Annotated in this window: 51 protein-coding genes and 1 pseudogene; 20 read left to right on the top strand and 32 right to left on the bottom strand. The window is 49.7% G+C overall.

Features of this window, described 5'->3' with window-relative positions:
* Positions 1 to 132: 132 nt before the first annotated feature.
* The 15 genes from NBH15_RS14115 to NBH15_RS14185 form a co-directional block, all read right to left on the bottom strand.
* Complete coding sequence (locus NBH15_RS14115; protein WP_250822912.1) at positions 133 to 705, bottom strand: conjugal transfer protein TraO; 573 nt, start codon at positions 703 to 705, stop codon at positions 133 to 135.
* A 2-nt stretch (positions 706 to 707) separates the two neighbouring features.
* Positions 708 to 1694, bottom strand: coding sequence for a conjugative transposon protein TraN (traN, locus tag NBH15_RS14120; protein ID WP_007366503.1), 987 nt, complete (start codon positions 1692 to 1694; stop codon positions 708 to 710).
* A 55-nt stretch (positions 1695 to 1749) separates the two neighbouring features.
* The gene (traM, locus tag NBH15_RS14125; protein WP_007366504.1) at positions 1750 to 3099 is read right to left on the bottom strand and encodes a conjugative transposon protein TraM; all 1350 of its coding nucleotides are present in this window, start codon (positions 3097 to 3099) and stop codon (positions 1750 to 1752) included.
* Complete coding sequence (locus NBH15_RS14130) at positions 3080 to 3388, bottom strand: TraL conjugative transposon family protein (protein ID WP_007366505.1); 309 nt, start codon at positions 3386 to 3388, stop codon at positions 3080 to 3082. The genes traM and NBH15_RS14130 overlap by 20 nt, the downstream gene beginning before the upstream one ends.
* 6 nt (positions 3389 to 3394) lie before the next feature.
* Complete coding sequence (traK, locus tag NBH15_RS14135) at positions 3395 to 4018, bottom strand: conjugative transposon protein TraK (protein WP_007366506.1); 624 nt, start codon at positions 4016 to 4018, stop codon at positions 3395 to 3397.
* 31 nt (positions 4019 to 4049) lie between these two features.
* Complete coding sequence (gene traJ / locus NBH15_RS14140; protein ID WP_007366507.1) at positions 4050 to 5054, bottom strand: conjugative transposon protein TraJ; 1005 nt, start codon at positions 5052 to 5054, stop codon at positions 4050 to 4052.
* A 3-nt stretch (positions 5055 to 5057) separates the two neighbouring features.
* Positions 5058 to 5687 carry a DUF4141 domain-containing protein gene (locus NBH15_RS14145; protein WP_007366508.1) on the bottom strand — a complete coding sequence of 210 codons (630 nt, stop codon included), beginning with the start codon at positions 5685 to 5687 and terminating at the stop codon, positions 5058 to 5060.
* Between the two features lie 23 nt (positions 5688 to 5710).
* The gene (locus NBH15_RS14150; protein WP_007366509.1) at positions 5711 to 6091 is read right to left on the bottom strand and encodes a DUF3876 domain-containing protein; all 381 of its coding nucleotides are present in this window, start codon (positions 6089 to 6091) and stop codon (positions 5711 to 5713) included.
* A gap of 49 nt (positions 6092 to 6140) precedes the next feature.
* Positions 6141 to 8645, bottom strand: a complete 2505-nt coding sequence (locus NBH15_RS14155; RefSeq protein ID WP_005850488.1) for a TraG family conjugative transposon ATPase — start codon at positions 8643 to 8645, stop codon at positions 6141 to 6143.
* Positions 8642 to 8974, bottom strand: coding sequence for a DUF4133 domain-containing protein (locus NBH15_RS14160; RefSeq protein ID WP_007366512.1), 333 nt, complete (start codon positions 8972 to 8974; stop codon positions 8642 to 8644). The genes NBH15_RS14155 and NBH15_RS14160 overlap by 4 nt, the downstream gene beginning before the upstream one ends.
* Positions 8975 to 8984: 10 nt before the next feature.
* Positions 8985 to 9296, bottom strand: coding sequence for a DUF4134 domain-containing protein (locus NBH15_RS14165; RefSeq protein ID WP_009016663.1), 312 nt, complete (start codon positions 9294 to 9296; stop codon positions 8985 to 8987).
* Positions 9297 to 9498: 202 nt separating this feature from the next.
* Positions 9499 to 10233 carry a hypothetical protein gene (locus NBH15_RS14170; RefSeq protein ID WP_007366514.1) on the bottom strand — a complete coding sequence of 245 codons (735 nt, stop codon included), beginning with the start codon at positions 10231 to 10233 and terminating at the stop codon, positions 9499 to 9501.
* Between the two features lie 20 nt (positions 10234 to 10253).
* On the bottom strand, positions 10254 to 10601 hold the full coding sequence (locus NBH15_RS14175) for a DUF3408 domain-containing protein (RefSeq protein ID WP_028899187.1): 348 nt from the start codon (positions 10599 to 10601) through the stop codon (positions 10254 to 10256).
* A gap of 2 nt (positions 10602 to 10603) precedes the next feature.
* A complete protein-coding gene (locus NBH15_RS14180; RefSeq protein ID WP_007366516.1) occupies positions 10604 to 11044 on the bottom strand; it encodes a DUF3408 domain-containing protein in 441 nt (146 codons plus the stop codon).
* 2 nt (positions 11045 to 11046) lie between these two features.
* A complete protein-coding gene (locus tag NBH15_RS14185) occupies positions 11047 to 12096 on the bottom strand; it encodes a ParA family protein (protein ID WP_007366517.1) in 1050 nt (349 codons plus the stop codon).
* Between the two features lie 422 nt (positions 12097 to 12518).
* Between NBH15_RS14185 and mobA the strand changes: the two genes are divergently transcribed.
* The 3 genes from mobA to mobC are packed head-to-tail and all read left to right on the top strand — an operon-like array spanning position 12519 to position 16214.
* The gene (gene mobA, locus NBH15_RS14190; RefSeq protein WP_005944180.1) at positions 12519 to 12944 is read left to right on the top strand and encodes a conjugal transfer protein MobA; all 426 of its coding nucleotides are present in this window, start codon (positions 12519 to 12521) and stop codon (positions 12942 to 12944) included.
* Positions 12923 to 14173, top strand: coding sequence for a conjugal transfer protein MobB (mobB, locus tag NBH15_RS14195; RefSeq protein ID WP_007366518.1), 1251 nt, complete (start codon positions 12923 to 12925; stop codon positions 14171 to 14173). The genes mobA and mobB overlap by 22 nt, the downstream gene beginning before the upstream one ends.
* Positions 14174 to 14204: 31 nt before the next feature.
* Positions 14205 to 16214, top strand: coding sequence for a conjugal transfer protein MobC (gene mobC, locus NBH15_RS14200; RefSeq protein ID WP_007366519.1), 2010 nt, complete (start codon positions 14205 to 14207; stop codon positions 16212 to 16214).
* A 41-nt stretch (positions 16215 to 16255) separates the two neighbouring features.
* Here the strand turns inward: mobC and NBH15_RS14205 are convergent, their stop codons facing one another.
* The 9 genes from NBH15_RS14205 to NBH15_RS14245 form a co-directional block, all read right to left on the bottom strand.
* Positions 16256 to 16648, bottom strand: coding sequence for a hypothetical protein (locus tag NBH15_RS14205; protein ID WP_007366520.1), 393 nt, complete (start codon positions 16646 to 16648; stop codon positions 16256 to 16258).
* Complete coding sequence (locus NBH15_RS14210; protein ID WP_007366521.1) at positions 16641 to 18104, bottom strand: ATP-binding protein; 1464 nt, start codon at positions 18102 to 18104, stop codon at positions 16641 to 16643. Before NBH15_RS14210 ends, NBH15_RS14205 begins: the two co-directional genes overlap by 8 nt.
* Positions 18105 to 18254: 150 nt before the next feature.
* Positions 18255 to 18872, bottom strand: a complete 618-nt coding sequence (locus NBH15_RS14215; RefSeq protein ID WP_007366522.1) for an RteC domain-containing protein — start codon at positions 18870 to 18872, stop codon at positions 18255 to 18257.
* A 211-nt stretch (positions 18873 to 19083) separates the two neighbouring features.
* Positions 19084 to 19497: a dihydrofolate reductase family protein gene (locus NBH15_RS14220; protein ID WP_007366523.1), complete on the bottom strand. Its 414-nt coding sequence runs from the start codon at positions 19495 to 19497 to the stop codon at positions 19084 to 19086.
* Between the two features lie 281 nt (positions 19498 to 19778).
* On the bottom strand, positions 19779 to 21101 hold the full coding sequence (locus tag NBH15_RS14225) for a sigma-54-dependent transcriptional regulator (protein WP_007366524.1): 1323 nt from the start codon (positions 21099 to 21101) through the stop codon (positions 19779 to 19781).
* A complete protein-coding gene (locus NBH15_RS14230; protein ID WP_007366525.1) occupies positions 21094 to 23412 on the bottom strand; it encodes a hybrid sensor histidine kinase/response regulator in 2319 nt (772 codons plus the stop codon). Before NBH15_RS14230 ends, NBH15_RS14225 begins: the two co-directional genes overlap by 8 nt.
* A complete protein-coding gene (gene tet, locus NBH15_RS14235) occupies positions 23412 to 25337 on the bottom strand; it encodes a tetracycline resistance ribosomal protection protein (protein WP_007366526.1) in 1926 nt (641 codons plus the stop codon). The genes NBH15_RS14230 and tet overlap by 1 nt, the downstream gene beginning before the upstream one ends.
* A gap of 256 nt (positions 25338 to 25593) precedes the next feature.
* Complete coding sequence (locus NBH15_RS14240; protein ID WP_007366527.1) at positions 25594 to 26451, bottom strand: GNAT family N-acetyltransferase; 858 nt, start codon at positions 26449 to 26451, stop codon at positions 25594 to 25596.
* Between the two features lie 11 nt (positions 26452 to 26462).
* The gene (locus NBH15_RS14245) at positions 26463 to 26840 is read right to left on the bottom strand and encodes a nuclear transport factor 2 family protein (protein ID WP_007366528.1); all 378 of its coding nucleotides are present in this window, start codon (positions 26838 to 26840) and stop codon (positions 26463 to 26465) included.
* Positions 26841 to 26957: 117 nt separating this feature from the next.
* Between NBH15_RS14245 and NBH15_RS14250 the strand changes: the two are divergent.
* Positions 26958 to 27236 (top strand): annotated as a pseudogene (locus NBH15_RS14250) (DUF418 domain-containing protein); the annotation flags it as partial.
* Between the two features lie 187 nt (positions 27237 to 27423).
* Here the strand turns inward: NBH15_RS14250 and NBH15_RS14255 are convergent.
* The 6 genes from NBH15_RS14255 to NBH15_RS14280 all read right to left on the bottom strand — a co-directional run bounded on the left by NBH15_RS14255 (position 27424) and on the right by NBH15_RS14280 (position 38462).
* Positions 27424 to 33288 carry a helicase-like domain-containing protein gene (locus NBH15_RS14255; RefSeq protein WP_007366530.1) on the bottom strand — a complete coding sequence of 1955 codons (5865 nt, stop codon included), beginning with the start codon at positions 33286 to 33288 and terminating at the stop codon, positions 27424 to 27426.
* Positions 33278 to 33730, bottom strand: coding sequence for a DUF1896 domain-containing protein (locus NBH15_RS14260; protein WP_007366531.1), 453 nt, complete (start codon positions 33728 to 33730; stop codon positions 33278 to 33280). Before NBH15_RS14260 ends, NBH15_RS14255 begins: the two co-directional genes overlap by 11 nt.
* A 238-nt stretch (positions 33731 to 33968) precedes the next feature.
* Positions 33969 to 36059, bottom strand: a complete 2091-nt coding sequence (locus NBH15_RS14265; protein WP_007366532.1) for a type IA DNA topoisomerase — start codon at positions 36057 to 36059, stop codon at positions 33969 to 33971.
* A gap of 59 nt (positions 36060 to 36118) precedes the next feature.
* A complete protein-coding gene (locus tag NBH15_RS14270; protein ID WP_007366533.1) occupies positions 36119 to 37696 on the bottom strand; it encodes a DUF3945 domain-containing protein in 1578 nt (525 codons plus the stop codon).
* A 19-nt stretch (positions 37697 to 37715) separates the two neighbouring features.
* The gene (locus tag NBH15_RS14275; protein ID WP_007366534.1) at positions 37716 to 38066 is read right to left on the bottom strand and encodes a helix-turn-helix domain-containing protein; all 351 of its coding nucleotides are present in this window, start codon (positions 38064 to 38066) and stop codon (positions 37716 to 37718) included.
* A 3-nt stretch (positions 38067 to 38069) separates the two neighbouring features.
* The gene (locus NBH15_RS14280) at positions 38070 to 38462 is read right to left on the bottom strand and encodes a helix-turn-helix domain-containing protein (RefSeq protein WP_014224631.1); all 393 of its coding nucleotides are present in this window, start codon (positions 38460 to 38462) and stop codon (positions 38070 to 38072) included.
* A 250-nt stretch (positions 38463 to 38712) separates the two neighbouring features.
* Between NBH15_RS14280 and NBH15_RS14285 the strand changes: the two genes are divergently transcribed.
* Together NBH15_RS14285 and NBH15_RS14290 are read left to right on the top strand one after the other, a co-directional pair.
* Positions 38713 to 39006: a helix-turn-helix domain-containing protein gene (locus tag NBH15_RS14285; protein WP_007366536.1), complete on the top strand. Its 294-nt coding sequence runs from the start codon at positions 38713 to 38715 to the stop codon at positions 39004 to 39006.
* Positions 39007 to 39045: 39 nt separating this feature from the next.
* On the top strand, positions 39046 to 39351 hold the full coding sequence (locus NBH15_RS14290) for a helix-turn-helix domain-containing protein (RefSeq protein WP_014224629.1): 306 nt from the start codon (positions 39046 to 39048) through the stop codon (positions 39349 to 39351).
* 91 nt (positions 39352 to 39442) lie between these two features.
* Here the strand turns inward: NBH15_RS14290 and NBH15_RS14295 are convergent, their stop codons facing one another.
* Together NBH15_RS14295 and NBH15_RS14300 are read right to left on the bottom strand one after the other, a co-directional pair.
* Positions 39443 to 39805 carry a virulence RhuM family protein gene (locus NBH15_RS14295; protein ID WP_007366538.1) on the bottom strand — a complete coding sequence of 121 codons (363 nt, stop codon included), beginning with the start codon at positions 39803 to 39805 and terminating at the stop codon, positions 39443 to 39445.
* Between the two features lie 13 nt (positions 39806 to 39818).
* Positions 39819 to 41054: a site-specific integrase gene (locus tag NBH15_RS14300; RefSeq protein ID WP_007366539.1), complete on the bottom strand. Its 1236-nt coding sequence runs from the start codon at positions 41052 to 41054 to the stop codon at positions 39819 to 39821.
* An 819-nt stretch (positions 41055 to 41873) separates the two neighbouring features.
* Here NBH15_RS14300 and NBH15_RS14305 point away from each other — a divergent pair.
* From NBH15_RS14305 to NBH15_RS14370, 14 genes are all read left to right on the top strand, one after another.
* On the top strand, positions 41874 to 42305 hold the full coding sequence (locus tag NBH15_RS14305) for a DUF6078 family protein (protein WP_250822913.1): 432 nt from the start codon (positions 41874 to 41876) through the stop codon (positions 42303 to 42305).
* Positions 42306 to 42468: 163 nt separating this feature from the next.
* Positions 42469 to 44538, top strand: a complete 2070-nt coding sequence (locus NBH15_RS14310) for a BT4734/BF3469 family protein (RefSeq protein WP_250822914.1) — start codon at positions 42469 to 42471, stop codon at positions 44536 to 44538.
* A 121-nt stretch (positions 44539 to 44659) separates the two neighbouring features.
* On the top strand, positions 44660 to 45340 hold the full coding sequence (locus tag NBH15_RS14315) for a CRISPR-associated endonuclease Cas6 (RefSeq protein WP_250822915.1): 681 nt from the start codon (positions 44660 to 44662) through the stop codon (positions 45338 to 45340).
* A 53-nt stretch (positions 45341 to 45393) separates the two neighbouring features.
* Complete coding sequence (gene cas10 / locus NBH15_RS14320) at positions 45394 to 47922, top strand: type III-A CRISPR-associated protein Cas10/Csm1 (protein WP_250822916.1); 2529 nt, start codon at positions 45394 to 45396, stop codon at positions 47920 to 47922.
* A gap of 19 nt (positions 47923 to 47941) precedes the next feature.
* Positions 47942 to 48421: a type III-A CRISPR-associated protein Csm2 gene (gene csm2 / locus NBH15_RS14325; protein WP_250822917.1), complete on the top strand. Its 480-nt coding sequence runs from the start codon at positions 47942 to 47944 to the stop codon at positions 48419 to 48421.
* Positions 48422 to 48449: 28 nt separating this feature from the next.
* Positions 48450 to 49103 carry a type III-A CRISPR-associated RAMP protein Csm3 gene (gene csm3, locus NBH15_RS14330; RefSeq protein WP_250822918.1) on the top strand — a complete coding sequence of 218 codons (654 nt, stop codon included), beginning with the start codon at positions 48450 to 48452 and terminating at the stop codon, positions 49101 to 49103.
* A 2-nt stretch (positions 49104 to 49105) separates the two neighbouring features.
* Positions 49106 to 50101, top strand: a complete 996-nt coding sequence (gene csm4, locus NBH15_RS14335) for a type III-A CRISPR-associated RAMP protein Csm4 (protein WP_250822919.1) — start codon at positions 49106 to 49108, stop codon at positions 50099 to 50101.
* Entirely contained in the window at positions 50098 to 51204 is a 1107-nt protein-coding gene (gene csm5, locus NBH15_RS14340) for a type III-A CRISPR-associated RAMP protein Csm5 (RefSeq protein WP_250822920.1), read from the top strand. Before csm4 ends, csm5 begins: the two co-directional genes overlap by 4 nt.
* A gap of 1 nt (position 51205) precedes the next feature.
* Entirely contained in the window at positions 51206 to 52312 is a 1107-nt protein-coding gene (locus tag NBH15_RS14345; protein WP_250822921.1) for a Card1-like endonuclease domain-containing protein, read from the top strand.
* Positions 52312 to 52677, top strand: a complete 366-nt coding sequence (locus NBH15_RS14350; protein ID WP_250822922.1) for a CRISPR-associated protein — start codon at positions 52312 to 52314, stop codon at positions 52675 to 52677. The genes NBH15_RS14345 and NBH15_RS14350 overlap by 1 nt, the downstream gene beginning before the upstream one ends.
* Positions 52667 to 54115 carry an ATP-dependent DNA helicase gene (locus NBH15_RS14355; RefSeq protein WP_250822923.1) on the top strand — a complete coding sequence of 483 codons (1449 nt, stop codon included), beginning with the start codon at positions 52667 to 52669 and terminating at the stop codon, positions 54113 to 54115. The genes NBH15_RS14350 and NBH15_RS14355 overlap by 11 nt, the downstream gene beginning before the upstream one ends.
* Positions 54116 to 54126: 11 nt before the next feature.
* A complete protein-coding gene (locus tag NBH15_RS14360) occupies positions 54127 to 55242 on the top strand; it encodes an acyltransferase family protein (protein WP_250822924.1) in 1116 nt (371 codons plus the stop codon).
* Between the two features lie 11 nt (positions 55243 to 55253).
* A complete protein-coding gene (locus tag NBH15_RS14365) occupies positions 55254 to 56387 on the top strand; it encodes an acyltransferase family protein (protein ID WP_128134428.1) in 1134 nt (377 codons plus the stop codon).
* A 27-nt stretch (positions 56388 to 56414) separates the two neighbouring features.
* Positions 56415 to 57617, top strand: coding sequence for an L-serine ammonia-lyase (locus NBH15_RS14370; RefSeq protein ID WP_007655951.1), 1203 nt, complete (start codon positions 56415 to 56417; stop codon positions 57615 to 57617).
* Positions 57618 to 57671: the final 54 nt, after the last annotated feature.

A 57671-nucleotide genomic window follows, 5' to 3' on the forward strand; every position in this document is an offset into this window, starting at 1 on the left:
CCTGACATCATAGCTTTTCTCAATGGATTATATAAATAAATATGTTGTTCCCAAAACACACAACTAACTGTTCACAAGTTAAATACAATTATTATACAACATAAATTGAAAGCTAACATATGGGTTCAAATGTTATATATAACATTTCAGTCCCACCCCGAATTGGGTATGGAACTTCTTCGTGTCGCCACCCCACAGGCAACGCTCCCGGAGGTTGGCGAGCAGGGCGATACGGTCAGCCACGTAAAACTCTACATCGAGCGTCAGCGCACCGCCGTAGATGAAGGCGTCCCGGTCGTGCAGTGTCGAACCGTCATGCAGCACTTTTTCGCCCCAATTCACCGATTCATACCCGGCGAGAGCCGAAGCCCCCGCATAGACGAACACGATTTTACGGGCATCGGAAAGTATCTTGAAATAGTAGCCGCCTTCCGCCGTGAACTGCGCCACAGGTATGGCGGTGTCCTTGTACGGGTTGTTTTTCAGGAGATACTCACCTCCGAACACCCATTTGTTCCCCTTCTTCGTGTAGGTGGAGAGAGCCGCCCCGAAACTGTACCCGCCGTCGTTGCCGCCGGGTTTGAAGCCGTCCGCCAGATTCGCCCTGACCTCGATGCCCTGCATCTTCGGCAGGCATCGCTGGGCGTGCGCCTGCCCCGTGAACAGGGCAAGCGACGCGATGATTATTGCGATGTACTTTCTCATGGTCAGCGCACTTGAAGTTCGTTGATGGTATTGGCGCGCACCAAGTCCTCGTTCTCGATCACGAAGGACTGGTGACGGCCGCCGTTCTTCTCGTTCAGCTCCACCACGAGGCACTTGCCGTCGGGTATGGTGAACTTCGCCATCGTGAAGACCGTGCGTTCGCTTTTTTTGCCCGGCACGAGCGTGGCGTAGTTCTGCGCGCGGAGCGGCAGGATGATACGCTCCTGCACGGCGGTACGCTTCGCCACCTTCTTGTCCACGATTTTCCATGTGATGTAGTCCACATCGAAAGGCACGTTGCTCTGGTTCTTGATTTCCGTGTGGAAATACAGAAGCCCGTTGTGCGTGTAGATGCCTTTCAGAAGGTACTGGATGCCGAAACGCTTGCAGCCGATATGCTTCACCTCACGTTTGTTCTGCTTGTGGATGGACTTCATGATAAGGCGCACCAGCATCGGACTTTCGCTGCCTAATTCTTTCAGGTAGATTTCCTGCGCGTTGTTCGGACGGTTCACCGCCTCGCCGTCATGGATGAAGTCGCACATCTCCACGTTGAGCAGCAGCGGTTCGGCGGCGTATTTCACGTTGAAGGTGTAGAAACTCCCGTCCTCCGTGATGACGGACATGTTGGTTTCGTTCGGGAAATTCCTCACGGTAGCCTTCACACGGATGACGTTCTCCGCTCCGTCGGCTTTGCCCGCAATCAGGTCGGGCGAGCCTAAATCGACATAGCGCACCTCCGCCGGGAAGATGACATGCACGGTCTTGTCGTAGGTCACTTCCAAGCCGTGCGGGGGAACCATGCGGTCAAAGCCCAGCTTTCTCGTCAGACCGTGATACAGGTCGCCGTCCGCCTCCTTCTGCGGATAGACCTCTTTTGTCAAGGTCAGTTCTTCACTTCCGTTGGTCGTTTCAACGGTTACGTTTTCCTGCGCGTTGGCAGTTGCGATGCCCATAGCGAGGGCAAACATCATGATTACTTTTCTCATTTTACTTTGAATTTAGTGGGTTGTTGTTATTGATTGGATTTCTTATGATTATACATCAGTTCTTCTCCTGATAGAGCATGACCCTGTACCCGGCTTTCAGATGCACTTTGACGGTGCGCATCTTCTTGGCAATGTACTGGCTCGTGCCTTGTATCAGCCCCTTGCCCAAGTCGGAGGCGAGCTGCGCCCCGGCATTGGTGGAGATGTTGATGCTACTGCCGAGCGAACCGCCCATGTTGGCGGCAACCTCCCTGACGGCGTTCATCTCCATCGAGTTGGGGATGAATATGCCGGGCTGCCCGTCCGTGTCATAGACCTCCAACTCCACCGGGATAACCGTACCGTCGTGTTCCAGCGAGGTGATTTCGATGCCGAGCCGTTCACCCTGAATCTTGGCTGCGCCGACCACCACCGCATTACGGGGGATGATCCGGTCTGCTACCGCCATCGGCTCCAACAGCCGCAACCTGACCGCCTGCCCGTCCGTCACGCTCTGCGCCCCATAGACGCATGCCGGTATGGTGTTCCTGTCCGGTACGGTTGTAACGCCCACCGCCGTGTTGAAACTGCGGTTGCGTTCCTGCGAGAAGGAAGCGACAAATTCGGCATTGCTCATGGGCTGTCCGAGCGAGGACACCACCTGATGCGTCACTTGCCTGACGGGTTTTGCCGTGTTCTTTCCGGTTTTCTGCACGGGGGACGGCTCTGCGGTCTGTCCCGCTGCCGCCTGCGTGCCGTTCTGACCGCCCATGTACTTCGCCGCCAGTTCGTAGGATTTTTCCATGAGTGCCACCTGCTCGTCCATCGTGGAGCTTCTCTCTTTTCCGCTTTCCAGTTCGGATTCGAGGGTGGCGATGCGTTCCAGCAGCTCGTCCATCTCCGCATTGTCGTTCTTCGGCTGCTCGTAGAAGTTGCCGAGCGTGGCATTGAGGTCACGGTAGGCGGCTGCCGAGGACTGGATGGTCTTCGGTGCTGGCTTCACCGCCTCTTCCGTTCCGCCGGGATTGGCAAGGTCGAAGTCGCTGTCCCCATCCGCTTCCACCGTTTCGCGGTCGAACAGGTCGCCCAACTGCTGCATGGCGCGGCTGCGGTTCTCCTGCCGTTCCTCCATTGCCCCCTGCTCGTAGGCTTTCGCCTTGTCACCGATAATCCGGCGGTTCTCCTTGTCCGCATCGGGCATCTCGATGTTGTAGCCGCTTGTTCCCGGCTCCTGCTCCTTGCCGGAGGACGGGGCGAATATCAGCCACATAGCCCCGATGAATACCAGCACCATAGCGGGAAGCACTATCATTTTCTGGCGTTTCAGCCGTTGGGCTTCGGTCAGCGGCTTGCGCTCCTTTTTCGGCTTGTCGTTGCCGGGAGCCGCCTTGTTTTCGTTCTTGGGTTCATTCTTCGTCTGTTCCATATAAATAAGGTATTACATTGTGATTGTTATCCGGCTTCACGGACAGTTCCACCTGTCCGGCATGGTCTATCTCCATCCGGCTGCCGTCATTCCTGCCGATGTCATAGACGGCTTTACCGAAGGTGTAGAGGGCAAGTGCGGCGAATGCGATGAGCATCGCCAGCACGATGCGCCTGCGTGTCTTCGGCGGCAAGCCGTCCAGATACCCTTTGAGCCGTTCCACCAGCATTTTCTTTTTGTCGTGGAGTTTCCAGTACGCACTCCACAGTGATTTCTTGATTTTCTTCATGTCCGTTTACCTTTTGATGGTTTGTAAATCTTTGTTCTCGATGATGGTGAATCCCTCGATGGTGAACCCGTTGGGGTTGTCGTCCGAACGGGACGAGTTCAAGAGGCGGCACGTGGTCACGAGGCTGCGCTCTGTGACGTTGCTCTGCCGGATGATTTTCTGCGTGGCGTAGGTCACGGTGCGGTAGGGATAGCCGTTGAAGTCGCACACCACGCTGTCCACCTTCAGCACTTGGTTGATGTTACCGGCGATGATGCGGTTGTAGTACCCCTTCTCGGCGAAGTCCGAATAGTAGTTGTACACGCTCTTGTCTGCCAGCAGCAACGCACGCTTCACGTTGTGTTCTATCGCGCTCTTTTCGGGCGAGAGCGTGAAGAACAGCTCGTGGAAGCGGCGCACATGCTCCCTCGCTTCCGCCGGACGGTTCTGCGAGAGGTCCTGCGAGAGTGCCAGCATCAGCGACTTGCCGTTGTCCAGCACATAGATCTTTTCCCGCTGCCGCTCCGCGAAGCGGTAGGAACTCCACACGCTCCATACCGTTATCACTGCGCACAGCGAGAGGAAGACGATACCGAACAGGCGTATCTGCCTGAACGATGATTCGATGTTTTTGAGTGACTTGAATTCCATTTTACTTTTTCCGTTTATAATTCCACATTGATTATTTCAGCAGTTTCCCGGCACGTCCGACCATGTTGCCTGCGGTAGCACCCGCCACGCTTCCCGCCATGCCTCCGGCGCGTCCCGCCATCTGGTTCACGTTGCGCCCGTAGCCGCCCATGCCCCCGGCTTGGATGATCCAGCCCGCCACCGTCGGAATGGTGAAGTAGCCGATGATGCCGATTATCATGAACACGATATACACCCCGTCGCTGGAATCCAGCGAGAAGTTGGGGTCGGTCTGCATGCGCTCGATGTCGCTCTGGAGCATCAACACCTGAATCTTGGCGAGTATGGTGCTGAATATGTCCGACACGGGCAGCCACAGATAGACCTGAATGTAGCGGCATATCCACTGCGTGAGCGTGCTTTGGAAGCCGTCCCACACCGATATGGCGAAGGCTATCGGACCGAGTATCGCCAGCACCACGAGGAAGAAGGTGCGGATGGTGTCTATCACGAGGGCGGCGGCTTGGAACATCAGTTCCAGTATCTCGCGGAAGAAGTCGCGGATGCCCTTCTTCATCTTGTACATCCCCCGGTCGATATACATCCCCGCCATCGTCACCATGTCGGAGGGCGACCAGCCCAATTCCTCCAGTTGCTTGTCAAACTCCTCGTTGGACACGAGGTAGGCGGTTTCGGGGTTGCGCACCATCGCCTCGTATTCCAGCCTGTCCTTCTGCTCCCGGTACTTGTTCATGTCCAAAGTCTGCGTTTCGAGCAGTTTCGCCGTACCCTGCACGACGGGCGAGAGGACGCTGTTTATCGTGCCAAGCACCACCGTAGGGAAGAACATGATGCACAGACCGACGGCAAAGGGACGGAGCATCGGGAAGACGTCTATCGGTTCGGCTCTCGCCAACGACTGCCATACCCGGTAGGCGACATAGAAGAGCGCGCCCAGCCCGGCGATGCCTTTCGCCACGCCCGCCATGTCGGCGCACAGCGGCATCATCTGCTCGTAGAGCGAGCGGAGAATCTGGTGAAGGTTGTCGAACTCCATAGGCTACCAGTATCTTTCGTTCATGCTCCCGTACAGCCCCATGATGCGGTCAAGGTCGTTTTTCTTCTTCGCACGCAGGTAGCTCACGCTGATATTCTTGTTGGTGTAGTAGCTCACGAGGTTGCGGTAACGCTTCATCTTGGAGTGGCAGCGTTCCACCACGTCCATGCGCTCCTTGTCCGTCATGGAGAGCGTGGTGATGTTCACCACGTTCTTCAACTCCGTAAGCACGTCATTGGATTCCTCCAGCAGCTTCGTGTACCCGAAGGCGATGGCTCCGAGTTCCTCCACCGTGAAGTTGTCGTCGCGCAGCATCTTCTGGAAGCTGGTCACGTAGATGTCCGTGATGTCGCCTACCATCAGTATGGTCTGCTGCACCTTGCGGGCGTCCTTGACCAGATTGTTCACGGATTTGAGGGCGTCGTAATACTTCTTGCCCTGCTCGTAGATTTTCACCGTTTCCTGAAAGTTATTCACCATGTTCGTGGCGGTCTTCGAGGTGTGGATGATGTTCTTCGAGGCATTGATGATGCCCTGCGCCAGATTGCCCGGATCGCTCACGACCCATTGGGCGGAAGCCCTGCCCGCGAGAAGCAGGCACAGGCAGATGACGAATGTTATTCTTGTTCTCATGTTTCTTTGGATTTTAGCGGTTCTTATTTTCCTGCCGGAGTTTCCGGCTGCGGCTTCACACGCACGTAGTCCCCGTTCGGTGAGAAGGTCAGCACGTCGGTGGCTTCGTTATACGCCACGTCGATGCGGAAGCCGGTGTTCATGAACAGGTTGCCGTTCTCCTCCTGCAAGAGGTAGGTTTCCGGTTTCAGCCTGCGGCGGATGCCGCTCCGTTTGAATACCGTCACCTTGTAGGCTTCGCCCTCCTTGTAGATAAGCACGTCGGGCTTGCCCTCCACGCTTTCCCAATTCCCGCACAGCAGGTCGCGGCGGTTCTCCGCCACGTCGCAGGATTGCAGCACCATGACCGCCAATCCGATCAGACACTTGCTGACTTGCAGCATCTTCATTCTTGATATGCTCATACGCTTTTCTTTTTTCGTTGATAAATCTGTTTTACCGATTATTGATTACTTACTGCTTGTTTCTCCGTCTTTCGGCAAGCTGTCGGATGGCGGCTTCGATGTCGCCGCCCAATTGCTCCGCCAGACGGTACACCTCCACCTTTTCCGTTTCCTCGGTGGTGTACGCCAGATACTCTTCCGCGCTCACCTCGGTGGCATAGACCGCCGACTGCGTGCCGCCCAAGCCTATCCACACCTCCTTGTAGAGCCGTGAGGGGTTGTTCGCCATGTTGATGGAGAGTATCTGCGACTTCTCCTTCTCCGTCAGTCCGAGCAACGCCTGAATCTGGTCGAACTTGTTCATGTACTTGCGCTGGTCAAGCAGGATTTTACAGTCCGAGTTGTTGATGATGCTCTCCTTGACGACGGGCGAGGAAATGATGTCGTCCACCTCCTGCGTCACCACGATTGCCTCACCGAAGTATTTGCGCACCGTCTTGTACATATAGCGCAGGTAATCAGCCATGTTCGCCGACGAGAGAGCCTTCCAAGCCTCTTCCACGATAAGCTGCTTTCTCACACCTTTCAGACGCCGCATCTTGTTGATGAAGGCTTCCATGATGATGATGGTCACTACCGGGAACAGTTCGCGGTTGTCCTTGATGGAATCGATCTCGAAGACGATGAACCGTTTGCCCAGCAGGTCGATGTTCTCCGCCGAGTTGAGCAGGAAGTCGTAGCGTCCGCCCCGGTAATACTGCCGCATGGTGGTGAGCATGTTGTCGATGTTGAAGTCCTCCTTCTCCACCTTGATGTCGCGTTCCGCCAGTTCCCTGCGGTAGTCGTCGCGCATGTACTCGTAGAAGGTGTTGAACGAGGGGACGATGCTCCGGTCAGCCCTGATGCGCTCGATGTAGGCACTCACGGCACTGCCCAATTCCCCGCTTTCGGTTTTCGTCACCTTGTCGTCCTCCGACTTCCAGAGCGTCAGCAGCAGCGTCTTTATGCTGTCCTTTTTCTCCACGTCGAACACGTAGTCGTCGGTATAGAACGGGTTGAAGCTGATGGGCTTCTCCTCCGTGTAGGTAAAATACACGCCGTCCGTGCCGCCCGTCTTGCGCCGTATCATCTCGCATAGCCCTTGATAGGAGTTTCCCGTGTCCACCAATACCACATGCGCGCCCTGCTCGTAGTATTGCCGCACGAGGTGGTTCATGAAGAACGACTTGCCACTGCCCGAAGGACCTAATACGAACTTGTTACGGTTCGTGGTGATGCCCCGCTTCATCGGCAGGTCACTGATGTCGAGGTGCAGCGGTTTTCCCGTGAGCCTGTCCACCATCTTGATGCCGAAGGGCGAGAGCGAGCTGCGGTAGTTGGTTTCCTCCGTGAAGAGGCACACCGCCTGTTCGATGAAGGTGTGGAAACTCTCTTCCGCCGGAAAGTCCGCCGCGTTGCCGGGCATAGCCGCCCAATAAAGTGTCGGGCAGTCGATGGTGTTGTGGCGCGGCACGCACTCCATGCTTGCCAGCTGGCTGCCCACGTCGTTCTTTATGTGCTTCAGCTCTTCCGCGTCGTCGCTCCACGCCATGACGTTGAAGTGCGCCCGCACCGAGGTCAGCCCGTAGGAGTGCGCCTCGTTCAGGTAGCGGTCTATCCACTCGCGGTTGATGCTGTTGCTCCGGCTGTATCGGGATAACGACTGCATATTCCTTGCGGACTTCTCGAATTTTTGAAGGTTCTCCTCGCTGTTGTCGATAATCACGTACTGGTTGTAAATGTGGTTGCAGGAGAGCAGCAGCCCCACCGGGGAGGCGAAGGAGAGGCGGCAGTCCGAGCGGTCGGTGGAGAGTTTCTCATACCGTGTGTCGGTAGCCACCGTGCCGGGAAGGTCTTCCGCGTCGGACAGGGTGTGCAGGCACAGGCGATTGTCGCCGATGCGCATCTCCCGTGCCGAGAGGTCTATGTCCTGTAACGTGGCGTCGCCTTCGGGCATGAGCGAGAAGTAACGCTCTATCAGTCCGGCTTTGCCGTCTGTCCCCACGATCTCGTCGGTGGAGAGGCGGCGCAGCCTGACAAAGCCGCTGTCGTTGATGATGCGCTCGAACTGTTCCGCAGCCTCCATGAACTTCGCGGCTGTTTCCTTGTCCAGTTCCTTCGGGATGATATGCCCCCGGCACAGCGTGCTGAAATTGCTCTGCATCCGGTTACGCTCCTTCGTCGTCTTGGTCAGGTAGAGGTAGCACGTGTGCTTCAGGTACGGTCGCTCGTTGAAGTGCCGCTCGAAAGAGCGGCTCAAAAAACTCATGTCGTCCTTGTGAAGTTCCGGCGTGTACTTCTCCTTGATGAACCAGTCCTGCTTGTGGACGACGGAGAAGTCCGGCAGCACCTTGATCGCCTTGCACCAGCAGCCGTGTATAGCCTCGTACTCCGCACCCGTCACGGTATAAAGCTCCGGCAGTTCCACCTCGAAAGCCACCGTGATGTCGGCGTCTTTGGAGATGATGCAACCTTGCTCCACCGCCAATAGCGGGAACTTGTTTTCCAGTGTTGTCATTTTGGATGTATTCCTCATGTCGTTTCTTCCTTTCGTTTCCGTTTGAATAATCGGGTGATCCGCCGCCGGTTGATAAGGTATCGGGGATGGCTCCTTGTTGCCCCTAATTTCATCAGTCCGTGTTCGCCGTACCGGGCGTTCAGCGCGAAGGTCTGCCATACGAGGATGGAAGACGATGCCACGCCGAAGCCGATACATACCCACTGGTCGATGCCGACCATGTAGAGGATGACGAACAGGACGAAGAGAGCCAGCAGACCTCCGCAGAAGATGAAGAGGTACTGAGCCTTCAAACCCTTGAACTCTACCGGACGGCCGATACCCTTGTTTATCGGGTATTCAGCCATACATTGTTTATTAAAGGAAGAATGAGCGCAGGATGGTGGCGGCGACAATCAGGAAGATGCACGCCCCGAACCACGAGGCGGCAGTCTTGGATGTGTCGGGATCGCCGGACGAGAATTTCCCATACACTTTCACGCCCCCGATAAGCCCGACTACCGCGCCGATGGCGTAGATGAGTTTCGTGCCGGGGTCGAAGTACGAACTCACCATAGAGGTGGCTTCGTTGATGCCCGCGATGCCGTTTCCCTGCGCGAAGGCGGAGGCGGTTGCGGCAACCAGAAGTGCCGCAGAGAGGATAAGTTTCTGTCTGTTGTTCTTGTTCATAAACTGTTCTTGTTTTGTGCCGTCCAAAGGGTGGATGGTCCTTTGTCGGGCGGTTGATACTCGATTACTTTACTTTGGTTTAGTGGGTTGCCCGTTTGTTTCTACGGACTTGGGTGTGTCCGTTGCGAATTGGCTGTACCTTGTACCGCCGTGCGCGTGGGTGATGCCGTCTTACGTTTTCATTCTCATTCTTTTTTAGTCGTTATACATAGTTGCGGATGTCGAAGTTCTCAATACTGTCCGGGACGACAAAATCCTTTTTCGGTTTATTCTTCTTCAGCCGGATTTCGATAAGTCCCTTGATGCGGATGCTCATTTCAGACGAGCCGGTCATCAGCTTCTCGTACAGCTCCGTCCCTTCCATGTCGGTGAAGACCTTTGCCGCCCGCTCCCGTTCCGTCGTTGTCGCTTCCGGGTTCTTGGCGGTTCTGACCGCATCGTCTATCTCGTCGAAACTGCTTCCCGATGCCCTCGGCGCGTCGGGCGTTTCTTCCTCCGGCTCGTCCTCCCCGAACTCCAGTTCCGAAGGCGTGAGGCTCGTGAAGGTTTCGTCGAGTTTATCCTCCGGGACTTGTGCGGGACGGGACACGGTTTCCGTGTTTCCGTCGTCAAAAGTAGTCTCTTCCTCCGTCAGCTCAATGCCTTTTTCCGAAGTGGCGGCTTCTTGCGTCGGTATGGCAGCGGTTGTCCGGGGCGATGCCATCCTGAAACGGCTCTTGCCGATGATGTCCGGGGTGTCTGCGGGCGGTGTGTCCCTTACCGTTTCGGGCTTTGCCGCCGTGCCGCCCAACGACCGCCACACTCCGGCTATGCTTCTTAGGAAGCGGACAAGTCTGGTTTCCATGATCCTGTCATAAAGGAGCAGGAACAGGAACCACAGGTTGCAGCCGACCGATACGGTCAGCAGAATATCAGTCATGCTTATTGTTTCACTCATGCACGTTCTCTTTTTGAGGGTTAAAATACTGCGTCGTAATTCTGGGCGTAAAGGCTCTTTATCGCCTCCTCGCACTGGTTGAAGTGGTGCGTAAGCACATGGTCGATGTAGGCGGACAGCGACAATTTGTCATGCCCGATCACACGGGTGATGCGCATGATGCGGTCGTGGTACTCCGGACGCACATACGCCATCTTTCCCTCGCGTGCCTTCACTTCGGCTTCACGGATGAACAGCCGTTCATAGTCCTTTTCACCGCATTTGCCGCCTAACGGCACGGGGGATAGGATTTCCACACTCGCCTGCACTTGGGCAAGCATACCGCCGCCGTCATGCTGCGGACTTCTGTTTTTCTGGTTCTTTTCCATATTCAAATCAAGTCTTCACGTTGTTTCTTGTACAGTTCGTTTATTTTCTCCTTGTGCTGTTCCAGATGTTGGCGCAGCACGGTGTCCACGTAGCCGCCTACCGAGATTTCACGCCCGGCGATGTCGTTCACGATTTTGAGAATCTTGCTGTGGACATCGCGGCTGATATAGACGCACTGGCGCGTCTTTATCTCGTTGCGGCGGAGGAACAGCCCGGAATAGTCGTCCTCCTGCCGTTTGCGGCGGACAGTGTCCCTCTGCGGTTTTTCCTTTGCCGTGTATTGCGCGGGCGGCGGTTCCGTTTCAGGGACGCTTTTTTCTTCGGGAGCAGGCGCGGGCGGCTCCTGCGCGTGGTACAGGGTCCCGTCCTGCCTGCGTCTGCCGATGGAGGCTATCAACAGTTCCTCGTCAATGCCTTCGGTGTTCACTTTCCTGCTGCCCATGATTATTGAGGTCTGATGATACGGCTTATCTCTTCCGAGAACTCACGGATGCCGCTCCCTTTCAGCAGGGACGCATCCATCGGGAAGATGGTCGAGCGGAACACGCTCTTGCGCTCTTCCGAGAGGTCGCGCCGGAACTTCTTGCTGTCGGGCAGGCGGGTGGACAGCACCGGCAGCCCCATCTCGGCGATCACATCCTCATACAGGTCGTAAAGCCCGTTCTTCTCCCTGCCGTCCACCATCGTCCAGAACAGGTACAGCCCTTTTGTTTTCGCCTGTCCCGTCGTCATGAGGTTGTCACGGAACATCACAGCGAATTGCAGGGTGCTTTCCACGACAAAACGGTCGGCACTCATGGGCGCGAAGATGTAGTCCATCTGCGAGAGGGTCTTGACCACGCCGTTGCTTTTCAGGGTTCCCGGCATGTCGAAAAACACGATGTCGGGTTTCACCTCTTCTTCGGCAAGCATCCTTTCGGCATCATCGAGGGCGTTAAGGGCGTCGCTTGCGATGACCGGGTAGGCGTTCTTCCTTATCTTGCGGAAGTGGTCACACGCGAGTGCCTTGAAATAGAGGCTCCCGCCGATAAGTCCCGTTTCACGTTCACGCAACCCGTGTATGCTGTGCTGCGGGGTGTCGCAGTCTATGACTGCGACATTGTGTCCTTTCACGTTGTGGAGGTAGTTGGCGGCAAGTGCCGTGACGGTGGATTTGCCGATACCCCCTTTCTGTGTTGCGAATGCAACGAATGTTTCATTACTCATGGTTCTGTTGGTTTTAATGGTTGATGAATTGTTTTCCTGCTCCGATACGGAATCGGTGACATGTATATCCGCGTCCGCGAATCTCTGACTGTCCGGTTCGTCACGTATCCGCTTCAACGGTGGGGCAGGGATTCGGATAACTGATGAATGACGACATTGCGTCATGAAGTCATTGAATCCGTGAATCACCGCGTCATTGTAAAACCGGGTATCCGAAGGTTCGGGTATCCGGTCAGGCAAATAGCCGCCGAAGCGGTTTGCCGGGTATTTGAAAGCCTCATTTTTCATATCTTCAAATCGTTCGTTTCTTGAATCATGCTGCAAATAAACAAGGATATTTTTGAACCTGTATCACTTCCCCGACAAGTGGCGGCATGTTGCGCCGGTTGGCACTGATTGTCCGGGTCAAGCCTCTGTCCGATACCGCTTTAAGGGCGTAACTTTGCACCCGAACGGCAGGGTTCGCCGCAGGTGGCGCAGCCCGGAGTTTGAAAGGCATTCCCCCAATCCGGCCCCGACGGATTTTTATGTTCGCCTGAACATAGCAAGATGTCTTTTCAGCCGCTCAAAACGTTTTGAGCAGCCACGAAAAGCACTTGCCCTTGCAGGGGGCGGGCTTCCTCTCCGAAGTCGGGAAGCTTTTCAAACCTGCGGTGTCTGTGACCCCAAGCGGCGGCTTATGCCGTCCATCCGCTAAATCCAAAGTTTATATGAAAGAGAAAAGAAACAAGACCGGGAGAAATCCCAAACTTGATCCGGCGGTATTCCGCTACACCGTCCGTTTCAACGAGGAGGAACACAACCGTTTCCTCGCCATGTTCGAGAAGTCGGGCGTTTACGCCAAGTCGGTTTTCATCAAGGCGCACTTCTTCGGGCAGCCGTTCAGGGTGCTGAAAGTGGACAGGACGCTGGTGGATTACTACACCAGACTGTCCGATTTCCATGCGCAGTTCCGCGCGGTAGGCACGAACTACAACCAAGTCGTGAAGGAACTCAGGCTGCATTTTTCCGAGAAAAAGGCAATGGCGTTGCTCTACAAGCTGGAGCAACAGACCGTCGAACTCGTGAAACTGAGCCGTCAGATTGTGGAACTTTCAAGGGAAATGGAGGCGAAATGGTCGCAAAAATCAGTGTAGGAAAGTCGCTGTACGGCGCACTTGCCTACAACGGGGAAAAGATCAACGAGGCGAAAGGGCGTCTGCTCACCACCAACCGCATCTACAATGACGGCACGGGGACGGTGGACATACGCAAGGCGATGGAGGGTTTTCTCGCCTGTATGCCGGAGCATACGAGGGTGGAGAAACCGGTACTCCATATCTCGCTCAACCCGCATCCCGACGATGTGCTGACCGATACGGAATTGCAGGACATCGCACGCGAGTATCTGGAAAAACTCGGCTACGGGGACCAGCCGTATCTTATTGTAAAGCACGAGGACATAGACCGCCACCACCTGCACATCGTGACAATCAATGTGGACGAGAAAGGCAGGCGGCTCAATCAGGATTTCCTTTTCCGCCGCAGCGACCGCATCCGGCGGGAACTGGAACAAAAGTACGGGCTGCACCCGGCGGAACGTAAGAATCAACGGATAGAGAACCCTCTGCGAAAGGTGGACGCTTCGGCGGGCGACGTGAAAAGGCAGGTCGGGAATACCGTCAAGGCTCTGAGTGGACAGTACCGTTTCCAGACGATGGGCGAATATCGCGCCCTCCTTTCCTTATATAATATGACGGTGGAGGAAGCGCGGGGAAACGTGTGCGGGCGTGAGTATCACGGGCTGGTCTATTCCGTCACCGATGATGCCGGGAACAAGACGGGCAACCCGTTCAAGTCCTCGCTTTTCGGGAAGTCCGCAGGCTATGAAGCCGTGCAGAAGAAGTTTGCCCGTTCCAAGCAGGAGATTAAGGACCGGAAACTCGCCGACATGACAAAACGCACCGTCCTTTCCGTGCTTGAAGGCACGTATGACAAGGAGAAGTTCGTTTCGCGGCTCAGGGAGAAGGGTATCGACACCGTGCTGCGCTACACGGAGGAAGGGCGCATCTACGGAGCCACGTTTATCGACCATCGCACGGGCTGCGTGCTGAACGGCTCGCGCATGGGCAAGGAACTTTCCGCCAACGCTTTGCAGGAACACTTCACGCTGCCTTATGCCGGACAGCCACCGATTCCGCTTTCCGTTCCGGTGGAAACAGTAGAGGATATGCGCGAACAGACAGCATCCGACCACGAGAACACGGCGGGAGGTATCGGTCTGCTCACTCCCGAAGGTCCGGCTGTGGATGCCGAGGAGGAAGCCTTTATCCGGGCGATGCAGCGCAAGAAGAAAAAGAAAAGGCGCAAGGGTTTGGGAATGTAATCGAGGTATCAACATCAAAATTTTTCAATCTATGTCACAACAAGAAGACGATTTGAGGGCATTGGCGAAAATCATGGATTTTCTGCGTGCCGTGAGTATTATTTTAGTGGTCATGAACGTGTACTGGTTCTGCTATGAAGCCATACGGCTCTGGAGCGTGGACATCGGCGTGGTGGACAGAATCCTGATGAATTTCAACCGCACGGCGGGGCTGTTCCGTTCCATCCTCTACACGAAACTGTTTGCCGTCCTCCTCCTTGCCCTGTCCTGTCTGGGAACGAAGGGCGTCAAGGGAGAGAAAATTACTTGGGGACGGATCTGGACGGCTCTTGCCGCAGGGTTCGTACTGTTCTTCCTCAACTGGTGGATACTGGCGTTGCCGCTACCGGTTGAAGCGGTGACGGGGCTTTACGTGCTGACCGTAGGCACGGGCTATGTATGCCTGCTGATGGGCGGTCTGTGGATGAGCCGCCTGTTGAAACACAACCTCATGGATGACGTGTTCAACAACGAGAACGAGAGCTTCATGCAGGAAACACGGCTCATCGAAAGCGAGTATTCGGTCAATCTGCCCACCCGCTTTTATTACAGGAAACGTTGGAACAACGGCTGGATTAACGTAGTGAATCCCTTCAGGGCTTCCATCGTATTGGGTACGCCGGGCAGCGGAAAGTCATACGCGGTGGTAAACAATTTTATCAAGCAGCAGATTGAGAAGGGCTTCTCGATGTATGTTTACGACTTCAAATTCAGCGACTTGTCCACGATAGCCTATAATCATCTGCTCAACCACCCGGAGGGATACAAGGTGAAGCCGAAGTTCTACGTGATAAACTTCGATGACCCGCGACGCTCGCACCGTTGCAATCCCATTCACCCGGACTTCATGGAGGATATTACGGACGCTTACGAAAGCGCGTACACCATCATGCTCAACTTAAACAAGAGTTGGGTGCAGAAGCAGGGCGACTTCTTTGTGGAATCGCCCATCATCCTCTTCGCGGCTATCATCTGGTATCTTAAAATTTTCCAAAATGGCAAGTATTGCACGTTCCCCCATGCCATCGAGTTCCTGAACCGCCGTTACGAGGATATCTTCCCGATACTGACATCTTACCCGGAATTGGAGAACTATCTCTCACCGTTCATGGACGCGTGGCTCGGAGGGGCTGCCGAGCAGTTGATGGGGCAGATTGCATCGGCGAAAATCCCGCTGTCACGCATGATTTCCCCGCAGCTCTATTGGGTGATGTCGGACAGTGAGTTCACGCTGGACATCAACAATCCCAAAGAGCCGAAAATACTCTGCGTGGGCAACAATCCGGACCGTCAGAACATTTACGGGGCGGCTCTCGGTCTGTATAATTCCCGTATCGTGAAGCTCATCAACAAGAAAGGGATGTTGAAGTCGTCAGTTATCATCGACGAGCTTCCGACGATATATTTCAAGGGGCTGGACAACCTTATCGCCACCGCACGAAGCAACAAGGTTGCCGTATGTCTGGGATTTCAGGATTTCAGCCAGTTGGTGCGTGACTACGGGGACAAGGAGGCGAAAGTGGTGATGAACACCGTCGGCAATATTTTCTCCGGTCAGGTGGTGGGCGAAACCGCCAAGACGCTCTCGGAACGGTTCGGAAAGGTGTTGCAGAAACGGCAGTCCATTTCCATCAACAGGCAGGATGTTTCCACCTCCATCAACACGCAGATGGACGCGCTTATCCCGCCGAGCAAGATTTCCGGCTTGACGCAGGGAATGTTTGTCGGTTCGGTGTCCGACAACTTCAACGAACGTATAGAACAGAAGATTTTCCACTGTGAGATTGTCGTGGATGCCGAGAAGGTCAAGCGCGAGGAGAAAGCCTACAAGCCGATACCCGTAATTACTGACTTCACGGACGAGGATGGCAAAGACTGCATGAAGGAAACAGTGCAGGCGAATTACAGGCGTATCAAGGAGGAGGTGAAACAGATTGTCGCCGACGAGCTGGAACGCATCGCGGGTGACGAAAATCTGAAACATCTGTTGCAGCAGAAATAGTATATCCGTTTATATATGGAAAATCCGTAGCCGACGACCGGTTACGGATTTTTATTTTCAGATTGGAGATGCTTGTTGATGGTGGTAATGACAAGCATGAGCAGATAGTTTTTCAGTTCTGTATCATCTTTTAGTAGTATGCTGTATTCTTCGGCGAAGATTCTCAACAGTCGGATTCTGAGTTTCGACATTTCCTCACCGAAAGGTATCTGCCGGTTTTCTTTCCAATACTCTATTGTTATAGAAGACGCCAACCATTTGAACTCCGCTTTCATTTCCTTGCGGAGTTTCTTGAAACGGGTTTGCTCGGTGACAGGCGGGTCATTGTATGGCATCATATCAACCGGGTCATAAATGGATATGCAACCGATGCCGTAATCCATGATTACAGGCAAGTCTGCATCTGAATCTTTCTTATGTTTCTTCTTAGCCATCCTTCCTGTTGCCTTTTGACAAAATGATTTTTCCAGCTTCAGTAAGCCTGTATTTTTGGTTGCGGTGCTTGGGATTTTCCGGATGGGTTTGTTCGACAAGTCCCTCTCTCAATGCAGGATTTAGGTAACTGGTAAGGAAATTATCACGTCCCCTCAAAGATAAACGCTCCATGATTTCTTTCAACGGCAAAATATCATTTCCCAAAGCTGATACAAGCGACATTACTTGTCCTGCTACTTGTCCTGCTACTTGTCCTGTTTCTTGTCCTGTTTCTTGTCCTGCCACCTTATATCTGAAGACAAGTTTCACTTCATTGGTTGTTATTTGATATTCAGGCTCCGGCAAATTAACCTTTTGACATTCTTCTATTATGAGATTTATGCCGCGTCCCCAGCTCTCCAATACTTTTCGCACATAAAGCGTGTCTGCAATTAAAGGATTATGGGGCTTTGAACCATGTTCGGATTTGATTTTATTCATATCCCATTCGGACGGAAACGAACCGGGATTCTCTATTTCAACACGGTCATCATAGATGGCTATGGCTACCGAACCTCCAATATCACGGTAACTCCTGTGACATAGGGAGTTGATTACAGCTTCTCGTATAGCCTTATGCGGTATTTCCAAATGTTCCTCACGCTCCAATGCGTCCGTTGTTCCGGATAATGAAAGATGTCTGAACACAAAAGCCATTGCCTCGTCAAGCAGATGGAACAAGTTCCCGTGTACCCGTTTGTTGTCTATAAATACGGTTTTGTCTGTACCTCTGAATCGGGCAAGTCGCAGCAAGTTCTGCGGATAATGTACCAGTTTCTTTTTGGCGAACAATACGGCGGCTGCATTTTTAAGTACACCGCCTTCAAGAAGATTCAGTTTTTCAAGTATGATAGGAACTTCGTCACCTGTCGATTCGGGTAAACGTCCGTACTCTATTCCTAAACGTACCGTCTTGTGGATTTCCTCTTCATCCAAATCCGTAATCTTCAAATCGGTATTCGGGTAGGTTTCCCAGCTATGCCAGACTTTTTCATGCTGCAAAAGAAGTTCATTATACTTTGATTGTGGCATCGTTGTGGTCGCACTTTCCACCCGCATATATGGTCTTCCTTTATAGCAGAACGGACGGTTGAGCCTTGAATCTTCAACACGAAAAACAATTACTTTCTTCTCACTGTCCGGCAGCGGTGCATAAGATATTTGTACCATTGCCACAGGCTCCAACCGGTTGATCGCGTCCGCTATATCCCTCTTGGTCTTGTCGCTCACGTCTTGTCCGATGATTTTTTCCTTGTCGGTAACACCGAACAATACCGTGCCGCCTTCTCCGTTAAGGAAAGCGCAAAGCGTTTCCATGCCACGCTCCAACTGTCCGGTGGTTTCCTTGAACTCCACCCGTCCGCATTCTTTTTCGGCTATCAGCCGTTTTACTATGTCGAGGTTGTCTATGCTCATATACAATTCTGTAAGGTGGGTACAAAGATAGTGCTTTTCGCTGGTTTTCGGGCGAATAGATAACGAAATGTATCTGCACGGCAGGTACAAAACCTACAAAAAATCAGAGAGTGGCATAACGTCACCCCCTGATTCATCATTGGTACAGGATTATTTTCTCAAACGTTCCATTTCCTCGTCGCGGAGCATCTTCTCGTTCAGTTTCTCCTGCATCCTGTCAAGGAAGTAGGTGCGGCTTTCGTTCTTCCGTCGTTTGATGTCGATATAGAAGCGGTAGCAGTCCTTTGATTCGACACCGAAAATCTTGTAGAGGAGCGGGGCGAGCTGTTTGAGCGGCATGTTGCCGTTATTGATGCAGCCCATCTCGTTGATGCCGTAGATAAGTTCCACGAGGTCGATGGCGTTGCCCGTCCATTGCAGGGGTGAGGCGGGATTTTCGGTTGTGTTGTCGGAGGATGTACGGATGGGGATTAGTGGTGACACTTGGGGAGCGGCAAGGAACTTCTGCATCTTCCTAACGAAAGAGAGTGCCTTGCTGATGTAGGCTGCAACCTCCCTCTTTTCTTCGGGAAGATTGCGCACGGGATGGTGCTGCAACTCGATTTCAATGTAAGCCAGCGCGATGATGGTGCGGGTGGTGTCCACATTGCCGTTGCATAGTTCGATCACTTGCGTGGCGAAAGCCGTGTATGCCGTTTCCATATTGCAGTCCCCGGCTTCGTTTATACGGCGGAAGAACTCTGTTTCCGTCAATAAGAAATAATTCATGTCCTGTCAATTTTGAAATTTTACACTCTGTTTTTTCGGTATGCGCACATGAATATGATTGGCAAAAAGCGTGTCCATAAAATAAAAAATCCGGCACGCTCTCTGCAAGGTGCTGGATTTCAGAGTGATAATTTCGCGATTTATTTATCTGAAAGGAATTGTATTCAGCTTAAAGTGTTCATTTACTGAACATTCGTCCATTTTATGGACATCAAACGCACGCTTTATAGATATGGCGGACCACTCCGTTGCGGTACACCTTCTGTGAGGTCAGCGTCCATTGTTCCTGCGGCAAGGCGGATTGGAAGAAACGCTTTCCCGTTCCGGCAATGAAAGGAATCGTGTAAAGTATGATTTCATCCACCACACGCATACGCAGCAGCCCGTTGATGTAGTCCGCTTTTTCAGGAGTGACTTCCGCCAGATAGCAGATGTCTGTTGTGGATTTCCGCCATTCGTCAAGCATGGAGATGGAATAATCCGGTGTGATATGATAAAGGGCGTTTTCCCTTATCTCATTGATGCCGCAATCTTCAAGGCGCAGTTCCTTATACGCTTTGCAATATAACTCGGAGCTTTGACAACCGTCTATCGTGAGGACGGCAAGAATCTGTACTTTACCCATTATCGTTTCCTTTCGTTGGGCAAGGGCAAAAAAGTAGCGTGCAAATCACACTACTTTCAAGCGACGGCTCTGGTAAAGCCTTTTACGGAGAGTACGTGAATGCACGCTATGCGTAGGCATAGCATAAGCATCACGCAATCGTCTCCGTAGTGTCAATTTACCAGATTTTCGCTCGAAACGCCTTGCGGTCTTATGTTATATATAGGCGGCAAAAGGCTCTGCCAGTCGCCGTTACCTTCTAATATGTCATGCAAAGATAGCCATTTTCAGCGAATTGCGGGCTATGGTTGCTCAAATTTATACTTCAATCCATATTCTTCCAGTTTATTATAGAGTGTTGTCCTGCCTATTCCAAGCAATTCGGCAGCAACCTTCCGGTTCCCGCCAGCCTGCTTCAAAGCACGTATAATCCGCTCTTTATCTTCCTCTTCGTTGCGTAGGGAGAAGCCGACAACAGAGGTTGTTTCGGTTATTCCAAGTTCCAGATGCTCTTTCGTGACAAGTCCCGTCTGAGCCTGCAACACCGCACCCATGATTTTCTGCCGAAGTTCGCGCACGTTACCCGGCCATGAATGGATCAGTAACACTTTCCGCGCTTCGGAACTGAAGCCACTAACATTGCATTCCAATTCCTTATTGGCAATCTCACGGAAGAACTCCGCCAGCGGCATGATGTCCTCCTGACAGTCACGTAAGGGCAGAACGGTTATCTCGAAGTCATGTAGGCGGTATAACAAATCCTGTCGGAAACGCTTTTCATTGACCGCCTTTTCCAGATCCTCGTTGGTGGCGGCGATGATGCGGACGTTGAAACTGCGGTCGGACTTGTCGCCAACGGGACGGAACCGCCGTTCCTGTATGGCACGGAGTAACATCTGTTGGGTTTCCGGTGCGAGATTACCCACTTCATCCAAAAACAATGTGCCGCCTTCCGCCTCGTGGAAATAGCCTTTCTTTGTGTTTTCAGCACCAGTGAACGCTCCTTTAACGTGTCCGAAGAACGCCGATGGCGCAAGTTCTTTGGTGAGTGAGCCGCAGTCCACCGCCACGAAAGGCTTGCCTGAACGCTTGCTTTTATCGTGCAGTAGATGGGCAATATGCTCTTTGCCAGTACCGTTCTCCCCGAATATCAGTACGCTCATGTCGGTAGGAGCTACCAGCCTTATCCGGTGCATGATTTTCTGAAAGGCTGAACCGTCACGGGCAAATACGGGCATGCGGCTTCGCCCGATATTCCGCTCTTTCAGTATGGTGCGGAGCAAAGGCACGAGTTTGTCCTCCACGAGTTGCTTGGGTATGTAGTCCAGCGAACCGAGTTTCATGCTTTCAACCGCCGTATGTACTTCGGCATAGTCGGTCATGATGATGAACGGCTGCGTCATGCCTTCTTTGCGCATCCAGCGCAATAGGTCGATGCCGTCACCGTCAGGCAAACGCAAATCAGAAACTACTATATCATTGTCAGCGGCTTGTTGCAGAAGTTTCTTCGCTGTCGAGAGGTGGAAAGCCTGCACGGTACGGAATTTCTCCCGTGCCAGCAGGTTGCAGACAAACTCGCAATATACGATGTTGTCCTCCACCACGATGATTTTTGTTTTATCCATTTTCGTATTTTCTCCTTTCTTCTTTTGCCAGCCGGATTATCTCCGAACCCTTATCCAATACGGCAGTCACGGCGTTGTTCAATGCTTCATAATCGGGAACGGCACTCCCATGAAGCTGTTTATAAAGTTCCCTTAATGGTTGGTCGGCACGCAGTATCTCCCACGAACTACGTAGGTGGTGTGTCAGGGCGTCCAGTTCTTGAAAGTCTTTCCGTTGTTCCCCATCCCTGACCGACTGCATTTCCTTTTCGGTTTCCGCTATCAGTTTATCCAACATGACGGATTCATTGCCGTAAGACAGTAGGGAGGAGAAATCAGGCTTTTCATTTTGTTTACCTTTCATGGCGCACTTGTCGGAAACTTCCATCAGCTCCGATATGGAAAACGGCTTGAGAAGGCAATCAGAAAATCCACGTTCTAAAAGTTCCTCTCTGTTGCAACTGCCCGAAGCGGTTGTTACAATAATCGGAATGATCCTTGAATTGCCCACATTGGAGGTGCGTAGCAGTTCCAACAGCTCGAAGCCGTTTATATCCGGCATATTCAAATCGGTCAGAAGCAGACTGTATTCTTTCCGGCGTATCATTTCCATCAGTTCCGCCGCATTGGTACAGGTATCGCAATGTATCCCTTCTTGTGCATACATTTCTTTCAGCATTAGGAGAAGTACCTTGTCATTGTCGATGGCAACAATATCATGGAGTGTTCGGTTATGATGAATCTGTGTTTTATTTATCCGTTCCGGCAATTCCTCGGCTGACTGCATGGGTATCTCCACCGTGAAACGGCTGCCCTTGCCTTTCTCGCTCTTCAGCTGGATTGTGCCGCCGAGCATTGTCACAATGCGCTGAACAATGGAAAGACCTAATCCGAAGCCGTCCTTTGCGGCAGCGTTTGACAAACGTTCAAACGCACCGAACACACGTTGCTGTTCCTCTTCGGTCATACCCGAACCCGTATCTTTGACGATAAGTTTCAGCATACCGTTATCATACCCCATTGTCAGAGAAACGGCACCGTTCTCAGTGAACTTGATGGCGTTTGACAGCAGGTTATTTCCAATTTGTAGAATGCGTTCCTTATCGGTCAGTACAACAGCATCCGTGTGATTCGTCACAGTAAGAGCAAGTCCCTTGTTTATGGCAATTGGCATAAACTCTGATTCGAGCGTATGCGCTATTGATGAAATCCTACACGTGGAGAAATTAGGTTGTTCCTTGCCGTCGTCCAGCCGGAAGAAACTCAGAAGAGTATTAAGCATTTCACGCATACGGTCGGAGGATTGCTGAATATTTCGGATATACATCCCGGTTTTATCCGCATTGAAGTTTTTTTGTATCAGTCCGGCATAGCCCGTTATTGCAGTCAGCGGTGTGCGTAATTCATGGGTAATGGTATGTACGGCTTTCTTGCGGGAGGTTATCAGTGCCTCGTTTCGCTTTGCCATTTGTTGCAGTCGCTCGATTAAATCTGCGGTTTCCTGTTTATATCGCTTGATGCGGTTGGCATTTCGGTGTATGATGATATATGATATGACCAGTAGCAGTATAACGAACCCTGTCAAGCCCCCAATCTGAATGAACGACCGTTCCCGCATGGCTGTTATCTCGGCTTCCCGCTTTTGTAGGTCAGTTTGTACTTTCCCGTCTATTTGAACAACCAGTCCTTGCAGTTGCCTGTTAAGTTCCGCATTTCGTGCGGCAAGGCTATCGGCATGAACCGATAAGCGGCGGCTTTGCGCCTGTTGTTCGGTTCTCATATTCCGGTTAAAGGAACGGTGCATCGTGGTAGTCACAGTTGGTTTCGCTTCTTCCTTTTTGCCGAAGATGCCCAAGAAACCTTTGCGCTTGGACTTCTTGGGCTGTTCCTGCACACTCTTCTGCACGATTACAGGTACTTGACTGGTTATCTTATCGTTGATGGCTTGTTGTTGTTCAAGTATTTGAACGATTTGGCACATCTGCCGTTCCTTATCTTCGAGAAGATGGCGTACGCTGTCTATACGCTCTGCCGGATAGGTAGCTTTGAAACGGCAGAGCATACTATCCATTGCCATACGCTGTGCATGGTAATGTTCGATATCTTTATCGTTCCATTCCAGTATTGTTTCACCAAATAGAGAAAATTTTATCATTTGAATATTGATATTGTTTATCTCTTTTCGGAACTCGTCTATTTTTTTATTGTCAAGTTCTAATGCTTCTATCTCCTGCCATTCATAGAAGCTATTATATGCTATACATCCGATAAGAACGGAGATAAGTATATACCCCAACCGTATTGTCTTATAGAAATTCCTGGATCGTTCCATTATTTTGATGATACTGATTTTTCAAACATGAATAAAAGTTTATCCTTTTCTTCCATACGGGTATTATCAGAATAACCGCCTTTTGTTATTTGATACCCACACGGCTTAACCATAAAAGTGCCTAAGCCTTTAGTGTATGAACTTACTTCTGAAGCATAGTCTTTACTTGTATTTAATGGAACTTTCCCTTCAATAAGACACCACTCTTTATTACAACTGATACCTTTAATCTCAGACATCATTTTTTGCAGATCTGTAATAGCTTTGGAACTTGCTACTTGTGGTATCTGTAACTCAAAATAGAGCATCGGTTCGAGAATATCCACTCCTGATTGTTGCAAAGCCAACCTGAAGACATAAGGAGACAATTGTCTAAAATCGGCAGGGGTACTTATCGGACTATAATAAAGGGCATAAGTAAAGGTTACTTTCAAATCCGTCACTTCCCATCCATGCAATCCCGATTGGCAAGACATACGGATTCCTTCAAAAACGGCATTTTGAAAAGAATGGTTCAGATAACCAAAGGAGATTTCACTTTCGATTTGCACCCCTGACCCTATCGGTAAAGGTTCCAGAGTCAGTCCTATTGAGGCCCAGTAAGGGTTGGGAGGGACTTCGATATGGATAATCTTATTCACCTTCTTTTTAGGTCGTTCTTTGTAGATAGTCTTGATTTCATCAAAATGGGTCTTTACGGAGAATCGTTCTTCCAGCAATGTTTGTATGATTTCTTTTTGGGTTAAACCATATAACGAGATTTCCAATTCATCACTATATGAATTTATGGAAAAGGACAGAGACGGGTCTTCAATAAACAATACATTTAGAGCGGATATCAACTTGCTTCTCTCTTCGGGCTTGTCTGGTCGGACAGAAGATTTGAGGGCGGGATGCTGATGAGATAATCCTTGAATCAGACAAGGTTTAACACCTAAATAATCTCCGATTCTTAATTCTTCTATATCTTCTATAATTGCGATATCATTAGCAACCACTTCATCAACATTTATCTCTTTGCCCTGATAAATGGTTTTTAGATTTTTAATCTTGATGAATTTTTCCGAATCATTGACTTTTATAACGGTTCGAAGTCTCAGACTTCCGTCAATAATTTTTAGAAAACTTCTTTTATGCCCTTTGGGGTCATGTTCTATTTTATAAAGATAAGCTGAAAGTCTATTTGGGACTGATGCCGGAGGAAATATAAAAGAAATGATGGCGTCTAACAACTCATTGATGCCAATATTGCACATTGCTGATCCATGCAAGACCGGATAGGCTTTGGCTTTTGCCACAAGAGCGATTATCGCATTCCAATAATCTGCCGGTAAGATTTCTTTATCCGCCAAATATAGTTCTAATATATCGTCGTCATGGTTGCATACAAATTCTTTGTGTTCTGCCCTTATATCTGTTGAGGTGCAAATCGGGTAAACTACTCCATCGACAACCGTTTGCATAAACAAGACGTCTTGCGACAGATTTGTTTTTATGTCCAGATATAAACGCTCAAGATTTACGCCGGCACGATCAATCTTATTGATAAATATAATTGTCGGGATTTGCAGTTTTTGCAAAGTCTTGAACAGCAACTTTGTTTGTGCTTGTATGCCTTCCTTTGCCGATAATATGAGGACTGCTCCATCAAGCATTTTGAATGTCCGCTCCACCTCTGCAATAAAATCCATGTGTCCCGGAGTGTCAATGATATTGCATTTCACACCATTCCAAACAATAGATGTCGTAGAAGCCCGAATAGTAATTCCTCTACGTTTTTCTATATCCATAGAGTCTGTTATGGTGTCACCTTTATCAACACTGCCGCGCTTTTCCGTTGCTCCGCAGGCAAATAGCAGATTTTCGGTTACGGAAGTTTTTCCTGCATCAATGTGAGCAAGAATTCCTAAATTTATAATGTTCATTTGATTAAGCAATAATATACTACAATAGATGCATTGCCGAAACGCACCTTTTAATACCTCCTCGTAGCATGTGGAAAACTACAGGATTCTTAACTCGTATTAATATGTATATTATTACTGCCGCATAATTGAACGCAAATTTACGAAAAAAAAGTTCCCTGACAAAAGCACAAAGAACTTTTTTAATCTATACGTATTTTTATTTGGTATTATTAATTTGTTATTTGATGATGAGGGCTATTCATATAAATGTAGGTTAAATTTTTCTGACCATTTCAAACTGTTGTCCTTTTGGGGTAAGTCCTAATGATGACAAGAAACCAGTGACTGATTCACAATCGCAATCAACATTAGTAAATTTGAGTACATCGCTTTGAAAATGACTGACAGCACTTTTAAGCAAGGACTTGCCTATTCCTTTACGCCGGTAATCTTTTGCAACTGCGAGGGATGAAATATCGCCTGATGCCGGTTCAAAGATAACAAATCCGACAAGTTCTTCTCTTTCATAAGCTCCCAATATGTCCAAATTGTCGATTCCGCGTTCCAGTGAAGCCCTGTCATTTTGCCATGAAGGATGAAAATCGAACCAGGCCGTTTGGTTAAGGCAGTTTTTTAAATCCGATGGGAGTATGCGACATGCAGTATGGTTTACTTGCAATACAGGAACAATATCGCTCAGTTTGGCAGAGTAGTAGTTGAAATTTCTCTGTGTTTCAAAGCCTAATTTGCGATATATTTTTATTGCTTTGTGATTGTGTTGCAAAACTTCCAGTACATATTGCCGAACTCCTTGTTGATATATCAATTCGAGGCTGAAAGTGAATATTTTTTGGGTTAGGTGTAATCCCCGGAATGAAGGTACGGTTCCCGTCCCTGTGTCATAAGCCGTCAAGATGTTGTTGTACATGCCTGTTCCGTTAAACACAAAAGAAATCAGCCGTCCTTCGAAAAATGCTCCGAAAGATAGTTGTGGATTGTATCCTCGTCGGTCGAGCATGCGTCGCAATTCATCCGCATTCAAAGAGAAATCATAATCTTTGAATGCGGATGAGAATGCCGCATACAAATCTTTGAAAGAAACGGACTCTAAAGAATGAATGATGATTCCCATATCGGACGGTGTTATGTGTTTGGATTTTTATCACTATTCTCTACGGTTAAACCGTGCTGTTTGAGAAAGCTGAGCTTATCCCAATAACCTCTTTGGAAAACGATTTTATCGTTTTGCACATGGAAGAATCCGCATCCTCGCAACCCGAGCGGATCTTTCCATTCCATGATAGCCCATTCTCCATCCTCGAATATATGCTCAACAATACAAACCATTTTTGAGGTTGCAAATTCATTTACAAACATTTTATGGATAGCTGTTTTTCCTATAACCGGGGTGTTTGCGACTTGATGGTTTATGGCATCCTGAGCGTATAAGTTTGCCAAAGCGACTGCATCGGCGGCGTTGAAGCAGTCAATCCATTCTTGTAGTATCTCTTTTGGCGTCATATTTTTCGTATCTTTTATTCTTTAATATTTAATTGTTGCTTTTTCCTCTATAAGTTAGAATTAGATATTTTTCTAATTCCTTTTGAAATGATCATCAAAAACAAAATTAGTATTTTTTTCTGTTTTACTGATGATTCTGTAGAAATATTCTCGTTCATATTATTGTGTCATAAGGAACGTGTCAAAAAAGCGGTTTCCACATTACAGCTTTATGGTAAAATGAGTTTAACCAACTACATAACGCAATCTGTTGTCGGTACTGTTATCTATTTCCCATTCGTATTCTATTTAGCCCCTTATTGTGGGTATGCAGCAAGTTATCTTATCGAATTCACTCTCTTTGGGAGTCAAATATGGTTGTGCAAATGGTGGCTGACAAAACATAAACAAGGTTAGTTGGAATATTTTTTGGTATAATGTTTATAAACATAAATCAAGAAAGAATAAATAAATTTAATAGAGGCTGCCCAAAAAGAAAGAAATCCTTACAATCACTCTTCTACAGATACTTGCAGAGGGGATAAGATTTACTTTTAGACCTTTTGGATAGCCCCTATTAATATTTTATATAAAATTCATAATTTTAAATTTTTATCCCTTTCGATCGGTTTTCATCCTTAAACTGAAAACCCGGACGCCCGATAATGATATGATTGGCAATGAAATTGCCAGACGGACTTCGTTTATCCATCGGGCTGCGTATCGGTGGTGCATCATCGGTTTGTTGTGGCGATATGCTCCGTACACCTTCCGAAACAGGCTTGACCTCCTGTCCGTCGTTCTCCTTTTCGGCGACATCGGGTGTAGGCGGCGCAAGCTCTAACTGTATTTTGCGGTCAAGCGCGGCAAGTTCGGACTTCAACTGTTTCAGTTCGTCCTCCTTTTTCCATACCTTACTTGCTATCTCCTGCAACTGTGGGACTTCCTTTTCCAGCACCTCGTTCTTTCCCTTATACTGGTCGATGATGGACGGAATCCTCTCCAATGCGTTCAGGAAATTACGTGCGGCGGCTACCGGATCAGCCATCGCCAGATGCCCGTTATTGTAAGTGTACTTGTAGTTTCCCTCCACCACGAAACGGTTGTCGGTAAACTCCAGCCCCTCTTTGAGTATTCTCTCGCTGACCACCTTTATCGGAAAACCGTAAAGTTCCCCGACAGGCTTGTACAAACCGCCCGTCGTGGCGTTCTTGGCGATTTCCTGCAAACGCTTTCCGATAACCTTTTCATCGGTAGAATCCACACCGTCCACCTTGACAGCATTCTGGCGATTGCCCTCCTTATCGGTCTTGACAACGGAAAGAAAGCGGTTCCAATCTTCCGTCATGGCTTCGATTACCGCCGTATTGTTGCGCAGTTCCCCCGTCTTGGCTTCCAGCTTGAACTCCGAATCGCGCTTGCCCTTGTTGAACGACTTGCGTTCCCCTTCGAGCGAGGCGATACGCTTTTCCAGTTTCGCCTTGTCCAAAAGGTCGGTATTGCCGGAGAGCAACGCCATGTACTCCGAGAAGTTCATGCCCGATTTCTCGTCCATAGCCCCCTCGTCGATGGTACGCGCGCCCATCGCCCCGCTTTTGAGCTGCGAGATGAATGTCTGCTTGCAGTGCAGCAGGTTGAACTTGTAGCTGTCCAGCGACTTTTCCACAGCGTAGATGATGACATCCACGTTGTTCCCGGCAAAATGCTTGGCAATCTCGTTGCCTGCCCTGACTCCCCGTCCGTCACGCTGTTGTAGGTCGGACGGACGCCACGGCGTATCCAAATGATGGATTGCGACACACCGTTTCTGCGCGTTCACACCCGTTCCGAGCATGGAGGTGGAGCCGAACAGCACGCGCACCGTTCCGGCGTTCATGGCGTCTATCACCCCCTTGCGTGCCTTGTCGGTCTTGCACTCCTGAATGAAGCGCACCTCGCCTGCCGGGATGCCGTAGTCCTCCGTCAGTTTCCGCTTTATCTCGCTGTACACGTTCCACCCGTCGCCCGGCTGGTACGTTCCCAGATCCGAGAACACGAACTGCGTGCCTTTCTGCGCGTCATACCTGTGGTAATACTCCGCAATCGTCTTGGCGCAGTGCGAAGCCTTGTTGTCGGGGTGGTCTTCGTAATGCGGGTCTATCATGCGCATATCGAGAGCCATCTTGCGGGCGTAGTCGGTGGCGATAAGCATCTTCGCCTTCTCCTCCGTTTCCGACAGGGGTGGTCTGCCCAGCAGCGTGGCGTCACCCGTCTTGGCGAACTGCATCAGCTTTTGGATGAAGTCCTCCTGCTCCGGCGTCGGCGGTATGTGGTGCAGTATCTCGTTCTTGTGCGGACGGTCCACGCCCACGTCCTCCGCCGTGCGGTAGTCGGTTATCTCGTTGTAGAAGGCGGCAAGCTCCGGCACTTTGATGAAGTAGCGGAAACGCTCCTTCTGCACCACGTTGTTCGTCACGTTGAACTCGAAGTCGGTCGTCTTCTTGGCAAAGATAGCCGCCCAAGCGTCAAAGCAACGAATATCCTGCCGTTCCAGTTCCTTAGGGCGAAGGTACTTGAAGAGCAGGTACAGCTCCGTCAGCGAGTTGCTGATGGTCGTACCGGACAGGAACGTAGCCCCCAAGTCCTTGCCCGTGCGTTCCTGTATGGTACGTATGGCAAAGAGCATGTTCAGGGCTTTCTGGCTTCCTTCCGAGTTTCCCAATCCCGCCACACGGTCGTGCCGCGTGTTGAAAGTCAGGTTCTTGAATTGATGGCTCTCGTCAATGAAGATATGGTCGATGCCCATCTGCTTGAAGTCCACCACATCATCCGTGCGCGATTGGATGGCATGTTCCACCTTCTCCAACTTCGCTTCAAGGTTGTGCTTGCGCTTTTCCAGCCCTTTCAGCATCGCCCTCGACACGTTCTTGCCCTGTTGCCGCAGGACTTCGAGATTTTCCTCCACCGTGTCAAGCTCCGCTTGCAGGATGCGCTGCTGCAACTCCGGCGACTGCGGAATCTTGCCGAACTGGTCGTGCGACATGATGACGCAATCGTAGTCGTTGTTCTTGATGTTGTTGAAGAAACGCACGCGGTTGGCGGTCGAGAAGTCCTTCTCCGAGGCATAGAGAATCCGCGCGTTGGGATATGCCGCCTGATAGGTGGCGGCAATCTCCGCGACATTGGCTTTCAGCCCGATAATCATCGGTTTGTGCGCCAAGTTCAGGCGCTTCATCTCATGCGCTGCAATACACATTATCAGCGTTTTACCGGTTCCCACCTCGTGGTCACAAATGCCACCGCCATTCTGTTTGAGCATCCAGACGCAATCCATCTGTGACGGATAGACGCTCTTGATACCCCGGCTTGCCAGCCCTTTGAGGTTGAGGTCGGGAAATGTCTGGTGAGAGCCGTCATACTTTGGGCGCACGAAACAGTTGAACTTGCGGTTGTACATCGTCGTCAGCCGTTCCTTGAACTGCGGCGACTGCTCTTCCAGCCATTCCGAGAACCCGTTGCGGATTTCATCAATCTTGGCGTTGGCGAGCTGTATGCCCTCGCTGTCACGCACCTTGATGTCATTGCCATGCTCGTCCTTACCGATGGATTTCATCATGTCCGGGCAGGTGTTGTGCAGGGCGTGTTTCAACAGGTGCATGCCGTCATAGTTCCGGTAATAGCCCTTCACTAAAAACTCGTCCGTGATTTTCATGGTGCGGCAGCCGCACGCCACCGAAAACTCATCCATGCTTGCGGAGTAGGCGATTTTCACGTCCGTGTCGAAAAGATGGCTCATATAGGCGGCATACACGCCCGTCGGAATCCAGCGTTCCCCGAAATTGAAGTCGAGGTCCTCAAAGGCGATGCGCGGCGGCTCGGCTTCTTTCAGAGCCTCCAACGCCTGCTTCACTTCCGGCATACGTCCGTTTTCGGGGTTGTCGCCCATCCATGCCTCGATGCGCTCCGCCTTTTCTATCACATTCCCGGCGATGAACCTGTCCTTTATCTCGTAACCGGTTACGAGCGGGTTGTAGAAGATGCGTCCTTTGAGGGCGTCAAGCAATCCCTCCTCCGTGCTGTCGGTTATCTCCCGCATATAGTCGAGATTGACCGTGCCGAACTTGTTGAGCGACGCGGAGAGTGCCTCTTCGGGAGAGCTTACGTTGGCATGGCTCTCCACAGAGAAGGAAACGGGACGCTCGAAAATGTCCGCCTTGACGAACCTGCCGTCCTCCGCCCGTTCCAGCGAAAGGATGTCGCGTCCGGCGACATCCATCATCAACAGTTTCACGTTATGCTTGGCATTGAGGTTGCCGTAGCGCATGACAAACTCATCGTAGCAGGTGTTCAACGCTCCGCGTTGCGCAGACCCTTCATCGTGATACTCCGCCTCGTAGCGGTAAAGCCGCTCGTATGCGTCACGGAGTGACACATACAACATCGCTTTCTCCTTCTGGTAGCCGGTCAGGTCAAGCGGTTGGAATGTCGCGCCGTAAGGCGTGAGGCCCTTCAAATAACCGAGATTGCGTGAAGCATCCAGTACCATAGAGCCGTCACGGTAGTGCGGCTCCAGCATACCGTTGAACGGACGGGGAGAAAGGTCGAGAGGTTCCTCCTTCGGCTTTTCCGTTTCAAATTCAGGGAAAAGGGAAGTTGTTGTCTCACTTGCGTTATTGTCCGTAACGGGAACGGTTGCGACTTCCGTCTGTGCTTCGGGGCGTTTTGTCGCTTCCTTTTCCGGCATGTCAATGGCGGGAGCGGCTTTCACCGCCGTCCCGTCCACCCGTTGCTTCTCCTGATGCTGTGCCGCCAGCCTGCGAAGTTCCTTGCGTCGCTCCGGCGTGAGGTCCATCATCATTTCATAGAAACCGTTGATGGGCGGATTGGTGTCCCAATCCAAAGAGGCGTAAATATCATCCAGATCGCCTTTGGCTGCGAAACTCACCGGCTTTGTTTCATGGCTGTCCCTCTTCTCCGTCAGTGGTGCAACAGACGGCTGTGGCGGTGCAGTCGTAACCTTCGGCGTAACCTGCGCCTGCGGTTTGGGAGGCATACGCCTTGCCGGGCTTTCCTTTTTCGCCGTCTTTTTCTTCTTGGCGGGGGCTTCCTGCTTGCGTACTTCCTCGGTCATGCCCCAGAGGTCGAGCAGGGAGAGCTGCACGCCCTCCGAATAATCGGGGCGGCGCGGCTCTATCTCCGACTTTTCTTCCTCCGGCTGCGGTGTTGCCGCTTCGGGCTTCGCTGCCATTTCATGACGTGGCTGTATCTCAGGAGTGACAACCGGTGTGGAAATGGTTTCTGTTACCGTGCTTTTCCCCTGTGCCGGATGCAGGCTGTGCATTTCATACAGCTTTTTGTCCAACTTATACAGCTCAATATCCATATGTTCCCGCAAATCCTCCGCCATTTGCCCGATGCCGTCCCGGTGCATGACTTTATAGGCTGGTTTCCCGTAAGGGTCTGTGCCGCTTATCAGATCCGAGTGGGGAATCATGCCGATGCTGCCGACATACCCGTTCTGGAAACTGCCTATCGGTGTCTTTTCCGTCTGCACGAACAACTCTTCATAATCGTACAGCTCCCGTTTCTTGCCGCTGTTCTTTTGCAGGATAATCAGGTCGCTGCCCACTTCCGTACCCGCGTTGTCCGTGAAGAGGTTGTTCGGCAGGCGTGCGACTCCCACCAGATTGGCATTACGCATCATATACTCGCGTATGGGCGCGTTGGACGGTGCGTCCAGTACCCCTTGAGAGGTGATGAACGCCACGATGCCGCCCTCACGCACCGCGTCAAGGCTTTTCAGGAAGAAGTAGTTGTGTATTGCCTTCGGTGCGGAACGCCTTGCCGGGTCTTGGCTTCCTGTAAATTCCGGGTCGAACACAGCCACGTCGCCGAACGGGATGTTCGAGATGGCAAGGTCGAAATAGTCCGTGAAGGGCTTCTCTATCTTCTCGAATCCCTGCACCCTTACCTTTTGGTCGGGATGCAGGTGTCCCAATATCTTGCCCGTCATCAGGTCTTTCTCGAAAGCCATGATGTCCGCGTCCGGCTTGTTTTCCAGCACGGCATCCACGAATGCGCCCACGCCCGCCGACGGCTCCAGCACACGGTCGGGACGTATGCCGTGTTCATGCAGAGCCTCCGCAATCGTGCCGGTTATCTCCGGCGGGGTGTAGAAAGCGGTCAGCACGGACTGCTTCATGGCATCCACGTACCGCTTGTACTCCGTATCGTCCTTGCTGTTTTCACGCACCAGCCTGTGCAGTTCTACCGTAGGGGTAAACAGTTCGAGGTCCGATTTCGCCCAATGCACGGCATCCGTCAGTTCCTTTGCAGGATTCAGTATGCACTTCAACCCGCCGAAACCGCAATACTTCCGAAGTATGGCTTGTTCCTCGGCGGTTGCCGTCCTCCGTTCCCTGTCAAGGATGAATGCCGTCCGTATCGCCTCGATGTTGTCCCGCAGCCGTTGTTTGCGGTTAAACGCCATATTCCCCGATATAAAGGACGGCGGCTCCCGTCAGCTCCGTGTAGAGCAGGTCGTATTCGGGCGACAGGGCGAAATTGTCGTCCGAAAGGTCATAGGCGGAGAATACGTTGCCGACCGGCGGCAGCAACTTTCGGATGAAGGCTTCGCGTTTCTTTCCCGGCACTTCGTCGGCAAACTCGTTTTCCACGACTTCGCGGAGGATGGCGTACTTGGAATAGCGAAGCCCCCGCAGGAGCGTGTCCATCGCCAACTCCTGCGCCCCTTCGGGCGGATAGCCTTCGAGCCGCGCACGCTCATACGTTTCGGCGGCACGGTCGGCACGCTCCCGGATGAAGGCATCGTCGGAAGCCTGTTCAAACCTGTTCGTGCGGAGGTAGTCCAGCAGGTACAGACCGTAATAGGAAAAGTCGGTCTGACCCTCGTTTTTCTTCTTGTTGTTCATTACTTTGGAATTTAGTGGATTGATAATGACGGGGATAGTCGTCTGAAAAGGAGAAAGAAAAGGCACTCGGTATCCCTCCGAGTGCCACCACTAAATCCAAAGTATGAGTGTAATCCGGTATCGAAGAACAATTCATTACTCTGAACAAGTGGCAAAGGTAGTGCAAATCGAAGACAATACGAAATAAACCCGTTTATTTCTATTGTTGAGGTGCAGCCTACTTTCTCAAAAGTTAATACTATTTCTTCCGTCCTGAAAATTTCCTGCTCGTGTTCCTTTCGGGGAACACGAAAGTCGTGTTATAGTCCCCGTCAAAGGCGACTATGGCGTCGAAGCTCTTGCCCTGCTTGCTCTTGAAGCCTTTGAGCAGCTTCGTATGCCCGTCGGTGAGCAGGTCTTTGATCTCGTCATCGGAAAGGGTGCGGTTCGCTTTCAGGCGGAACACGGGCAGCCCGCACTCCGCGTTGTCGCAGCGTACCACCTTGCCGTAGAACTGCATGCTGCCCGTCCCGCACTTGGGACACTTGCAGCCGGAATCCCTGCGGGCGAACAGTTTGTCGCACGAGAGCAGTTCGGAGGTGATTTCGCGTGTGTACGCCTCTATCTCCCTGCGGAAGGTTTCGGCGGGCATTTCCCCGCGCTCGATGCGTGCCAGATTCTTCTCCCATTCGCCCGTCATGGTTACGTCGGCGATGCGCATCGTCTTCACGACCGAATAGAGGGCAAGCCCTTTTTCAGTCGGCACAAGCGATTTCTTGCAGCGTTCCATGTAGCCGCGCTTGAAGAGCGTTTCGATAATCGCCGCACGGGTGGCGGGCGTGCCGATGCCGCAGTCCTTCAACGCCTGACGGAGTGCATCGTCCTCTATGTCCTTGCCCGCCGTTTCCATTGCCGACAACAGTGTCGCTTCTGTATGCAGCGGCTTGGGTTTGGTCTTTCCCTCCGTGATGGAGCAGCCTTTCAGCGTCAGCGTGTCGCCTTCCCGCCAATCGGGGATGGAGGTTTCTTCCTTGTCCTCCACGCTATAGACGGCACGCCATCCGGCTTGCCTGATGACGCTGCCTTTCACCGTGAACTCCACTCCGGCACACTCCGCCGTGACGGTGGCGGTGTCCTTGACGCATTTTTCGGAGAAAGCCTCGATCATGCGTCCGGCAACCATCTGATAGACGGTGCTGTCCTCTTTGGAGAGGAATAGTGGCTTCTCGCCCGTGACGAGCAGGGCGTGGTGGTCCGTCACCTTGCCGCCGTCCACGCTTCTGCGTGTCGGGACGCATTTCGGCTGCACCTTGCCTTTCCATTCGGGCAAAGCCCCGATGAAGGCGAGCAGCTTGGGGATTTCGGCGAACACGTCTTCGGGTATGTAGCGGCTTCCGGTTCGCGGATAGGTGATGAGCTTCTTCTCGTAAAGCTTCTGCGCGATTTCAAGCGTCTGTTCCGCCGTGAAGCCGTGCTTGGCGTTGGCTTCCTTCTGGAGCGTCGTCAGGTCGTACAGCAGCGGTGTTTCCTCCGTCTTCTCCTTGCGTTCGGCTTTCGTGACGGTGGCTGTGCCTGCCGACTTCACCTTATTATATAGTTCCGTCGCAGGCTCTTTCTCTTTCCACTTTTCGGAAGAGGAAAACTTCACCGTTCCTTCATCGCAGCCGTCCGTTGCGATATGGAGCTGCCAGAAGGCTTCGGGCGTGAAGCGGCGGTTCTCCCAATAGCGTGCGCACACCATCGCCAACGTGGGTGTCTGCACCCGCCCGATGGAGTACGTGCCGTGTCCGGCGGCGATGGAGAGTGCCTGCGTGCCGTTGATGCCCACGAGCCAGTCTGATTCGCTCCGCGCTTTGGCGGCAAGATAGAGGTTGTCGTATTTGCCGCCCGCTTCGAGGTTGCGCAGTCCCTCGCGGATAGCCTTGTCGGTAAGCGAGCTTATCCAGAGGCGGACGAACGGGGTGGTGCATCCGGTATAATGGTAGAGGTAGCGGAAGATAAGCTCACCCTCGCGCCCTGCATCGGTCGCCACGATGATCTGTTCGCTTTCCTTGAATAGCCGGGCAACGGTCTTGATCTGCGCCACCACGCCGCTGTCGGGCTTGTAGCCCTTCTCCGTCTTTACCTGACGGGGGACGAGCGTGAAGGTGTCGGGAATGACGGGCAGATTGTCACGGACGAAACCGCGTATGCCGTAGCCGTCGGGCATGGCAAGCTGCACAAGGTGTCCGAACGCCCAAGTCACGGCGTAGCCGCCTCCCTCGAAATATCCTTCCTCTCTCTTTGTCGCGCCCACGATACGGGCGATCTCACGTGCCACAGACGGCTTTTCTGCAATGATTGTCTTCATATTCTTCTGTCGTTTTGAATTTTACAAATGTTACTTCGGATTTAGTGGCGGACACGGGATTACATCTTCATGCCCTTGTTGTTTCTTTTCTGCTGCTGTTGCTGTGCGGTGTCCTTCGGGGCGGTCTGTCCCTTCCGCAACGGCTCTTTCAGGTTCTTGGTAGCCTCGTTGGTCTTGCCCTCGCTGTTCACCGCCACCTGCGTGCGGCTCTCGTTGGAAGGGGCGACCTTCTGCGCGTTGTCGGGGTTGGTGTCGTAGCGGTACGGGCGTCCCTTCTCCGGGTTGAACTTGATGTACATCGTGGCGTGGAAGCCCTGCTTGTCGGTCACGTTCTCTAATTTCACGGCTTTGCCAGCCACGTAGTCGGCTTTCTGCTGTTCGGTGAAGTCCACGCCGCTCCATTTGCTGATGGGGCGGATGCTGCCGTCGGCGTTCGTCCACGTGTTGCGGCGTTGCTCCTTGTTCGTGCCTCCGGCATTCTCCGTACCCTGCGCCTGTCCCTGTGCGGGGGTGTTCTTCGTTTCCTGCGTCCGGGCGGTACGGGGCGACCTGCCGGTTCCCGGCACGAACTCCACGCCGCGCTGCTCCACGTTCACTTGCAGGGTGGTGACGAACTTCCTGCCGTCCTTGCGCTCGATGAGCTTGTCGCGCACGGGCAGCCCGGCACGCAGCATGTCCTGCTCCTGCTTGGTGATTTCCGTCTTGCCGATGCGTTCCGGTATGCGCACCTTGTTCGTCGGGACATCCGTGATTTCGTTCGTCTTGCGGTCAATACTGACGAACGAGGGGATGATCTCGCCCGTTTCCCTGTCCACGAGGTCCACGACCCTGCCGAGGTTGCCTGTTTCGCGCAGGTTCTTCCGGTCGTCGTCGGAGAACTTGTGTTCCTTGTACTCGTCGAGCTTCTGCTCCTTGCGGATGAAGTGCGGCACAAGGCTGACATTGCCCTCGCCGTCCTTCTTGAAGGAGAGGCGGGCGTCCAGCTCGAAAGCCTCTCCGCCGAAATTGGGCGACACCCTCACCAAGTCGGACTTGCCGTAGTTGAGCATTCTGTTAAGGTCGCCCGACTTTTCAAGGTCGTCGCGCTTCACGCCCCATTTCTCCTCCAACTCCTGCCAGTTGATCTTGCTCTCGTCGATGGGCTGGTAGCCCCGGTTGCCCTGCGTCTGCTGCGGGCTTTCCTGATTCTGTTCGTTTTTCTGTTCCATCTCTTCCTGTTTTTTAGGTTCGTCATCTTGTTTCTGTTCCGGTTGTTCCTGCTTTTCGGCGGACTGCTCCTCCTGTACTTTCTTTTCGTAGCCGGAGGTGTCCACCTTGTGGGGCGCAAGCAGTTCCTTGTTGCCGTCGGGGTCTTTCAGCAAGTCCTTGATAACCTCCAGCAGCTTGTCGGCTTGGTCCGCCGCGACACGGTAGAAACCGAAGCGGCTGGGTTCCTTGCACTGCCGGAAGAAGTTCTTGAAGAAGTTGTCCAGCACGTCGCCGTGCCGGTCGAATTGCAGGAAACTCTGCGCGTTCTCCGCTTTCGCGGGGATGCGCTTGGGGGAGCCGTCGGCGTTCAGCCCGGCTACCACGCTGATTTCGCCCGTCTTCTCGTCACGGACAACCAGCACGTCCTTTTCGTCTTTTTTCTTTGCCATCTGAAAAATGTTTTAATGGTTATTTTTGAAAGAAATTATGGATACGGGCCTTGTAGAAGGCTATATCTTCCTTGCGGAAGTCCTTTACATGTTCGGAGAGGAACGTCAGCACGTCCGCCTCGCTGTAATAGGTCTTTTTGCCGAGCGTCTTGTAAGGCAGCGCGCCGATGCTGCGGTAGCGTTGCAGGGTGCGCTTGCTGATTTGGAGCAGCATGCACAGGTCTTGGTTGTCGAAAAGCCTGATCCCGTTCATCGGGTTCGGGGCTTTGCCGGACGGCTGCATGGAGAGCAGCATCTCGTCCTGACGGTCGAGCCGTTCCATCACCTTCTGCATCCAGTTCTCGAAATTGTTGCGGGTAAGCAGTTCCATGTCCTACGTCCTCCTTCCTTTGGGTCTGCCGCCCGTGCGCAGCGTGTGGTTGCGTTTCAGCTGTTCCGGTGTCGCGGCTTCGCCCGTGACGGTGCTGTCTTCGAGCAGGCGGTCTATTTCAGACTGCCGGTAGCGGCACTTGCCGCGCAGCACGACATAGGCGATGCGCTGTTCGCTGCGCATGCGCTGGAGGGTGCGGCAACTCACGTTCAGCAGGTGCGCCGCCTCGCGGGTGGTGAGCAGCCTGTCGGGGGATTCTTCCTTCCTACCGCCGGAAACGGCACGCACGTGTGCCGCTATCTCGGCTATCTGTTCCGTCAATGCGGTGAAGGCGGAACTTTCCATCGTTATCACTTTCATATTCAGTCCTTTCTTTTGGTTTATTTGCATGAACATAGGCTGCGCCTCGGCATACCGTTCAAGCGAGCTTGACGTGCTGCGCTCGGCTTGCGCTATGTTTCTGCGACAAAATTCGGCAATAAACCAAAGGGGCTTTAACAGCTCACTACGTGGCTCACGTAAGATTTTTACGGATAATGGCTCCGTAACCCGGACAGACGACGCAACAAGCTGCCTTTTAGTGGGAAACGGCACGTGTTCAAGGCGGCTTCGTTACCTTTGCGGCAAACTCTGAAATGTTTTGCTTATGGAAATAGTATCTATCGAGAAAAAGACCTTCGAGATGATGGTGGCGTCCTTCAACGCCCTCGCGGAGAAGGTAGCCGCCCTGAGGCGCAGGAGCGACGGCGGGCGGATGGAAAGGTGGCTCACGGGCGAGGAGGTCTGCGGGCAGTTGAGGATCAGCCCGCGCACGTTGCAGACCTTGCGTGACAGGCGGCTTATCGGCTACTCGCAGATTAACCGCAGGTTCTATTACAAGCCGGAGGAGGTCAAAAAGCTCATTCCGCTTGTCGGCACGCTCTATCCCTGCGGGAAATGATTTGATTTTTATTATTCACAACCCACTGAATCCGAAATGATGATGAACGAGAACAATGAAGTGTTTACAATGGAGGACGAGCCGCTTGCCTCCGTCGTGCAGAACATGCGCAAAGGCTCGAAATGGCTCTCCGCCTTTCTGGAAAGTTACCGCCCGCCGTTGGACGGGGAACGTTACCTGACGGACAGGGAGGTGGCGGAACTGCTCCGTGTCAGCCGCCGCACCTTGCAGGAGTACCGCAACAACAGGGTGCTGCCCTTTATCCTTTTGGGAGGGAAGGTGCTTTACCCCGAATCGGGGTTGCGTGAGCTGCTGGAGGCGAACTACCGCAAGCCGATGGAATAAGGCGGCTGCATGAAAAAAAAGGAAACGGGCAACTCCTTCACGGGGCTGTCCGTTTCCTTTTTATTCTTATTATTATATGTCTTCTGCGTTTTCAGCAATACCCGGCTTTTCCGTTCTGTATGAACATCACGTATGCCTGCCGCTTTTCCTTCGAGAGTGCTTTCTCTACCAGCCACGTGCGGAACACGTGTGCATGGTAGGTGTTCAGCCGGAAGGCAACGGGGATGATGATTTCAAGCGAGTAAACATCCGCGTGCAGCCCGTTTTCAAGCCGCATGTAGCGGCACACCTCGTAGTCGTTCAGCACGTCCGGCTTGCGGACGGCTCTGATGGCGGCGTTCACAGCCGGGACGCCCGTGTGGAACAGTCCGGCGATTTCTGTGGCGGTCATCCATATCTCGTTACCGGTTACGCTGACCGTGTTGTCCTCTATGATGATGGTTCCTCGTGTCATGGCTTCTCTGTTTTTAGATGGTGCAACATGAAAATTCCTCGATGCCGTTCAACCTTGCGGCAAGGTTCTCCATGTCTTGGTTGAGCTTCTCTTTGGTGATTTTCGCGTATATCTGCGTCGTCTTTATGCTCTTGTGTCCCAGCATGGAACTCACCGTTTCGATGGGTACGCCGTTGGAGAGGAACACCGTCGTGGCTGCCGTGTGGCGGCTCTGATGCCACGTGATATGCTTGGTGATACCGCAACGCTTGGCGACGGAACGGATTCCGGCAAGGCACGTGTTGTAGTGGGGAACGGGGAAAATCCTGCCGTTCCCGCACAGACCCCGGTATTTGTCGATGATGCGCTTTGCGATGTCGAGCAGGCGGATATTGGACACCACGCCCGTCTTCTGGCGGTTGATGTTTATCCACTCGTGTTCGTCGAAGTAGGTATGGATGTTCTCTTCCGTCAGGTTGCGCATGTCGGCGAACGACAAGCCCGTGAAGGCGCAGAACAGGTAGAGGTCGCGGTAAAGCTCCTGCTTGGCGTTTTTCAGCCTGCCCTCCATCAGCAGCCGGATTTCCTCTTTCGTCAGGAAACTGCGTGTCGTTTCCTCCTTCTTGATTTCATACTCCCGGAACGGGTCGCGTGTGAGCCACTCGTTGTTGATGGCGATGAACACCATCGTCCGCAAGGGGCAGACATACAGCCACACGGTATTGGTGCAGCAGTGCTTGTCCGTGCGTAGGAACATCTCGAAGTCGGAGATGAAAGCGGGCGTAAGCTCTTTCAGCGCGATGTCCTTCACGCGGTAGCGGATGGTGAGGAATTCTTGCAGGTGCTTGTAAACGGTCTTGTACTTCAGGAGCGTGCCTTTGGCTTTCATGCCAGCCTCCACCTGTTTCTCGTAGTCCTCGTTGTGCTGGCGGAACACCTGCATCAGCGTGTGGTAGCGGTGTTCCAGTCCGAGAAAGGCGTTCTTGACCTTCTCCGCCGTGACGAAATTGTCACGCTCCATGATTTCCTGATAATGTCTGTTGATGCGCACACGCATCTTGTCGAGCATGCGGTTCGTTTCGAGTGCCGCCGTGCTTCTGCCCGTGACACGTCCCCCTTTGGTGTCCCACAGCTTGGGATCGACGGTCAGTTTGCAACTGAACTGCGTCTGGCTGCCGTCCACCGTGATGCGTCCCATGACGGGTACTGTCCCGTCCTTTTTCACTACCTGACGTTTGAGGTAGTAGATTACTGAAAATGTACTCTTCATCGTCCTTAATTTTTTTAGGTTCAAAATTAGTCGGTGAAGAGTCCGTCGCCGGTACGCAAAACGGGGAGGAACGGCGCAATCTTTTTCCGTAACCGGATTTGTTGCGTGGGTTGTCAATAACTCACTAATCCTTAACGCCTTGTTTCGTTATCCGTGTCCGTTTGTCGCCTTTTCGGGCATGGTTACGGACAAGTAACGTAGCGGCGTCCTGATTTGGCTTTAGGGGTGATTGCGATGGCTTCACGAATAATCGGAAGCACAACTGAAACCCTTGTAACTCAATTCTATCACTATATCTTTCCGCATTTCACTTTTTTGTAGTAACTTTGTAGAAAAAAAAGTAATTTCTATTAGAACAAGGATTAAGACAAACTTTAGATTGGCTACTCGATATCCGGTCGGTCGTCTTTTTAGGGAAAGTAATATCCATTAGAATAAGGATTAAGACAAGACAGTGAGACCTTCACCACTGGCTAATGCTTCTATGTTTTGTTAGAAAATAGATCCATTAGAATAAGGATTAAGACAAGGGGCAGAAAGCCAAATCAGAGAGTTCCATTTCATTTTGGCTCTGGTTGAATCAGATAGTATATCCATTAAAACAAGGATGTCTCAAATGTTTTTTTACTACATTTCCTACAATATATACCTCTCCCTGTTATAGCCATTTGAAATATATCGCTTTCACAAGTGGTTGTAGTAAATCGAAAGAATAACGAAAAAGCTATTTCCTGCAACTTATACGCGCTTTTTTACGCCAAAAGTTTGCGAATCCGCTCTTTTTGCCTATATTTGACAAAACTGTAAACACTTAAATTTATGCAGGAAAACTTTGATTACACCTTAGTGCCCGGCCGGTTCGCCCACTGTTTCCATTGCGATTGCCGGAAGGCAGGCGAATGCTTGCGCTATCAAATAACCGCATTCTTGCCCACAGACCTTCGCAACGTCACGACCGTCAACCCCCTTTATACACCGGCGGATGAAGGATGTAGCTATTTCAAGAGCTGTACCCCGTTGGTTTATGCAGAAGGAATGAACAGGATGCTTGCCGATTTGCCTTACGAGAAAGCTAATGCTATCAAGCAAAGGATGCTTGCCCATTTTGGGAAGACGCATTTCTATCGCCTGAAACGCAAGGAACGGTATTTTACCCCGGAAGACCAGTTGGTCGTCAAACGTATTTTCCAGAATGCCGGGATCAAGGAGCAACCCCAGTATGATGCTTATATTGAACGTTTCGACTGGTAGAGCGACCGGAAGTTTCTCCCGAAGAAACTTTTGTTTCCTCCAGGAGAAACTTTATTTCTCTTTAGGGGAAACTTTTGTTTCTTGCTGATGAAGCTAAAGTTTCGCTTTGTGGAAACAACTGAAACTGTACGGTAAGAATGGAATAACATAATAAAGGACAACCATGAAAATAACGAAGCAAAAACTATATCGGAAGCGTTTGGCGGAACGGGCATTGACGATGGAGCAATTGGTCGGTTTGGTGAAAGATGGGAAGACGAAAGAGATGATCGGTCGCTTTAGGGACAAAATGCAATTGGCTTATCCGAACAGGCGTTATGCGATAACGCAGCAGATCCCGCAACTGTTGTTTGCCGGTACGTTCCGTCGTGGAGAAATGAAGGAATATAACGGGTGGATTTTATTGGAAATCAATCGTGTGTCAGGGATGAGAGAGGCGGCGGAGTTGCGCAAGAAGGTGTCGGAGTATCCGCAGACGCTGTTTGCGATGGTGGGAGCCAGTGGGCGTAGCGTGAAGTTCGTGGTGCCTTATACCCGTCCGGATGGTTCGTTGCCCCGGTTGCGTAAAGAGGCGGAGCTGTTTCATGCACATGCTTACCGCCATGCGCTGAAAACGTACGAACCTCGGCTTTCTTATCCGATCGACCTGAAGGAGCCATTGATCGGACAGTCTTGCCGCCTTAGCTATGACGAGGATGTTTTCTATAATCCGGATGCGTTGGCGATTCATTTGGCGCAGCCTACAGAACTGCCTGACGAAAGTTTCCATCAAGAAAAATACAATAAGTTGATGCCGGCCGAGAATGCCGTGAAGTCGCTGTTCGACCGTTACCGTTACCTTTCCATCCAATATGAGTTGGCGTTGGAGCAGGCGGTCGAGAAATGTGGCGATTTGGGTGACAGGTTGGATTTCAAACCTGTACTGGTTTGTTTGGGCGGATTGTGTTTGGGTGCAGGGATAGAGGTGGAGGAATGTGTGAAATGGACACAGCTTTATCTGGGTAATTTCCTGTCGGAAGTGGAGATACGGGAGACCTTGTTGAACGCCTATCGGGTGGCGAATGGATTCGGGGACAAGCCGGTTGTTAAACCGGAGCAACTTCAGGCATTGAAGACGGAGGAGTTTATGGAAAGGCGGTACGATTTCCGGTTTAATACGATGACCGGCGCGCCAGAATACCGGGAGCGTAACACGTTTTGTTTCGAGTACCGGCCGGTGACCGACCGGGTGATGAACAGTGTCGCCCTGAATGCCCAAAAGGAGGGATTGCAATTGTGGGACAGGGATGTGCGCCGTTATATCCATTCGGACCGCATCCGCGATTATGCGCCGATAGAAGATTACCTTTCCCGTTTGCCTGCGTGGGACGGGAAAGACCGCATCCGTCCGCTTGCTGCACGGGTCCCTTGCGATAACCCGCATTGGGAACAATTGTTTTATAGATGGTTCCTCTCCATGGTTGCCCATTGGCAGGGGCGCGACCGGCAGCATGGCAACAGTGTGTCGCCTTTGCTGGTTGGCGGGCAGGGATGTGGCAAGTCTACTTTTTGTTTCAATCTCTTGCCTCCCGAACTACACGTTTATTACACGGATAGTATTGATTTCAGTAAAAAGCGGGATGCGGAACTCTACCTGACCCGTTTCGGATTGATCAACATGGACGAGTTTGACCAAGTAAGCGAAAAGCACCAGGGCTTCTTGAAGCACTTGTTGCAGAAGCCGGTAGTCAATCTCCGTAAGCCGTATGCCACGCAAGTGGAGGCGGTCAGGCGTTACGCGTCATTTATTGCGACCAGCAACCATGTCGATCTGCTGAGCGACCCGTCGGGTAGCCGCCGTTTTATCTGCATAGAGGTGAAAGGGATGATAGACAACGTGCAACCGGTTGAATACGAACAGCTTTATGCGCAGGCGGTAGCGGCGTTGGAGCGGGGTGAGCGTTATTGGCTTACGCACGAGGAGGAGCAGGTGCAGATGCGGGCCAACGAGGAGTTTCGCCAGCGTCCGTTGTATGAGGATCTGTTTTACCGTTTTTACCGTCCGGCCAGCAACAAGGAGGAGGGCGTGAAGATGTCGGCCGGGGAGATTTACCTTTCGATACAACAGGCGAGTGGCCTGAAACTTCCGCAAGGACAGGTTGCGCATTTCGGGCGTTTTCTGAAGAGAATGGATTTGCCAGTGTCGGTCTCAAGTCGGGGACGGTTGTATTGGGTGGTAAAAAGGGAGAAATAGTGGTGGAAAGTGTGTTGTTTCAGGAAGAAGGGTGTTTGCTGCAACAACTGTTTAAACCGATTGTTATCAGTTGTTTAAATGCAGATTGTTGTAGTAAGTAGGAAAATAGAGAAAATAAGCAATGAGAAAGATAAAGATATTGAATGTCCGTTTTAATAATGAGCTTAGGAATGACGAGGTCGGGTTGTTCCGTGGAGCGGTACTGGCAAAGTTGCAGGAGGCATCGTCGGTTTTGTTCCATAATCATTTGGGAACTAATTTCCGATATTCCTATCCGCTGATCCAGTATAAGCGTCAGGGTGGGAAAGCTTCCATCGTTTGCTTGGAAGAGGGGACGGAGGCGATCGGGGAGTTGTTTGCCGCCGGTGATTTTTGTTTCCGGATCGGCAGCCGGACCGTACGGATGGAGATTGCTTCGATAACGGCCCGCCAAGTGCTGGTGCAGTTGTGGGATACCTTATTTGTTTATCGCTTGAATCGTTGGTTGCCACTTAACGAGGAGAACTATCGAGTTTACCAGACGTTGGAGGGGCTTGCCGACCGTTATGTTTTCCTCGAAAAGAAATTGATAGGCAACATCCTTTCGTTTGCCAAAGGTATGGGCATCTATTTTGAAAATCGTGTTGTCTGTAAAATCGTCGAGCTTGAAGAACCCTACTGGGTCTCATACAAAGGGGTACGCATGATGGCCTTCAATCTTTGTTTCAAATCCAACATTTCCCTTCCTGAAGGTATAGGGCTTGGAAAAGGCGTAAGCCTTGGAAACGGTATTTTACACGGATATTCTGTGAAAGAAGGTTGATTATTCTTTTTTTTATATATTTGAAATCCAATACGGCTTTTAATCTAGTAAACATGGAAAATAATAGAGAACGTATTTATTTGGCAGCTTTGTTACATGATATAGGGAAGTTTTACCAGCGGGCGGATACGGGGAGTGTCCGGTCAAGCCGGTATTTGAAAGTGCATGGGAAGGACGAAACGACATTCTGTCCTACTGCTTTGGCCGGGAGGTATAGTCATAAGCATGTGTTATGGACAGCCCAGTTCATAGAAGACTTTTCCTCTGTTTTTAAAAACTTGCTGTCCGGTCATTCAGACTGTTCGCTTTCTGAAAAAGACGGTTTGATGTATTTGGCTGCTGGGCATCATTTGCAGGAGGGGCAACTTTCTGAAGCCGGCCGGATTATTAAAGAGGCGGATTGCCTTTCTTCCGGTATGGACCGCTGTTCGGCAGAGGCTTTGAAAGACGAGCAAGACGAGGCGGAAACGGGTTGGGATTCGTTTAAGCGGAAGCGGATGGTTTCGATTTTGCAGACGATAGGCTCGCCGGGTGGCACGGATTGGCTTCATTTGCCGGTTCAGGAAATGGATTTGTCGAAAGAAAGTTTTCCTAAAAAAGGTTTTAGTACCGCTCCGGATTATGAGTCTTTGTGGAGAAAGTTTGAAAATGAGTTCAAGTTCATTCAAGCTAATACTTATCGGGCTTTTGCAGAGACATTGTTGAGCTTGCTGTTGAAATATACGAGTTGCATACCAGCCAGTACGATTAATTTCCCTGATGTTTCTTTGTATGACCATTTGAAGACGACGGCTGCATTGGCTGTATGTTTATACGACTTTCAGCAAAGTGGCAGCATCGAGAAAGAACCCTTTTTATTGGTTGGGGGGGATTTTAGTGGCATACAGTCTTATATTTATCAAATAGTCTCGAAATATGCCGGGAAAAATCTGAAAGGACGTTCCTTTTATTTAAGGATCTTGTCGGATGCGGTGGTCCGTTATTTGTTGAAAGAACTTCGATTGTTCCAAGCAAACGTGATTTATAATTCGGGAGGCGGCTTTTATTTGTTGGCTCCTAATACTTCTTTTGTAAGAGAGCAATTGAAAAAGGCAGAAGAGACAATCGAAGCGCATTTCTTTGAAGCACATGGAACTTCCTTGTTTGTGGCAATCGACAGTATCGAATTGTCCAAAGATACTTTGATGCATAGGCAAGCAGGAGGGGATTTAGGTCGTGTTTGGGGAAAGTTGTTCACGAAACGGGAACAGAAAAAATCAGCAAAGTTTGCTTCCCGTATATCTGCTGATTATGAGGCGTTTTTTAATCCTTTTCTGCGTGGTGGAGACGCACAACGTGACAGCATCACTGGCGAGGAGTTCTTACCGGAAGAGAAAGTTATAGAGAAAGGCGGTTTGAAGCTGAAAAAGATAACGGATGAACAAATAGAGATCGGGATAAAGCTTCGGGATACGAACCTGATTGTGGTGAAAGAGGGTGACGAACTTCCCTATTGGCGGGATAAAGTTCGGATTGCACCGGTCGATTTGGGCTTTACCTATTATTTCCTCAATGATGCCGATCTTTCCCAAATGAAAGAGAAGCTGTGTGCGTCGGCTGATAAAGTATCTGTCATTACCCTGAACGGAAAGGAAGGTGATTGTGATTTCCTTCATACGATGGACGGGATAAATAATATTTATAGCCTCGAATTTTATGGGGGTAATGAGATCGACAAGCGGATGGTACAGACATTCGAAGATATGTGTGAAAACAATCATTTTTCCCGTATGGGAGTCCTTCGGATGGATGTGGACAATTTAGGACATATCTTCCAGCAAGGAATAGCTCCGGAGCGTGCAACATTATCGCGGTTTGCAGCATTAAGCCGTTCGTTTGATTTCTTTTTTTCTGGCTATTTGAACACAGTTTGGAGAGAAACAGATCCGGAAAGATCATTCATTGTGTATAGTGGTGGTGATGATGTCTTTATTGTGGGTAGCTGGGACGTGACAATCCGGTTGGCAGAACGGATCCGCAATGACTTTAAGGAGTTTACTTGCCATAATCCGTTGTTCTCGTTATCCGGAGGGGTGGCCATCGTACCTTCAAAATTTCCGATTATGAAGGGTGCGGAAGAGAGTGCGAAGGAAGAAAGTGCAGCCAAATCGCATACCGTGCATACAGGTGATGTGGTTTCAGAAAAGAACTCTATCTCGTTTATGGGTATGCCGTTGAATTGGAATTTGGAGTATCCTCAGGTGAAAAAGTTGAAAGACAAGCTCTGTGATCTGTTGCAAACGGGGAGAATGCCGAAGTCGTTTTTGTCGAAGTTGATGAATCATTATGCAAATGCGGGATTTGTGGGGCATACCATAATGATTCCTAAAACGTATTGGATGCTTACGTATGATCTGAGCCGGATGAAAGAACGATGCAGTACAGATGTTCATATTTTGATTGATAATTGTATACGTGAAGTTTGTGACAAGAGTCGGAATACATTGAATGGAAAATCTATAACGACAAACTATCATGCTTTGGAGTTGTGGACTTTTGCGGCTCGTTGGGCAGAGTTGGAATATAGAAAAGATAAAGAATAACTTAAAAAATAAAAGAAATATGGCTTATTATGACAAGAATCAAGGGAATGGATATCGCTCTCAGATGGGAGGTTCAAATTTTAGAGGTAATAATCAAAATAGTGAAAAGGAAACTGCGGATGGAATTTTCAATAAGTTGGAATACCAAAGTTCTTGGATAACTCAGGAACCTACCGAAGCATTGGTGAAGTATGCGGAAACGGCAGGTCGGTTTATGGCTAAAAACGGCTTGACAAATTCGAAGATCAGAAGTATCTATGGAGAGATAAAAAGAATACAGATGGGGATCTTTGAAAGGGAAAAGCCTTCTTTCTATTTGTTGAAACCGAAAGTAGCCTATGCTTTGGGGCGGGATGATAAAAATGAAGGTTTGAAGTTGTTCAAGAAGATATTCGATCGATGCTCAGCAGATGTTTCCGATCAAAAAAGCTATCAAAATTTTTGTGGATTCATTGAAGCTATATTGGCTTACCATAAAGCGTATGGAGGAAAAGATTGATCTTATTTAATGTTAAAAATAAAAAATCATGGCAACAATAAAATTGGTAAAGAAGATAATATATACCGGGACAATCACTTTAAAGACCGGTTTACATATAGGTGGAACGAATGCTGCATTGAATATCGGCGGGCCGGATAAGTTTGTCGTCCGTAATCCGATTAATAATGTACCCTACATTCCGGGTAGTTCCTTAAAAGGGAAAATGCGAGCTTTGGTGGAGATTGTTAAAGGATGTGTTTCGGAAAATAGTAAAGGAGAAGTCAAAGCAAGTGATGATCCGAAATCAATTTCCGGAGAACTGTTTGGGGTAGCGACCGGAAATAAAGATAATCGTCCGTCACGCCTGATCGTGCGGGATGCGGAATTGGATTTGAGTAGACCTGAGATGTTCGACAATACGGATTTGCCTTATACGGAAAGTAAAACGGAAGTGGCAATAGACCGAATAACAGCGAAAGCTAATCCGCGTACTTTTGAGCGGGTTCCGGCTGGTGCGCAGTTTAAGTTGAATATGGTTTTGAATATTTTTGAAGGAGAGAACGAACAACGGCTGAAAGAAACATTAAAGTTGGCAATTCGGTTGCTCCAAGATGATTATTTGGGAGGGCATGGTTCCCGTGGTTACGGGCAAGTGGAAATTAAGTTGAATCCGGAAGAAGGTCGGACTGAAACGTATTGAGTATGGCTACCTATACGCTTGTCAAATTTAAGAATATGACTCCTTTGCATATTGGAACAGGAAAAGAAAATTATGATTTTTCCTCTTCTGATTTGCATAGTGACACTTTGTCGGCAGCATTGGCTGCGATAAAGATGCAGATGGCTGAAGATAATGATCTGAAGTCGTTTATGGAGTCTTTTGTGGTGAGTTCGGCTTTCCCTTTTATCGGTGAACAATACTTTTTGCCTAAACCGTTTGGTAAGATTAATGTAGAGGTGGTTGATGCGGACGAATATGTGGTGAGGAAAAAATTAAAGAAATTGCGGTTTGTGGAAGTTGGTTTATGGAAAGAATTGATTGCCGGAAAGAAACTTACGGTTCGAAATTGGCAATTGAAAGGGGCTTTCCTTTTGCCTCCGGATTTTCCAGAATATCAATTTTTGGTTCCTTTTACATCACAGGTAAACCAGCGGGTTTCTGTTCCGCGGGGGGATGGAATGGAGGCTGAGCCGTTTTTCTTTGAATGGACTTATTTTGGGGCAAATTCAGGATTGTACTGTTTGCTGGATGCTCCTGCGGATAAAAAGGATGAGTTACTTTCATTGTTTGAACGGTTAGGAGAAGAAGGATTGGGAACGGATAGGAATGTCGGAGGTGGAAAATTCGAGGTGGAAAGTACAATGTTGTCTATACCTGAAATTGCGGGAGCCGATGCAACATTGTTGTTGTCTCTTTTTATTCCGACCGAAGACGAAGTCCGATTGTTGGATTTGGAACATTCTTGTTATGAATTATTGCAGCGAGGTGGATATATGTCCGGTAGCCAAGAAGTTGGCTTCAGGCATTTGTGGAAGAAGTCAGTTTATATGTTTAAGGTAGGTTCTGTATTTTATACAACCGGTTCTTTGAAAGGGAAAGTGGTGGATTTGAAACCGGATTGGAATGATAAGCGGATGCATCTGGTTTACCGTAGCGGGAAACCTTTTGTCGTACCTATTAAAAAGGCAATGTTATGAGCCGGATAGAATTGAAAACAATTACGCCGATTCATATCGGGAATGGTAACTTCTTACAGAATAATGCGGATTTTGTTGTCTATCGGGAGGATGGAGATTCTTTTATCGATGTCATAGATCCAAGGAAAGTTTTGGCGTTGGTTGGCGAGGAGCATTTGGACGACTGGATGCTTTCGATTGAAAATCCGGATGATACGATCGTTCGTTTTGTCGTGCGGCATAATAAGAATGCGCGACCAGACGATTATGCTTTGCGTATTATTACAAACTTTGCAGAAGTAAAAAAGACGGATACGTTAAAAGAATGTTTGCATAATGGCATGGGGTTGTATTACATCCCGGGTAGTTCTATCAAAGGAGCCATCCGGACGGCGGTTTTGTCAACTTTGTCTAAAGGAAAGGCTTTGGAGAACAAGATAAAAGACAGGAGTAATAAGATCAATGCCAAGCAGATAGAAAAGGACTTTTTGGGGAAGGATTCGAATAGTGATGTTTTCCGTTTTTTGCAGGTCGGTGATGCTTATTTCGATGGCGATTGCGGAATAGCAACCCGTATGATGAATCTGAATATCACACATAAAGATAATTTGGGGGATTATTCAAAAACTCAGATAGTAGAGGCGATAGGTCTTGGAAATAGCACAACTTTTCAAATGAAGATTGCTGATTCTTATTACCGATGGATAAAAGAGCGAAAACCAGGAGATATTGCCACTTTGCCGCAAGGCATGGAATCGTTATCCGCTTTGTTTATGTTGATCAATGCACATTCGGAAGAATTGGTTTCGAGTGAAATCGATACTTGGACCGAATTGCAAGAACGTTATTCCGGAGCAGAAGATTATATTGAAAATATGCAATCCATATTGGATGAAATCAAACAATGCCGGAAAAGGAAAGAATGTGTATTGCGTATCGGATATGGAATAGGATGGCGGTTCATAACAGGAGGATGGAGTGAAGGATTGGATAACTTTGATGAAGTGGTGTCGGCTTCACGTCCTAAAAATCACCTGTATGATGAATATGTTTTCCCGAAGTCCCGTCGATTGGATGAAGATAGTGATGTTTTCGGGTTTGTGAAATTATCAATAACAGAATAATATGAATCGAATAATTGTAAGTATCATATCAGAACAGACAATACCTAATTATCTGTTTATAAAAGAAATATATCAACAAGGTGATTCATTGTTGTTTATTGCCTCTCAAAAGTTCAGTTCAAGAATCGATTGGATTGTCAAAACATTAAATTTGAGAGATATTTCCATTGAGTCGATCCTTTTTCCGGATGGAGGTGAGGAACGTTGGAAAGAAATGGAATTGTTTGTAAAGGGTAGATTATCAACTGATAAATCTTATATTGTCAACCTAACTGGTGGAACGAAGTATATGAGCTTATTGGTTCAACATGTATTTGAACAGTTCAATAGTGTATTTTATTATATTCCTTATCCACAAAATGTTTTATTAGAACCTTCTTGTGATGAATCTATATCTTTGAAATATAGATTAACTGTGCGAGAGTATTTGTCGAATTACAATGTGTCATTTACGGAAAAAAAGTTGGTTAGAGATGAATCCTATTGTGATTACATTTTTGATAGATTTGTAAATGGAAATATGAATTATAAGATAATAGATGGTTTGCGATCTTATAGGAATGTAAAAAGACGGGCTGTATCAAGTATTGAAACTACTCATACGGAAAAGTTTCCGCGTATAGAAGGATTATCTATTTTTTTAGAAAGTATTCATTTTCAAATGGGAGAAAAAGGCTTTTTGGAAAGAGCAGAAATCGAATATTTAACTGGTGGTTGGTTTGAGGAGTATATGTATTATAAGATCCGAAAAAATATTGTTCCACAAGATATTAAATTAGGGGTATTAATACAACGGACTGAAACTTCAAATATGAATGATTTGGATTTGGTTTTTATATCTGGAAATAAATTATTTGTTATCGAGTGTAAGACGGGAATATTGGGGGTTGGAATGTTTAATCAAACCGTGTATAAGGCTTCTGCAATAAAAGAGGCTGTTTTAGGATTGTCTGCAAATACGTTTATTGCATCTTTGGCTTCAGAAGATGAAAATCTGAAAAAAACTGCAAGAAATATGGGGGTACAATATAAATGTAGAGAAGATATTGAAAATCCATCTCGTTTTGAAAGTTTTATGAATCAAATTAAAGAAATAGCTAAAGACTGATGTTCATAAATCTATCCAATCACCTTTCCCACACTTGGTCTGCCGAGCAGCTGGAGGTTGCACGGCATCGTGGAGGAGATATTGTTGATATACCTTTTCCGACAGTGTCGGCTACGGCAGATGAAGAGGAAGTTGTTTGTTTGGCAAAGGAATATGCATATGATATTATTTCGCATTATGATCCGAAGCGGGATGTCCTGCACGTGATGGGAGAGATGTGTTTTTCGTTTGCATTGGTCCGGTTGTTGCAACAGGCTGGGTTTGTTTGTGTTGCTTCGACTTCGGAAAGGGTTGTGCGGGAAGTAGAACCGGGGCGTAAAGAGGTGTTCTTTCATTTTATTCGATTCAGGCGGTATGGAATCTAAGAAAACGAAAAATAGAAAGTTGGTATTGACCGACAACCAGCAGCAGGTATTGGATGCGTTGCTTGGGTTTATCCGGAACAAGGAGTCCAAGATATTTATTTTATGCGGATATGCCGGTACAGGGAAGACAACCATGATGAAGGTATTCATTGAGGAATTGGAACGGCGTAATCTGCCTTTTTCTTTGCTGGCTTCGACAGGAAGGGCTGCCAAGATATTGTCGAATGCAACGAGGCATGTTGCTTCTACGGTACATAGTCTGATTTATAAGTTTGATGATTTGAACCAGAATATGGAAACGCTGGTCGCACAGCGGGAGAAGAGCGGGGTGGATAAATCCGGGCAGTTGTTGCTGAATTTTTCACTAACTCCGATTGAGGAGTATTCAGGAGAGTCAAGGTTTTATATCGTGGATGAATCATCCATGATATCTGATGTCGTGGATAAGAATGCGACTCAGGCATGTTTCGGAAGTGGGCGTTTGTTGGCGGATTTGCTGGCTTTCGATTCAAAAGGGAAATTTGTTTTCGTCGGTGATGTTTGCCAGTTGCCTCCCATATTGCAAGAAAATTCACCGGCTTTGTCTTCCGGATATATTCAGGAAACGTATAAAGTAGCGGTTGAAAAGAGGGAATTGAAAGAGATTGTACGACAGGATTGCGGGAACGATTTAATCTTGTCGGCACAGAAAATGCGTAATTTATATATGCGTCCGCCGGTGTGTATGTGGGGAAAATTCCCGTTGCGTGGGTATCTGCATATTCATTTGTATCCTTCTCAGTACAATTTATTGGGAGGCTATATCGATAGTGTCAAACAGAAAGGATATAATGCGGTTACGATGCTTACTCAATCGAATAAATCCTGCATGGAATTGACCGGCATAATCAGGCCGGCTTTGGGTTTCCATTCTTCGCAAATAGAGATTGGGGATTTGTTGCTTGTCACGCAGAATAATTATATTTCCGGTCTGATGAACGGGGATATGGTTAAGGTAAAAGAGATTGGCAAAAGAAGAGAAAGAGCAGGTTTGACGTTTGTCTATGTAGAAGTGGAAGAGCTGTTTACAGGTAAAGTCTATTCTCAGTTGATGATAGAGGATATAGTGTATGGTGCGATGATCAATCTGACACAGACGCAGCAGAAGGAGCTGTTTATCGATTTTTTTATCCGGATGAAGGAAAAAGGTATCAGACAGAAAAGTGAAGCTTTTAAAAAGGCGATGTTGACAGATTCTTATCTGAATGCGCTGCGTGTCGTTTTCGGTTATGTTTTGACTTGCCATAAAGCACAAGGAGGGGAATGGGAAGAGGTTTATTTAGATATTCCGAGGCGGATTGCCAGAGAACCGAAAGGTACAACTTATCAATGGTTGTATACAGCTATGACACGTGCGCGTGACACGTTACATATAGTAGATGATTTTTACGTACAATAAATTATAATATCATGGAAAACAAAACACATTCCCAGCGATTATTATCGCTGGATGCCTTGCGAGGGGTTGATATGTTCTTTATTATGGGAGGGGCTTCCCTATTTGTCGCATTGGCGACGTTGCTTCCAACTCCTTTTATCCAGGCGGTAGCCGGGCAGATGAATCATGTGGAATGGAATGGGTTGACGCATCATGATACGATCTTCCCGTTGTTCCTTTTTATTGCCGGAATCTCTTTTCCGTATTCGTTAGAGAAACAACGGGAGCGGGGAATGACCGAAGCGGCTATTTATAAAAAAATCATTCGCCGGGGAATTACGTTGATTCTTTTAGGTTGTGTCTATAACGGATTATTGTCGTTTGATTTTGCCCATTTGCGTTATACGAGCGTGTTGGCTCGTATTGGGTTGGGGTGGATGTTTGCTGCCCTTTTGTTTGTCCGTTTCAAATGGCTGATGCGTGTAGGGATAACCGTCTCTCTTTTGGTGGGCTATTGGTTAATAATGGCTTTTATACCTGTGCCGGGTACGGGGGAAGCAGGCCCGTTTACGTTGGAAGGCAACTGGGTAGGATATATTGACCGTTTGTTTTTGCCGGGACGTTTGCATGAGCGTATTTTTGATCCGGAAGGGTTGTTCTCAACCATCCCAGCGGTTGCTACAGCCATGTTGGGAATGTTTACCGGTGAATGGGTCAAAGTTAGAAGAGAGGAATTGACAGATAGTAAGAAAGTGCTTTATCTAGTGGCTGCCGGAGCTGTATTGTTGGTAGCGGGCTGGTTGTGGAGCTTGGTTTTTCCGGTCAACAAAAAGTTGTGGACAAGTTCTTTCGTCTGTGTGGTTGGTGCTTATTCGGTTTGGATGTTCGCATTGTTCTATTATGTCATAGATGTGTTGGGATGGCGTAAATGGACGTTTTTTTTCAAAGTGATCGGTGTAAATTCAATTACTATCTATCTGGCACAAGTATTCATTAACTTCACTTTTACGGCAAATGCCATTTTTGGAGGTTTCATCGGGTTATTCCCGGAAACAGCCCAACCATTGCTGGGGGCGATTGCTTATATCGCTGTGTGCTGGGGATTCTTGTATTTTCTGTATCGTCAACGTATTTTCTTAAAAGTCTAAAATAATAACAAATGGAAAAAACTACTTACAAGCGGCTGGAGTCGCTTGATGCTTTACGAGGATTTGATCTTTTCTTTCTGGTTGCTTTAGGACCGTTGGCACATTCATTGGCACGGGCTGCGGATGTGGGATGGCTGAATGATTGTATGTGGGCTTTTGATCATGTACAATGGGTGGGTTTTTCTCCCTGGGATTTGATTATGCCGTTGTTTCTTTTTATGTCGGGGGCTTCGATGCCGTTTGCTTTGTCACGTTTTAAAGGTGTTTCCGACAAAAAATCTCTTTTCCGGCGCTTGGGAAAACGTATCTTGTTGTTGTGGATATTCGGTATGATGTGCCAGGGAAATCTGCTGGGACTTGATCCGGATCGTATTTATTTATATTCGAATACGTTGCAGTCGATTGCCGCCGGTTATTTGATTACGGCTGTGTTGTTCCTTTATACCAGCCGGAGGACGCAGATCGGTGTGGCGGTGGCTTTGTTGCTTGTTTACTGGGCGGCGATGCAGTTTATTACGGTCGGCAGTTATGGAGGTGGTAATTACACACCTGAAGGAAACCTGGCGGAATGGATAGACCGTACGATGCTGGGACGTTTTCGGGACGGGGCGAAAGTGGTGGATGGTGAAGTCGTTTTTGCGCCTTGGTATCATTATACATGGATTTTGAGTACTCTGAACTTTGGCGTGACGGTGTTGACCGGTTTGTTTGCCGGCTATATTGCCAAGGATAAGACCAGTGATATCCATAAACTGAAATGGTATTTCGGAGCAGGTGCTGCTATGGTGGCTGCCGGATGGCTTTGGGGATTGCAGATGCCGGTTATCAAGACGATATGGACCAGTTCCATGGTGCTGGTGAGTAGCGGATATTGCTTCCTGTTGATGGGATTGTTTTATTATCTGATAGATTATAAAGGATACAATAAGAATATAACCTGGCTGAAAGTGTACGGGATGAACTCGATTGTAGCCTATATGCTGGCGAACGTCATCAATTTCAGTTGCCTGGGACAGTCTTTGTTTTATGGGCTGGAGCAATATCTGGGTAATTATTATTCCTTTTTGATAAGCTTGTCAAACGTATTGGTTATTTATGTAATTTTGTGGCAGCTTTATAAACGTAATATATTTCTTAAAGTATAGAAAACACAAAATTAGAGAGAAAGAGAAATGGAATCAATCAAGCAGATATACCGGATCGGACATGGTCCGTCGAGTAGCCACACGATGGGGCCGATGCGTGCTGCCCAGATGTTCGTGGAACGTAACAGAGGTGCCGTGCGGTTTAATGTGACTTTATATGGTAGTCTGGCTGCTACCGGGAAAGGCCACATGACGGATGCTGCCATCCTGGAAGTGTTGCAGCCGGTTGCTAAAACGACTATAACCTGGGAACCCAAGATATTTCTTCCGTTCCACCCGAACGGAATGTTGTTCGAATCGTTCAATGAGAACGACGAAGAGCTGGAATCGTGGACTGTGTACAGTATTGGCGGCGGTACGCTTGCCAACGAAAGTTTTAACGAACTTAAAACGGCACAGGTCTATGAGATGAGCACGATTAAAGATATACAAGCCTGGTGCGAAAAGACCGGACATTCCTATTGGGAATATGTGGAGCAATGCGAAGGACCGGAAATCTGGGATTACCTGGCGGAAGTATGGGACGTGATGCAAAAGGCGGTGCAGAGCGGCCTGGAAGCAGAAGGTATCTTGCCGGGCGGCTTGGGTATACGCCGGAAAGCATCCGACTATCTGATTCGTGCCAAAGGATATGGCAGCAGCATTAAAAGCCGTGGTATGGTTTACGCTTTTGCGCTGGCTGTATCCGAAGAGAATGCTTGCGGCGGTAAGATTGTGACGGCTCCGACCTGCGGTTCCTGCGGGGTGATGCCGGCGGTGCTATATCATCTGAAAGATACCCGTGAGTTCCGCGATTCCCGTATCCTGCGTGCATTGGCTACGGCCGGATTGTTCGGGAATGTGGTACGTACCAATGCGTCGGTTTCCGGAGCGGAGGTAGGCTGCCAGGGAGAAGTAGGGGTTGCCTGTGCGATGGCTGCCGGTGCTGCCAGTCAGTTGTTTGGTGGAACGCCTGCTCAGATCGAGTATGCTGCCGAGATGGGGTTGGAACATCACCTGGGGTTGACTTGCGACCCGGTTTGCGGTTTGGTTCAGATACCTTGTATCGAACGTAATGCTTTTGCCGCAGCGCGTGCACTGGATGCAAATACTTTCTCGAACTTCTCGGACGGCAAACATCGTGTGAGCTTCGACCAGGTGGTAGAGGTGATGCGACAGACGGGTAATGACCTGCCGAGTTTATACAAAGAAACTTCCGAAGGCGGTCTGGCTAAGAAATACGGGGAATAAGATTAAAAAGAATATTCTCCTCATCGTATAAAAGATATTAAAATAAGGGTACAG

The sequence above is a fragment of the Parabacteroides caeci genome, assembly GCF_023656795.1.
GTDB lineage: Bacteria > Bacteroidota > Bacteroidia > Bacteroidales > Tannerellaceae > Parabacteroides > Parabacteroides segnis.

Bases quoted from the DNA above. Each gene is read 5' to 3' on its own strand.
- mobC (WP_007366519.1), top strand. From the start codon at position 14,205: ATGTCACAACAAGAAGACGATTTGAGGGCATTGGCGAAAATCATGGAT.
- NBH15_RS14295 (WP_007366538.1), bottom strand. From the start codon at position 39,805: ATGACACGAGGAACCATCATCATAGAGGACAACACGGTCAGCGTAACC.
- NBH15_RS14230 (WP_007366525.1), bottom strand. From the start codon at position 23,412: ATGGAACGATCCAGGAATTTCTATAAGACAATACGGTTGGGGTATATA.
- NBH15_RS14240 (WP_007366527.1), bottom strand. From the start codon at position 26,451: ATGGGAATCATCATTCATTCTTTAGAGTCCGTTTCTTTCAAAGATTTG.
- NBH15_RS14245 (WP_007366528.1), bottom strand. From the start codon at position 26,840: ATGACGCCAAAAGAGATACTACAAGAATGGATTGACTGCTTCAACGCC.
- mobB (WP_007366518.1), top strand. From the start codon at position 12,923: ATGGTCGCAAAAATCAGTGTAGGAAAGTCGCTGTACGGCGCACTTGCC.
- NBH15_RS14265 (WP_007366532.1), bottom strand. From the start codon at position 36,059: ATGAAGACAATCATTGCAGAAAAGCCGTCTGTGGCACGTGAGATCGCC.
- NBH15_RS14205 (WP_007366520.1), bottom strand. From the start codon at position 16,648: ATGGCTAAGAAGAAACATAAGAAAGATTCAGATGCAGACTTGCCTGTA.
- NBH15_RS14185 (WP_007366517.1), bottom strand. From the start codon at position 12,096: ATGAAAAATGAGGCTTTCAAATACCCGGCAAACCGCTTCGGCGGCTAT.
- NBH15_RS14160 (WP_007366512.1), bottom strand. From the start codon at position 8,974: ATGGCTGAATACCCGATAAACAAGGGTATCGGCCGTCCGGTAGAGTTC.
- NBH15_RS14315 (WP_250822915.1), top strand. From the start codon at position 44,660: ATGAGAAAGATAAAGATATTGAATGTCCGTTTTAATAATGAGCTTAGG.
- NBH15_RS14310 (WP_250822914.1), top strand. From the start codon at position 42,469: ATGAAAATAACGAAGCAAAAACTATATCGGAAGCGTTTGGCGGAACGG.
- NBH15_RS14255 (WP_007366530.1), bottom strand. From the start codon at position 33,288: ATGGCGTTTAACCGCAAACAACGGCTGCGGGACAACATCGAGGCGATA.
- csm4 (WP_250822919.1), top strand. From the start codon at position 49,106: ATGGCTACCTATACGCTTGTCAAATTTAAGAATATGACTCCTTTGCAT.
- NBH15_RS14210 (WP_007366521.1), bottom strand. From the start codon at position 18,104: ATGAGCATAGACAACCTCGACATAGTAAAACGGCTGATAGCCGAAAAA.
- traJ (WP_007366507.1), bottom strand. From the start codon at position 5,054: ATGGAGTTCGACAACCTTCACCAGATTCTCCGCTCGCTCTACGAGCAG.
- NBH15_RS14220 (WP_007366523.1), bottom strand. From the start codon at position 19,497: ATGGGTAAAGTACAGATTCTTGCCGTCCTCACGATAGACGGTTGTCAA.
- NBH15_RS14165 (WP_009016663.1), bottom strand. From the start codon at position 9,296: ATGAACAAGAACAACAGACAGAAACTTATCCTCTCTGCGGCACTTCTG.
- NBH15_RS14360 (WP_250822924.1), top strand. From the start codon at position 54,127: ATGGAAAACAAAACACATTCCCAGCGATTATTATCGCTGGATGCCTTG.
- NBH15_RS14305 (WP_250822913.1), top strand. From the start codon at position 41,874: ATGCAGGAAAACTTTGATTACACCTTAGTGCCCGGCCGGTTCGCCCAC.
- NBH15_RS14175 (WP_028899187.1), bottom strand. From the start codon at position 10,601: ATGGAAAAGAACCAGAAAAACAGAAGTCCGCAGCATGACGGCGGCGGT.
- traN (WP_007366503.1), bottom strand. From the start codon at position 1,694: ATGAGAAAAGTAATCATGATGTTTGCCCTCGCTATGGGCATCGCAACT.
- NBH15_RS14370 (WP_007655951.1), top strand. From the start codon at position 56,415: ATGGAATCAATCAAGCAGATATACCGGATCGGACATGGTCCGTCGAGT.
- NBH15_RS14365 (WP_128134428.1), top strand. From the start codon at position 55,254: ATGGAAAAAACTACTTACAAGCGGCTGGAGTCGCTTGATGCTTTACGA.
- traM (WP_007366504.1), bottom strand. From the start codon at position 3,099: ATGGAACAGACGAAGAATGAACCCAAGAACGAAAACAAGGCGGCTCCC.
- NBH15_RS14350 (WP_250822922.1), top strand. From the start codon at position 52,312: ATGTTCATAAATCTATCCAATCACCTTTCCCACACTTGGTCTGCCGAG.
- NBH15_RS14280 (WP_014224631.1), bottom strand. From the start codon at position 38,462: ATGTTCATGCAAATAAACCAAAAGAAAGGACTGAATATGAAAGTGATA.
- NBH15_RS14170 (WP_007366514.1), bottom strand. From the start codon at position 10,233: ATGAGTGAAACAATAAGCATGACTGATATTCTGCTGACCGTATCGGTC.
- NBH15_RS14225 (WP_007366524.1), bottom strand. From the start codon at position 21,101: ATGGATAAAACAAAAATCATCGTGGTGGAGGACAACATCGTATATTGC.
- NBH15_RS14150 (WP_007366509.1), bottom strand. From the start codon at position 6,091: ATGAGCATATCAAGAATGAAGATGCTGCAAGTCAGCAAGTGTCTGATC.
- NBH15_RS14270 (WP_007366533.1), bottom strand. From the start codon at position 37,696: ATGGCAAAGAAAAAAGACGAAAAGGACGTGCTGGTTGTCCGTGACGAG.
- NBH15_RS14300 (WP_007366539.1), bottom strand. From the start codon at position 41,054: ATGAAGAGTACATTTTCAGTAATCTACTACCTCAAACGTCAGGTAGTG.
- traK (WP_007366506.1), bottom strand. From the start codon at position 4,018: ATGGAATTCAAGTCACTCAAAAACATCGAATCATCGTTCAGGCAGATA.
- tet (WP_007366526.1), bottom strand. From the start codon at position 25,337: ATGAACATTATAAATTTAGGAATTCTTGCTCACATTGATGCAGGAAAA.
- NBH15_RS14145 (WP_007366508.1), bottom strand. From the start codon at position 5,687: ATGAGAACAAGAATAACATTCGTCATCTGCCTGTGCCTGCTTCTCGCG.
- NBH15_RS14355 (WP_250822923.1), top strand. From the start codon at position 52,667: ATGGAATCTAAGAAAACGAAAAATAGAAAGTTGGTATTGACCGACAAC.
- NBH15_RS14155 (WP_005850488.1), bottom strand. From the start codon at position 8,645: ATGAGGAATACATCCAAAATGACAACACTGGAAAACAAGTTCCCGCTA.
- csm2 (WP_250822917.1), top strand. From the start codon at position 47,942: ATGGCTTATTATGACAAGAATCAAGGGAATGGATATCGCTCTCAGATG.
- NBH15_RS14115 (WP_250822912.1), bottom strand. From the start codon at position 705: ATGAGAAAGTACATCGCAATAATCATCGCGTCGCTTGCCCTGTTCACG.
- csm5 (WP_250822920.1), top strand. From the start codon at position 50,098: ATGAGCCGGATAGAATTGAAAACAATTACGCCGATTCATATCGGGAAT.
- cas10 (WP_250822916.1), top strand. From the start codon at position 45,394: ATGGAAAATAATAGAGAACGTATTTATTTGGCAGCTTTGTTACATGAT.
- NBH15_RS14260 (WP_007366531.1), bottom strand. From the start codon at position 33,730: ATGAACAACAAGAAGAAAAACGAGGGTCAGACCGACTTTTCCTATTAC.
- NBH15_RS14215 (WP_007366522.1), bottom strand. From the start codon at position 18,872: ATGAATTATTTCTTATTGACGGAAACAGAGTTCTTCCGCCGTATAAAC.
- NBH15_RS14285 (WP_007366536.1), top strand. From the start codon at position 38,713: ATGGAAATAGTATCTATCGAGAAAAAGACCTTCGAGATGATGGTGGCG.
- NBH15_RS14180 (WP_007366516.1), bottom strand. From the start codon at position 11,044: ATGGGCAGCAGGAAAGTGAACACCGAAGGCATTGACGAGGAACTGTTG.
- csm3 (WP_250822918.1), top strand. From the start codon at position 48,450: ATGGCAACAATAAAATTGGTAAAGAAGATAATATATACCGGGACAATC.
- NBH15_RS14345 (WP_250822921.1), top strand. From the start codon at position 51,206: ATGAATCGAATAATTGTAAGTATCATATCAGAACAGACAATACCTAAT.
- NBH15_RS14130 (WP_007366505.1), bottom strand. From the start codon at position 3,388: ATGAAGAAAATCAAGAAATCACTGTGGAGTGCGTACTGGAAACTCCAC.
- mobA (WP_005944180.1), top strand. From the start codon at position 12,519: ATGAAAGAGAAAAGAAACAAGACCGGGAGAAATCCCAAACTTGATCCG.
- NBH15_RS14275 (WP_007366534.1), bottom strand. From the start codon at position 38,066: ATGGAACTGCTTACCCGCAACAATTTCGAGAACTGGATGCAGAAGGTG.
- NBH15_RS14290 (WP_014224629.1), top strand. From the start codon at position 39,046: ATGATGAACGAGAACAATGAAGTGTTTACAATGGAGGACGAGCCGCTT.